We start from the raw sequence: 55,145 nt of genomic DNA on the forward strand, positions 1-55,145 counted from the left end.
ATCGGGTGGACCCCGAAGTCCTTGGCGATCTGCTCGACGATCACACCGGGCTCACGGTCACGAGCGACCCGCACGACATCGTCGCGGAACTCCCGGGGGTAGGGCTTGCGCACAGCGACATCCTCCCAGCTCACCATCACGGCAAGCCAACTCAGATGTCACCAATCCGTGCAGCAGACCCTCGCGCGTGGAGTAGGTGCTGCTGGTTCCGGATGAGGATGCGGTCGAGGAGTTCGTGGCGGCAGATGTGGATCCAGCGTTCCATGATGGCATTCATGCGCGGGATGCGGATTCCGCTGAGGACGACCCTGATACCCGCGTCGGCGAGGACGGTGTCGAACAGGGCGGGGAACTTGCCGTCATGGTCGCGGATCAGGAGCCGCGCGTGCGGCAGTGCCGCGAGGAACGCTCGGTCGGCGGGGGAGAACCGTGGACGGGCGTTGCCCAGTTGGCGTTCCGAGACGGTGATCTGGTGCCGTAACGCCAGGATTTCCGTGTCCTTGTCCCGGTCGCTCATGGGTAGCAGACGCAGCAGAACGAAGGCGTTGGTCACACTGAGGAGGCCAGTCGGAGCAGCACAGCCGGTCATCATGCCGTGCTGGACGACATCACGCGGATGGCAACCGTGGCCCGTGAGCGCTTCGGGCGCTTGGGCTGTATAGGCCTTTTACCTGCGTGGATGAGGTTATCGGCATGCACAGCGTCGGGGTGGTCGGGGCCGAGCACCCCTTCCCGGTAGGCGAGGGTGGCCTCGTAGAGCGGGATGGCGCGGTTCAGGTCGCCCGCGGCCTGATACGCCTTGGCGAGGTCGCTGCGCGAGCGGAGCGTATCGGGGTGCTCGTCGCCGAGTGCCCGTTCCTGCTCGGCGAGAGTGGAGCGGAACACCGGTATCGCCCGTCCTACGTCCCCCGCCGCCAGGTAGGAGTGGGCGAGATTGTTGCGAGGGCAGAGGGTGTCAGGGGCATCCTCACCGAATAGCCTCTCGCAGTCGGCGAGGACGGCCTCGTGCAGCGGAACGGTCCGGTTGAGCAATCCGCTGAACAGGTAGGCCTCAGCGAGGTGCCCGGCGCCAGATACCTGGTCACCGAGGTGCTCACCTCCGCTGGCGGCTTCGTTCTACCGCACCCGTGGCGGGATCAATCGCCTCGCTGAGCACCGGTGCCGGCGGCAACCCGTCGACACTGGTCACCGGCACCGCAGGACCGCTCGCCTCCACACGTCTGGTCGGTGGTAGGCCGATCCGGTGGTCGCAGAGGCCCCGTTGGGCCGCTGCCCCTGGCCGCGCGTCGTGGCTAGCGTCGACACGTCGCGGCTCTCGGCAGCCGCGATCCAACCGGGGCCGGGTTGCGCCTCCCGACCACGCGAACGAACCGACCCAGGAGGCAGCCGTGCTGAGCCCTGGAAAACGCCGCACCCTGGCAGCAGCCTTGCTGGTGTCGGGGTTGACCGCCCCGGTGACGGTCACGGCCACCGCGACAGCCGAGCCGGTCGGGGCGACAGGCGAACCGGTCGCGGCGGTCGGCCTCACCGTCACCCTCGTCTCGGGTGACCGAGTCCGGACCGACGGTCGGGACGTCGTCTCGATCACCCCGGGACCGGACCGGGAGAACACCGCCTTCCACACGTTCCACCGCGCCGGGCGGCTGCACGTGGTACCCCACGACGCCGCCGCCGCGCTCGCCGCCGGTCGACTCGACCCGCGGCTGTTCGACGTCACCGGACTCGTCGAGGCCGGCTACGACGACGCCCACCGCGACACCACGCCGCTGATCGTGGCGGGCAGCCGTCCGGCCCTGCGCGCCGCGTCCGGTCTCCAGGTCACCGCGGACCTGCCCGCCGGGGTGTTCGCCGCACAGGCGGCCAAGTCCGGGGCCGCCGCGTTCCGATCCATGCTGGACGACCGGCGCGTCACCAAGGTGTGGCTGGACGGCCTGCGCTACACCACCCTCGACCGCAGCACGGCCCAGATCGGCGCGCCCGCCGCCTGGACGGCCGGTTACACCGGAGAGGGAGTCCGGATCGCGGTGCTGGACACCGGCATCGACGCCACCCACCCCGACCTGGCGGGCCGGATCACCGCAAGCGCGAACTTCACCGAGGACGCCGACCCGTCCGACCTCATCGGCCACGGCACGCACATCGCCGCGACCATCGCGTCCACCCACCCGCAGTACCTGGGCGTCGCACCCGACGCCCAGGTTCTCGACGCCAAGGTCTGCAGCAGACGCGGCTGTGCGGAATCCGCGATCCTGCGAGGCGTGCAGTGGGCCGTCGACCAGGGCGCGGACGTAGTGAACCTCAGCCTCGGGGGCGCCGACACCCCCGACGTCGACCCGCTGGAGTCGGCGATCGACCGGCTGTCCGCCGACACCGGCACGCTCTTCGTGGTGGCCGCGGGCAACTCGGGCGCGCCCGGTTCGGTCAGCTCGCCCAGCACCGCCGACTCGGCGCTCAGCGTCGGTGCGGTCGACCGGGCCGACGTGATCGCCCCGTTCTCCAGTCGCGGTCCACGCGCTGGTGACAACGGCATCAAGCCCGACCTCACCGCGCCCGGCGTGGACATCGTCGCCGCCAAGGCGCGTAGTGGTGCGCAGGGCACCCCCGTGGACGAGACGCACGTCGCCATCTCCGGCACGTCGATGGCCACGCCGCACGTCACCGGCACGGCCGCGCTGCTCGCCCAGCAACACCCGGACTGGACGGGCGCACAACTCAAGGCCGCCCTCATGGCGTCCGCGCGGCACGACCCAGCGGCGACCGTGTTCGACCAGGGAGCGGGGCGGGTCGACGCGGCCAAGGCGATCACGACCAGCGTCACCGCCGAACCCGCCAGCCTCGGTCTGGGCATCCAACTCTGGCCGCACGATGACGACACGCCCGTGGTGCGCCAATACTCGTACCGCAACACGAGCGCGGTCCCCATCACCCTCGACCTGACCGTCGAGGCCACCGGCCCCGACGGCGCACCCGCGCCGACCGGGGTGTTCTCCGTGACTCCCACGCGGCTCACCGTCTCGGCGGGCGGCACCGCGCAGGCCACTGTCGTCGGCGACACCCGCGCCGCGCCGACCGACGGCGTCTACTCCGGCGCGGTCGTCGCGTCGAACGGCCTGCGCACGCCGTTGTCAATCGAACGCGAGCCGGAACGCTACGAGGTCACGTTCAAGTACACCGACGACCACGGCGCGCCGACCGACGCGGTGTCCAGCGTGATCAGCGGGCTCGACAACGACTTCTTCGCGTTCCCGCTGCCCGCCAACGGCGTGGCGAAGGTTCGGGCGCCCAGGGGCGATTACGTCCTGGAGAACCTGGTCGTGACCGACGAGGCGCGAATGGCCGTGCTGCCCCAGCCGCTGCTGAGCCTCACCGGCGCCACGACCGTCGAGGTCGACGCTCGGCTGGCCAGGCCGGTCGTGGTGACCCCACCGGAACCCGGTGCCGAGGAGCTGTTCGGCCAGATCCTGCTGCACCGCCGGGTTCGGGGCGACTGGGTCACCAACGGCGTCATGCTCCTGGGCGGCTTCCGCGACGCTGTGTCACTCGCCCAACTCGGCCCCTCCCTGCCCAGCACCGAGTTGACGACCATGATCGGCTCGCAGGCCGCGGGTGCTCCGATCGGCGACACGCCGGTGAACTACCGACTGCTGTACGTGGAGCGCGGTGCGGTGCCGACCGGCTTCACCCGGTCGCCGGTGAAGCGGCAGCTCGCGAAGGTGACGCAGCGCGCCGCTCCCGGCAAACCAGGGCTCGTGCACCGCTACAGCGGCGTCCCGTACGTGGTCGGCGGCGGTTCGGGTGCCAACGCCGGCCTGCAGTTCGGCGCGAACGGCGAGTCCGTCGACTACGTGACCACGCAAGACATCGCGTGGAGGTGGATGATCGAGCGCCTGGGCGACAACGGGATGGAGGGCAGCCAAATCCACCCCTACCGCACCTACCACCCGGGCCTCGAATACCCACAGTGGTACTTCCGGCCCGTGCTGGGCCCCGCACTCAGCCCGCCCGGCTTCCCGAGCCTGACCCGCACCGCCGATCGGGTCGACGTCTCCTTGGCGCTGTGGGGCGACCGCGACGGCAACCTGGGCTTGTACAACACCACGTCGTCCCGCACCGCCCTCTACCGTGACGGTGTGCAGGTCGGCGTGAGCGATTTTCCGGGCAACGGCCAGTTCGCCGTCGCACCCGGGCGAGCCGACTTCCGGCTGACGGCGGACGTCACCGCCGAGTCCGGTGTGACAGAGCTGAGCACCAAAGTCTCCGGCACCTGGACGTTCCGCTCGGACACCGTCGCCGGCACCTCACCCCGACTCCTGCCGCTGACCGTCGTCCGATTCACCCCGGTCCTCGACAACGCTGGCGCCGCGCCCCCGCACCGGGTGCTGCGGGTTCCGCTGGACGTCCAGCAGCAAGAAGGCGGCACGGACGGCAAGATCCGGCGGCCGGCGGTAGAAGTGTCGTTCAACGACGGCCGAACGTGGTCGCGGGTCCCCGTGATCGGCCACACCGCCCTGATCCGCAACGGTGCCGAGGGCTTCGCATCACTGCGGGTCAGTGGCACAGACAGCAAGGGGAACTCGTTCCAGCAGACGGTGATCAGGGCCTACCGGATCGCGGGGTGACCGGTGTACTCGATCGTGCCGGCGCAGGGTGTCCGCGCGGTCAGCTGTCCGCGCGGTGCTCGTACGACGCGGACCAGGAACGTCTCGGCCGCCTCCGGCACCGCGCCGCGCAGCAACGCCACCGATTCCCGCCGCTCGGCCCACGAACGCATCGGACCTCGCGAGCAGGCCGACTCGGAACTCCGGGCTTGCGGCCGGTGTGCTGCTCGTAGGCTCAAGTGTCGACTGACGGCCGGTTCTACCATCTTGCGCATGAGCATCACCTTTGACTGATGCGAACGGTGGTCGGGCGGGCGCCTCGGTGCCGGTCGTAGGCGTGGGCGGACGTGACCGACCCTGTGCCTGCCGATAACTTCATCCCTGCAGGTAGAGGGCGTACAAGACCCAAGACCTCGAAGTGCTCACAGGCACGGCTGCCATCCGCCGTGACATCGACCAGCACGGCATGATGACCGGCTGTGCTGCTCCGACTGGCCTCCCTCGGCGTGACCAACGCGTTCGCGTTGCTGCGCCTGTTGCCCTGAGCGATCGGGACAAGGACGCGGAGATCCTGGCGCTACGGCACCAGATCACCGTCCTGGAACGCCAACCGGGCCACACCCGTCCGCGCTTCTCCCCTGGCGACCGGGCGTTCCTCGTGGCACTGCTGCACCGACTCCCGGTCGGAGCGCTTCGCCGGGTCCGTCTACTGATACGCCCGGAGACGGTCCTGCGTTGGCACCGGGACCTCCTCACACGCCACCACGCTGCCCAGTCCCGCCCCAAGCGCCCGGCCGTCCACGCATCGTTCGCTCGATCCGCCTCCTCGTGCTGCGCCTGGCGCGAGAGAACCCCACCTGGGGCCTACCGCCGCGCCTCCTGGTCACCCAAGCCGCGAAGAACCTCATCATGGACATCGAGGACGCGGGCAGCTCCGTGCGCTTCCTGATCCGCGACCGCGACGGGAAGTACCCCGCCCTGTTCGACGCCGTCCTCGCCGACGCGGACATCCAGGTCGTCCTCACCGGTGTCCGGACACCTCGGATGAACGCGATCATGGAACGCTGCGTCCAGACCTGTCGACGCGAACTGCTCGACCGCACGCTGATCTGGAATCAACAGCACCTACTCCACGCCCTGCGCGAGTACGAGCAGTTCTACAACACCCATCGACCCCACCAAGGCATCGCCAACGCCCGACCATTACACCCGCTGCCACAACCGACTACCGATCAACCAGGTCTCACCCACCTCGACCTCCGCCGACGGCACCGGTTGGGCGGCACCCTCAACGAATACCACCACGCTGCCTGACCTGCACGAACGGCATTTCGGCAAGTGCAAGGTCCATTTCTTGGCGACCAGGCGCCGGTGCCATCGAAGGACGGTGGCTGGCGTCACCAATCGGTGCTCGCGCAGCAGCGGGGAGAGTCGGCGAACCAGTGCGGCGAGCACCGCGCGGTCGGCCCACTCCAGCCGCGGACGGGGGTTGGTGCGGCGCAGTACGGCCACTTCGTGCCGCAGCACCAGCAGTTCGGCGTCCCTGGCCGCCGATGACCGGCCGAGTGGGACCAGCCGGCCGACGACCCGGACGAAGATCAGGTACAGCAGTCGTAGTGCCACGCCTCACGATCATGCTCCTACGGCTCATGGTACGCGATCACCGCAGCTCAGCGTCTCAGCGCAGAGTTCTGGAACCCCACAGGTGTGCGCATGCGGAAGGACGAGGCGACCTCGGGCTGTGGCCGTGCTCAGGCGGGCGACTCGCTGATCGGGAAGCCGATCCGGTGGACGTCGTCCGCGATGGCGGCGAGGGTGGTGGCGGGGTTGAGCACGGCCACGACCTCGGTCGTCAGCGGACGCCCGGCATAGAGGTGGCGTACCGCCTCGAGGTCGACCGGCTGCTGGTAGTAGTCCTGCGCCCAGTCCTGGAACGCTTCAGGGCTGCCGTCGATGAGCAGGTCGAACAACCAGTCCGCACCGTCCTGGGCGTCATCGGGAAAGGCGATGTCGCCGTGCCGCCATCTGTCGTCACCCGACTCGCGCCACAGGCAGACCGTCACGCACGGCGTGCCCTCGTCGGTGAACGCGGGTTCGTCGACCTGCGCCCGGAACACCTCCGGCACGGAGTCGGTCACGCCGGGCCACGGCTTGCCGTCGTCGGTGGCGTACGGACTCATCGGCGACTCGTGGTCGAACCCGCGCACGTACGCGCCGGAGGCGGTGAACACGATGGAGTACTCGTTGCCGCCACCGTCCTTTTGGGAGGCCAGTTCTTCGCCGGGTGCCCACGCGGGATCGTAGGAGTGGTGGCGGTCCTCGTTGTCCGGGTCGAGCACCGCGTCCAGCACGGCGAGAACGCGACACAGGTCGCGCAGTTCGGGAATCGCGGGCAGCTTGTCCGCGATGTCGTAGGCGGTCATGCGCACATTCAAGTGCGGCGTGCGGCGGTCTGCTCCGCTGGGGTCCGCTCACGCTGTCCGGCCCGTGCCACGGGGACACGCGGAGGCCCCGAGCGTGCGGTCGGGGGAGCACTTCCTGGGCGGAGTGGTCAGCTCGGAGAGGCGGTCGACGAAACTCGGCCTCATCCCGGAGAACCCGGACTGGTGGAAGCGAGCGATCTGGTCGGCGATGTCGTCGGGGCTGCCGATCAGGGGGCAGGTTCCGTGTCCGGTCGCGAACCGGGCGCGGAAGGTCGCAAGCATCTGGGGCGTGAAGGACTTGGCGTGCAACCCCCGTAACCGCATGAGGTTGTCGACCGCGTCCCAAGTCAGCGTGGTCGTGGGCGTAGTGGCGCAGGTACTTCTCGGCCTCGTGGGGTCGGGTGGCCCACCACGTGGGCCGGTGAGCCGGGCCTGCGACGCTTTCACCTGTCGCGCGACCTCGTCGACGACCCGTGCCGCCGGATCGGGGCGAGCGGCCGCAGGGGCGGTCACGGTGCCGGGACCCACTGGTAGGGGCGCAGGTGGGCGGCGGCCGCGCGCTGCGGGATGCCAAAAGTCGGCATCCTTGGTCTGACCTGCGTGTTGGCCGCCGCAGTGCTGAGGTTGTTGATCAAACCGTATCGGTGGGAGGGATGTCGTGGTCGCAGCACTCTCGGTGCCGGTGACAACTCTGGTCACTTGATTTGCGCTCAACTGCGCGATGTCCGTGTGCGACGTTTGAGTTCTACTCGGTGGCTTTGGGATGGGCACCTGCGTACTGCACCCACACGGTGTGCTTGTCGGTGTCCAGCAGGTACCAGATATGTTCGTGGCGAGAGTTCTGGCCTGTCTTCGGCAAGCGCATACGGGGACTTCGGGATCACCGGTGAATAGCGGCACTCAGTTCACCCGTTCGGTTCCGAAGGAGCGGCAACCCGGGCGAGCAGGTACTCGCACCGATCGTGGTCGACCACGATCTCGTACCGAGACGCGATCCTGTTTACAGATCCCAAGGGGATGTCGTACACGTCCCCGGCGCCGAGGTCGTCCAACTCCAGGTAGTCCAATACCTCGTCGTCGGAGAATCCGTCCAAGATGCGGTAGTCCACGAACTCGCCTGTCGTCCTATCGAAGGTCTCCAAGCTCCAAACGTGTGCGGACATCAGCAATCACCTAGCTTGCGCCCTGGTACCGCCTGGCCCTTCTGTCCCGGCAACTGCTTGCCAGTGTTCGGGTCGAACTCGCCGACATGTTTCGCGTTCTTTTTCTTATTGGTCCACATTTCAACCGTTCCATGCATGGAGTCCCACTCGAGGATGCCCCCATTGGGCAACTCCCACCGTGCCCGGCTTCCGCCGCCCTTCACGGGCGACCCGCGGCCGACATACCGCGCATCGGGGAACCCCGGCAGTTTCTTGCCCGGTGGAGGAGGAGTGTAGCCGCCGTCGTTGTGCACCAGAACCGGTGTTTCGCCGGCGACGACATAGAAGGTATGCACACCTTCTACGCTCAGGTTATACGTCCTCGATTCCGAAACGTAGCGGTGGGTGTCCAGCACGACGGCACGTCCGTTGCCCGGGGTGTTGAGTTCGTCCCCCGTGGACAGGTCTTCCGCATTCGTCCACTTCCCTGCGGTGGCACTATAGATCGGGTGATGTGCTGTCGTTCTAATGGTCTTCGCGCCGCCGGGGGTATCCACGACCACATCGACGTAATGCTTATCCTCGGTGGTTACGTGGACCTGGGTGACAAGGTGCTTCTCACTCGTCGGGACTTCCGGCTCGCTATTGAGCACCGCCTCGCCGACCTTGATCTGATCGATACGTTTGGCGTTGCCGTCGCCCATCAGGATCAGCGTGTCGCCGGTGAAGCTGTTCGGGCACATCGCTTTGGATCCACCAGGCGGCTTCTTCAGTGCCTTGTAGGAGGCGGCCGAGCCGAGGATGCCTTCGCCGAGGCTTCCGTACACGCCGTAGTTGTGGGGAAATATGTCGCCCCACATCTCGCGCTGGCAGTCCTTGACCCGTTCGCAGGCTTTTTCGAGTTGGCTGAGCAGTTCGGCTTCGTCGAGTTCGCCGTAGAGCGCGCGACTGTTGTGATCCTCGCCCAGCAACTGTTTGATGATCTGGCGCCGCAGTTGCGCACCGTACTTGGCGCTGTGCTTGCCCAGTGAGTAGTTGCCGATGTAGTACTCTTCGGTCTCGTAGTCGTACGCGGTACTGAAGCCGCCGCCCCATTCCGTGGTGCCCCAGTTGTCGGGGTTGTCCATGTTGTCCGGGTCTGCGCCGACGTTGTCGTAGTTGGGCATGCCGCAGCCGTCCCCGTCGGGACCGCAGTTGGCGATGAGGCCGGTGGGGTCGCTGTAGGTGGTGGGGTTGTTGTCGGCGTAGGTGTAGCCGGTCCACTGCTGGGCGTTGTTCAGGTCGAGGATGGGGTCGACGCTGATGAAACGGCCGGTGGTGGCGTCGTAATTGCGGGCGCCGATGTCGGTGAGGCCGGTCGCCTCGCTGACGGGTTTGTTCAGGAAGCCGTGGCGGTCGGGCCACGGGAGGCCCGCGGCCGGGTTCAGTTGGTTGCCGTAGGGGTCCATGGTGCGGCGACTGACGGCGAAGCCGACGGATCCGACCGCGAGGGACATGGTGTTGTGCAGGTCGGAGACGAGGTAGGTGGGGTTGGTGTTGCCGACGCGCAGGGCGACGTTCACCCCGTTGTGGGTGTAGTAGCGGGTGCCGACGATGGCGCCGGTGGTGTTGTCGCGGGTCAGTTCTTGGCCTGCGAGGTAGAGGGTGGTCTTGTCGGGGTCGCGGCGGATGAGTTGGTTGCCGTCGGCGTCGTAGACGTATTTGGTGGGCCCGTTCGGTGAGGTGACCGTGTCGAGGCGGTTCTCGCGGTCCCAGCCGAGGATGTGTTCGCCGGTGGGCAGGGTGCGGCGGGTGGTGTTGCCGGACGGGTCGTAGCCGTAGGTCGACAGCGTCTGACCGGATGGTCCGGTGGTGGTGGCGTTGGTGAGTGTGTGGGGCTGAGGGCTGCCGCTGGTGGGGTAGGTGTAGGTCGTGGTGGTGTCGCCTGTGGAGCCGGGCAGGGCGTGCTGGGTCTGGGTGGTGCGCAGGCCGCCGGGTTCGAACGCCCATGACGTCCAGTAGGGGGTGGGTCCGCCGACGTTGGCGGTGCCTGCCGTGGTGGACGGTGCGGCTGCGCAGTCGTCGGTGGCGGTCCAGGCGTTGTCCAGGCGGCGCAGTGGGTCGTAGGAGTAGCACTGGGTGCGGACGGGGGCGCCGCGGCCGGTGGTGCCTTGGGTGTTGACGGTCTTGGTGACGTTGCCCGCGGGGTCGTAGGTGTAGCGGGTGTCGTCGATCTGCGGGTCGGCTTGTTGTGCGGACAGGTTGGTCTGGGTGAGGCGCCGGGTCTGCGCGTCGTAGTCGTAGGTGAGTTTGGCGGTGTTGTTCGACGGGCCGAGGGTGAATTGGCGGGATTCGCCGTAGGGCGTGTAGACGGACGCGGTGACGTAGGCGTTGTAGCCCGCGGTCGTGACGGGTTTGCCGTACTTGTCGTAGGTGGTGCCGATGACCTCGCCGGGCAGGCCACCACGATTGGCGGTGGGGGGCTGCACGGCTGTCGGCAGGCCGGTGGTCGTGTAGCCGTAGGTGGTGGTGTACAGGGCGTTGAGCCCTGTTTCGGCGGCAGGGATCTGGACGATGGTCTTGCCGACCCAACCGGCGCCGGTGTAGGCGCTGACGCCGGAGATGTAGTTGCCCTCGGGTGTGTGCCGGGTGGAGTACCAGGGCAGGCCGACGCCGTTCTGGGCGCCGTCGTACAGCCAGGACGCCAGGAGGGGCCCGTCGGTCGAGTCGGCGTGTTGGGCGGTCTTGCGCCCGAGTTCGTCGTACTTGTAGACCAGCGTGTTCCTGCGGGCGTCGGTCGTGGTGAGGATCTGCCCGGCGAGGTCGTAGGTGGTGGTCGAGGTGCCGGTGTCCGGGTCGGTCTGGCTTGTCTTGCGGCCGAGTAGATCGTAGGTGAAGGTCCAGTGGTTGCCGACGGGATCGGTGAGCTTCTTCGTCTGCCCGAGCGCTGTGTATTCGGTCGTGGCCGTCTGGTGGGTGCCGCCGGATACGACATCGCCGTTGACCGTGGGTGGCGCGGTGTACTTGTGGTTCTCGGTCGTGCGGCCTCGTGCGTCGCTGACGACGGTGGTGGTGACACCACCCCGGGGTGGGATGACGGTGACACGGTCGCCGCCGTGCACGGTCTTGGTGGTCCACGTCGGGGTGACGCCCTTGTAGGCCGTTTCCAGGACCGCGCGGCCGGCTCCGTCGTAGTCGGTGACCGAGCGGCTGTCGACCGACTTGGGGTCGACGGAGATCAGGTTGGTGCCCGGAGCACCGGTGGCGATGTAGCCGCCGTTGGTGTGTCGGACCCGGCCGTGCGAGTCGTGGAACAGGTCCGTGACGACGCGTCCGCCGTCGAGTGCGTCGGTCTGGGACTGGCGGAGCCGGCCGAAGGCGTCGAACAAGTCGATCTTGGCGACGTAGTTGGTGCCGGTCCGGTAGTCCACGAAGGTCTTGCTGGTGACCGCCAGTGGGCCATCTGCGCGCAGCACATAGTCGTAGGTGACGGTGGGGGGGTCGAAGCCCTTGCTCTGACTGGGTTTCCAGACGGCGGTCAGCCTGCCCAACGGGTCGTAGGTGGCGTCGGTGCGCCGTGATCCGACATCGAGGCTGACGACGGGGTTGCCGCGTGCGGGATCGAGCTCGACCGTGTTGGTCTGGTTCTTGGCGTTGGTGGTGACCGTCTTGGTGAGGATGCCGCCGTCGGTGGGCGTGTAGGCCGTGCGGGTAGCGTGGCCGATGGCGTCCGTCACCTCGGTGGACCGGCCAGCGGCGTCGAACTTCGCCGTCGCGGTGGTCTCATAAGTCAGCTGGTCGTTGTTGTTGTCCGTCGCGGCGTCGACTCGGGTCGCGGTGCCGGACGTGACCTCGGCGAGTGTGGTCGACTCGTCGTAGTAGGTGCGGGTGGAGCCCAGGATGGAGCTCTGCGGCGTTCCTCCGGTCGGGCAGGCCTGTTGGGAGACGGTGGATTCGGCGACACGGTTTCGCACCCAGGTGGTGGTGTTGTCGGCGTATCTGGTCGTTGTGCACAGGTCGGGCACCTCGTCGCCGGACTCGGTCTTGGCGATCAGCCTGCCGAGCGCGTCGTAGCGGTGTTCGTTCGTCACCGTCCGGGTGTCGCCCGCGGCGAGGTGGGTGATGGTCCTGTCGCGTGACACGCCGACGACCTCCGCGGTCAGCGCGGGGAGGTTCGACCGTTGTCGGGTGGCGGTGGCGCCGAGGACCTGTGGTTCGGTGACGGTGGTGGAGATGCGCTTTCCGCCGGCGCCGTTGAAGACCTCCTGCTCGTAGGTCATGTCGGCGAACTGGCGGTGGTCGGTGATCTCCTCGTTGAGCGAGTTGGCCACCTTGGCCGGTCGGCGGGCGTCGCCGGGCATGGTGTCGCCGTCCATGCCGCGGAAGTAGGTGGTGCGGGTCAGCGTCTGCTTGTCGTGGACGCCGTTGACGGTGTGGTTCGGGTTGCCGGCGCGTTGCTCGACTTTGCCGTAACCACGGAACTGGCCGTAGGTGCGGTGTTCGGGCTTGACGATCTCGCTGTCGTCGTAGTGCCACGCCGGTGCGCCGAGGTAGGTGTAGGCGGTGACCTGTGTCGGGGAGATACCGTTGCGGTCCTGGACTTCGACGCGGTCGACGACGTACTTGTGGAAGTAGTCCAAAGTCGGATTCTCGTTGAACGGCAGTGTCCAGTAGACCGGGTAACAGCGGCGGTTGTTGTTCGCCAGGTCGGTCGGGACGTCGGTCGCGCCGCAGTCGCGCTGGCTGTAGAAGACGTTGATCGACGTGCCGGTCTCGGTGGCGATGTTGGTGACCCGCCAGTGCACGAGCCCTGGCATGCTGCTGTAGCCCTGCACGCGGTTGTCGAACACCTGGCCGGTGAAGGTGACCGGCGGGACGGTCAGTGACGTGCCGTCCTTGGCGAAGCCGGTCCGGGTGATCGACTGGAGCCAGAGTTCCTTGTTCGCGATGTCCTTGAACTCCTGGCCGAGCTGGTAGCGGTCGACCGTGACCGGCCCGGATCCCTGGTTGTACTGCGTGGTGATCGTGGTGAGTCGTTTGGTGGACCAGAAGGTCGGCGAGTGGTTGTTGCACACCGCGCCCGGCTTGCACTGCTGGTCCTGCGGGGTGTCCGGCCAGCGCTTGGCGTCGTCGGTGGTGAACTTGGCCGGGTCGCAGTCGAACGTGGCGTCCGGCAGGCAGCGCTCGGCGACGTCGAACACGACCTGATTGGGTGCTGCGGCACCGTAGATGCTGCCGTCGACGGTGCGTAGGCCGTAGTCGATGCGCTTGAGCGTCCCGCCGCGGGTGTAGGAGACGCCCGTCGTGGCATTGTTCGCGCCGTAGTGGTTGGTTTCCGGCGTGTAGTAGTACGAGGTGACGTTGCCGTGGGTGTCCTCGACGAAGTCGAGGTTCCATCGCCACGCCTGTGCGCAGGACGACTGGGCGAAGCCGCCGGGGTTGTAGCAGGGGTCGCCGTTGCGGGGACCGTAGACCGGGACGGTCCAGGCGGAGTTCGTTTGCTCCTGGTCAGTGTGACCGGGTCCGCGGTTGCGGCCGAAGTAGTAGCTGACACCGGCGGTGTTGGTGACCTTCCAGTACTCGCCGTTGTGCACGCCGTTGACCGCGCCGGTGACCAGTTCGATCCGGGCGCCGCCGTCGGTGGAGGCACGCCAGGTGCCGGTGGCGTCGTCACGCACCAGCTCGGTGGACTTGCCGTCCAACACCATGGTGACGATCTGGCCCGCCCAGCACAGATCGCCGGTCTGCTGTGCTTGGGGCAGCGTCTTGTCCTGGGCGCACGTGCGGTAGGTGCGTTCGATCGCGCCCGGCGAGTAGTCCCAACCCTGACCGAGCCAGGACGACTGGTTGTTCGTCGCCAAGGTGCGGCCGTCCACACTGGACGAGCTGTATGACAGCGCGACCTTCGGCGCGACGGCAGAGCCCGCCGAGGACGGTGGCAGCACGACGGGGTAGCTCCAGTGGAACCCGCCTGCGCTGCCCGAAACCGACCAGTTGCCCGACGGCGCGAGGGCGCTGGCTTCGAAGGTGCCATTGGTACCGCTGCCTGCCGCCGTCACGGCGAACGCCATCGGCCCGGTCCCGGTGGTGCGCGCGGTTACGGTGCGCGCCTGCGGGTCGTTGCTCGACTTCAGGGAGCTCTGGACCTGGCACTGAGCCGCGCCGGGGGTGGTGAGGGCGCAGTCGGGCAGCCGCACGAGTCGGAGCCGGGAGCCGAAGTCCGCGCCGGCCGCGTTGGCGAAGGCGGAGTAGTCCACCCCGACCGACACGTCTGCTTCGTCCTCGGCATCTTCCGGCGTGACGGTGAACAGCACACCGGTGACACCAGCGCGTTGCGTGATCTCCTGGTCGTGCACTTCGACGGCGAATGAACGCGCGTCCTTCTCGGACGCCAGCGTCACGGGCAAGTTGCCCGCCGGACGTGCCGCCGCCCCCGTCGTGACCGCGGCCTTGCCCGGCTCCGGCCAGGTGGCGTCGCGCAGACCGGTGTCGTCCGGTTCGGCCGACGTGGGTTGTTGTGCCAGCGGGAAGTCGCTATGAGGGATCGGTGGTTCCTGCGTCACCAGCGGTGCCCAGTCCGACAGGACGCGGTCGGAGGTGAGACCGACGACAAGCCCGGCCGTCATCATCGCGGTGACCAACAGGGACGATGTCCGTCTCCACCACCCGGGACGGCGCGCGTCCGCGGTTGACGGGCGCGCGGGAATTCCACCGAGCATGTCTCAAGCCCCCCCTGAGCACAGGACCGTGATCGGTCGCAGGCTGGGGAACCATAGCCATCGCGTCGCCCGCTGGGAAAGCCTTTGACCGCAATCACGCCGCGGAGCGCGCTCATACGGCTCAGCGTTACATCAACCCCTGTGTCCTTCGTCTCAGCGCGTCGTCTTTTCGCAGGTAGACAGTGCCGGATAGGGTCCGGCGGCCAGTCGTGATCGGCTGCGCTTCGAGCGTCCGGGGGGACAAGTGTTCCGCAGACCGTCCAGTTTCGCTGTGCCCAGGCGGCATGCACTCATCACCTTCCTGACGGTGAGCGCGGTGTTCTGTGGCATGGCCACGCCTGCGTCGGCGTCTCCGAGCCCTGTGGCACAGCCGCTTTCCGCGCAGCTGGCAGCCGAGGGCCCGGCGGCGCCGCAACACACGCCGACGGAGGCGACGGCGTTGACGGAGGCGCAGCGGACGGGTCAGCCGGTTGCGGTGGTGGAGGAGTACACCGAGACCAGTGAGGTGTTGGCGAATCCGGACGGCACGTTCACCCTTCGGACGCATACCCAGCCGGTGCGGGTGAAGCGGGAGGGTGAATGGCGTGGTGTCGACACCACGCTGACCCGGACCTCCGACGGTGGGCTTGTTCCGGTTGCGAGTCCGGCCGGGGTGACGTTCTCCGGTGGTGGCACCGCGCCGTTGGTGACGATGCGGGACGGGGACAAGAAGTTCTCGCTGAGTTGGCCGTCTCCTTTGCCCGAGCCGGTCGTGGACGGTTCGACCGCGACGTATCCCGGTGTGTTCCCGGGTGTCGATCTGCAGCTGACGGCGAGTGCGGCGGGTTACTCCGAGGTGCTGGTGGTGCGGGACGCTCAGGCCGCGGCCAACCCGGAATTGTCGTCGCTGGGGTTGACCGCGACGACGACCGGTCTGGATGTGCGCAGCGACGAGCACGACGTGTTGAGCGCGGTGGACGGCGATGGCCGGGTGGTGTTCCAGGGTTCGACGCCGATCATGTGGGACTCTGGCATCGATGCCATGAAGGGTCCGGCGCCGACGGCCACGGATCCGGGTAGTGGCAGGGTGTCCAAGCTCGAGGTCACCGCCGAGACGGTCGCGACGGAACCCGTGAGCCGGTCCAGCACGGTCGATGTGACGGTCGCGCCGGACGTCGAGGCGCTCACCGGTGCGGATGTGCGGTATCCGGTGTACATCGACCCGGTGATGTCGCGTTACCACGATGCGTGGGCGGAGGTCACGAGCAGCGGCTGGTACTACTGGAACGCGAACATGGACGCCCAGGTCGGTTTCTGCGACTACTGGCGCGGGTGCGACGGCAGTTGGACGGCCCGCTCGTTCTTCCGCTTCAACAGCACCGACCTTCAGCAGCGCAACGGCACGAAGGCCCAGATCCACGAGGCCTACCTCTACGCCACGCAGGTGCACGGGACGTCGTGCAGCGACGAGTACCCGGTGTCGCTCTACCAGGTCGACCCGATCAGCTCGGCGACCCGCTGGCCGGGCCCCAACGGGTTCGCCCTCGACACCCGGACCTCCAAGGCCGGTGTCGACTGCGGTGGCGCCGGAGTGGTGCGTTTCGACGTGTACGGCACGGCGGTCGGCGCGGTGAACAACAACTGGTCCGAGGTCAACTTCGGGCTGCGCTCACCGGACGAGACGAACCGGATGCAGTGGAAGAAGTTCGCCAACAACCCGCACCTGGACGTGGTCTTCTCCTTCCCGCCCAACGCGCCCCACGGCCTCGCGGTCGGCAACGCGGTCACGTGCGACAACCGGATCGTCACCCCGGACGCCTACCCCAAGCTGTACGCGACGGCCTCGGACAACAACAACCCGCCGTTGAACATCGGGCTGTTCTACGAGATCTGGAACAGCACCGGCACGACGCTCAAGGCGAGCACGGACTCCCCGGTGGTGATCGCCTCGGGCAGCCAGGGGGCGTGGAACAGCACCGCCAACCTGGGCAACGGCGACTGGGCCTACCGGGTCGCGGCATGGAACCAGTACCCCGGTGACTCCACCAGGAACCGGGGCGCCGGCGGGTACTCGAACTGGCTGTGGTTCACCACCCGGGCAGCGCCGATCAGCCAACGCCCGACCATCACCAGCACCGACTACCCCACCGACTACTGGGGCCGTCCGCAGAACCAGCCGGGCAGCTTCACCTTCGACGCCGCCGGTGCGTCCGACATCGCCGGGTTCACCTACACCTTCTCCGGCGCGGGCACCGAACGGGTGCCGGCGACCACCGACTGCGACTACGACCAGACGTTCGGCGCCACCGGCGGATGGGTCGCCAGCACCGACGGCGCCACCCCCGGCAGCGGCGGCCGCACCGCGCGGATCACCGTGCCGCCCACGCTGAGCCCCGGCTACCACACGCTGCACGTGCGCAGCTTCGACGACGCCCACAAGCTCTCCCCCGAGTCCGAGGCCTACACGTTCTACGTCGCCCCGTCCTACACCGCACCGGCTCCCAGCACACGGATCGAAGCCGAATCGCTGACCGCGACCGGCACCGGCGTGACCACCGCGGTGGTCAACGACGCGGCGGCCTCGGGCGGCAAGTACCGCGCCGCGACCACCACCACGGACGGTGCCAGCCTCGCCGTCCCGTTCGCCGTTCCTGCCGAGGGCTACTACAACGTCGACGTGGGTCTGATCGACAACGCCACCGTTCCGGATGCCGCCACTTTCATGCTCGACGGCAAGCAGGTCTCCAACACCTTCCAAGGTGGCCGCGCTGCGACGACCAGGACGCTCGACAAGCAGCTCGCCGGAATGCACCTGGCCGCGGGCGCCCACCGACTGGACGTCAAGATCAACAAGAAGTCGGGCTCCTCCGCGACCTCGTTCAAGGTCGGCCTCGACTTCCTCGACCTGTCGCCGACCGTCAAGCTCGACGCCGAGACACTGCCCGTCGTCTCTCACGACAAACCACTGGCGCACATGGTCGACTGCTGCGTCGAACTGGCGTTCAACAGCGGCGCCCAGGTGCGGTTCGAAGGCGACAACGTCGGCCAGGCGCTCACCTTCGAGGTCACCGTCCCGATCGAGGCCGACTACGCCATCGGCGCGGGCACCACCAAGTCACACCAGTACGGCAACTACAGCGTCAGCATCGACGACACCATCATGACCCAGACCGCCATCACCGCGGCCACCGGAACCCGCGCGGTCACCGGCTTCGTCGGACTCGGCGGCGCCCACCTGACCGCCGGAAAGCACAAGATCACCTTCCGGACCACGGCCGACCACCCGGACTCGACCACCCCGCGCTACCACATCGGGCTGGACTACCTCACCTTCCAGCCGGTCAACAACGTCATCGCGGCCGACTTCACCGCCGCGATGAACAACAAGGGCATCGGCAGCGACGGCACCACCGCCGCCGACGTCAACTTCATCGGCAACGGGCTCTCCGCCCAGACCCTGGCCGCCGCCGGTCTGGCTCCAGGCCGCACGACGGTCATCGGCGGCGCCGCCTTCACCATGCCGCTGGCCAACCCGACCACCGGCAACGACAACGTCGTGGCCATCGGCCAGACCATCCCGTTCCCCACACCGCACCAGGTCAAGGCGAGCGCGGTCGGTCTGCTGACGGCCAGCACCTGCGGGGGCAGCCCGGCACGCCACGGAACCATCACCTACACCGACGGCTCCACCTCGAGCCCCCGGTTCCCGTCCGTGAATAACTGGATCGACCTGCCGTGGGACCCGATCGGCGTCACGCTGCCCTACCGGCTCGCCGGCTCGAACCCGGACAAGACCCTGCAGCCGGTGATCTACCCGATCTTCGTGCCCGCGGATCCGACCAAGACGGTGAAGTCGATCTCCCTGCCCAACTACGGGTCGTCGCTGCTGCCGAACACCTGCGCGCCCGCCCTGCACGTGCTGTCCATCGCGCCACGACCGGTCGACACCGGCTGGGTCGGCGCCTGGGCCGCACCATCCGACGCCGCCGTCGTCCCACCCGGCGGACACGGGTTCGCCGACAAGACACTGCGCACCGTGCTACGGCCCACCGTGACCGGCGGCCAGACCAGGGTGAAGCTGTCCAACGCGCTGAGCACCACACCCGTCACCATCGACGCCGCGAGCATCGCAGCCCAGATCGGCACCGACTCCACAACCGGCCCCGCCACCACCCTGCGGTTCTCCGGCGCCGCCACCGTCACCCTGCCCGCAGGCGGTGAGGCGCTGAGTGACCCCGTCGCCTACCCGACCGGCGGCAACGGCAACCTGGTCGTCAGCATCCACCTGCCCACCGCCACCGCACAGGCCCCCATGCACGGCAACCCCACCGCGCCGACCTACCTCGCCCCCGGCAACGCCGTCGCCGACACCACCGGCACACCGTTCACCACGACCCTGAACGGCAGCTACTACGTCACCGGCGTGGACGTCTCCACCACCGACCCCGGCGCCGGCACCGTCGTCGTGCTCGGAGACCAACTGTCCGCAACCGCACCTCCGGGCAGCGCCCAGCGCAACACCTGGGTCGACGAACTGCCCGCCAAGCTCGCCGCCAACGGCACCACCCTGCCCGGCGGCCTGATCAACGCAAGCCGCGCGGGCATCCCCGACACCGCCCGCTGGCGACTCACCGACAGCACCGGCACCATCGCACGCGACCACACCGGCAACAACCACGCCACCACACACGGCGGCGTCACCTGGAGCACCGAACACAACGGCTCCGCCGTGCTCGACGGCACCACCGGCCACCTCGAAACCAGCGGCAAGGTACTCGACACCACCAAGAACCTCAGCGTCTCCGCCTGGGTCAAGATCCGATCCCACGCCACCGACCAGAGCGCCGTCAGCCAGGACGGCACCACCACCAGCGCCCTCCGACTCCACTACGACGCCACCGCACGCCGCTGGGCCTTCACCACCCGCTCCGCGGACTCCACCACAACCACGCCCCGGCAGGTCCTGTCGAAGAACGAACCCGCACTCAACACCTGGACCCACCTCACCGCCACCTACGACGCACACAGCCGAATGGCCCGCCTCTACGTCAACGGCGCCCTCGAAGCCTCGACAGGCGACGTCGCACCGTTCGACGCCACCGGGCAGTTCGCCATCGGACGCGCCCGCCACGCCGGCAACGACACAGCCTTCCTCAACGGATCCATCGCCGACGTACGCGTCCAACAGTGGACCATCACCCGCAACGACGTCGTCTTCGCCTACAACCAACCCGACTTCGGCACCTACCCCCACACCGGCGCCATCGGAGCGGGCAACGCCCGCACCGACCTCCACCGCACCGCACTGAGCGCCCCCAACACCCGCACCGTCCTCGTCGCCGCCGGAGCCAACAGCCTCCTCCGCGGCGCCACCGCCACCGACGTCCGAGCAGGCCTCACCGCACTCACCAGCGCCAACAGCCCGGACGGCCTCAAGGATGACCAACGCCCGGACGGCACCGCGATCCACGTCATCCTCACCACCGTGCCACCGCTCGGACTCGACGCCAACGACCCACGCGAAACACAACGCCGTCAGCTCAATCAGGACATCATGGCCGACTTCCTCCTATACGAAGCCGACTACGCGGTCGACTTCGACGAAGCCGTCCGCGACCCCTCCAACCCCAACCGCATCGCACCGCAATACCTCACCAACGGCGTCCCCAACGAGGCCTACCACCACCAAATCGCCCAATACCTCGCCGACGCCATCAACGACTTCCCACCACGAGCAGAACTCTGACCGACCGGGGGAGTGAGGTTGAACAGCTTGCCGACAGGGGCAGCGCTGCCGGGCGCACCGGCCTGCGGAGTGGGCGCCACCATGCGTGGAGGTCGTCGCAGTCCCGTCTCGTCGGTGTGATCGTGCCGTCGCTCGCTTGGGATCGGCGAGCGATCCGAGCAAGGCTCGCACGCATTCTCGAGGACGTGCATCGTGCGCTGCTCAAGCTCCCTCAGCCCCCGTGCGCCACGCCGCGTACAACCCCAGCGCCGCCTTCAACCGCTCGCGCCTGGCGAACAGCGCCACCTCCCGCTTGGCGGGGCGATGCGGATGGACTACGCGCTGTTGTCCCGGATGCAGCTGCAGTCCATCAGCGACCAGCAGGACCCGCTGCGCTACCCGCCGATCGCGGTGGCGGCCCCGATGCCGGTGCTGCCGGAGCAGTCAGCGAGCTGGACCTATCCGCAACCGGACATGTCCGCCGAGCAGGTGGCGTTCACGCTGGTCACCAGGATGCTCGGGCGGCTCTACCTGTCCGGGCACCTGGACCACATCGACGCCGGACAACTCGACGCGGTGCGCGAAGCCCGTGCGCGTCCACCGGGACCTCCGAGCCGACCTGGCCAGGGCCGTGCCGGTGTGGCCGCTCGGCCTGCCCGGCTGGGACGACCCGTGGCTCAGCCTCGGGCTGCGGACGGGCGACGTCACCTACCTTGCGGTGTGGCGTCGCGCGGAGCCGACGATCCCGTTTCTTCGCGACCAGGCGCCGGTGCCATCGCAGGAGAGTGCCCGGTGTCACCTGTCGGTGCTCGCGCACCGCTCAGCTGTGGGCGTAGCGGGAGCAGATCGATGTCGGCGACCTGGTCGTGCCGCCTGTGGGGTGTCAACAGTCGGCCACATGGCCTGACCTGCGGTTATGCTGCGACGGGTTCGTACTCGTTGATCAGGCCGCCGAGGACTGGTCGGCGGCGTATCGAGGTGCGGCCCGGCCCTGCGGTTGGGTGGTCTGGTCGTGGTGGTGTGAGTTGTAGGGCTTGGTGTGGTCTGCGGTGGTTGTAGTGGGTCGTGTAGCGGTTCAGCACGGTCCGCAGGTGGTGTTGGTTGAGGATGAGCAGTCGGTCGGTGACTTCGCGTCTGACGGTGCCGACGAAGCGTTCGGCGTGGGCGTTGGCTCGTGGGCACCGTGGCGGGGTCTTCACGACCTGGATGCGTGCGCTGGAGAGGGCCGCGTCGAACGAGGCGGTGAACTGGGCGGCCCGGTCGCGGATGAGGAACCGGAGGTCGTCTGTCCGGTCGCCCGAGGTCCATCATTTGGTTGCGGGCTTGTTGGGTGGTTCCTGCACCGTCGGGGTTCGTGGTGGTGCCGAGGATGTGGACGTAGCGGGTGGCGGCTTCCATCACGAAGAACACGTAGAAGCGCTTGAGGGTGACCGCGCAGTCGACGTGGAAGAAGTCCCAGGCCAACAGGCTCGTGGCCTGGGTGTGGAGGAACCGCCGCCAGGAGGTGTCGGTGCCGCGCCGGGGAGCGGGTGGTATCCGCAGGCGCTTGAGTACGCGCCGTACGGTCGAGTCGGCTGCTCGGTGGCCGAGCTTGAGCAGTTCGCCCTGGATCCTGCGGTAGCCCCAGCCGGTGTTCTCCCGCGCCATGCGCTCGATCAGCGCCACGATGGTGTCGTCGACCGGCGGTCGACCGGTGCGATTGGGGTAGGTCCACTTTTTCGCGACCAGGCGCCGGTGCCATCGCAGGATGGTTCCCGGTGTCACCAACCGGTGCTCACCCAGCCGTCGGGGGAGTCGGCGAACCAGCGCGGCGAGCACCGCGCGATCGGCCCAGTCCAACGGCGGGCGAGGGTTGGTCCGGCGCAGCACGGCGACCTCGTGCCGCAGCACCAGCAGCTCGACGTCCTTAACCGCGGAGGACCGGCCGAGCAGAACCAGCCAGTCACCGAGTCGGACGAAGATCAGGTACAGCAGTCGTGACGCCACACCTCACGATCGTGCCCTGGTGGTCCAGCGTGCGCGATCGTCGCTGCTCAGCATCCCAGTGCAGAGTTCTGACACCCCACAGGCTGACCGGCATGCCGCTCGCGGCGACCGCGGTCGGCGTGAAGGTCACCGAGGCGGCCACCATCTGTGCGGAGAAGAGCGCGGAACTTCGGCGTCTCACCGTTGAACCTTCCGAGTTCGCCCGTCGCAGGATCACGGCGGTGCGACCGGCGTGTCAACGGATGAACGCGCCGGACAGCGAAAGTCGCCCCGTTTCGGCCGAATTCCCAGCCGGACGGCGAAAAGGCGGCACTTTCGGCGTTGTCCGGCCGTGCCGCGTTGGGTGTGCGGCTACGGGCGACCAAGGGGCACAGAAGGGCTCACCGACCTTGGGTGCGCGCACATTTGTCGCTGCGACGCGGTCACCGACTTCTCGAAGAAGATCGATCGCCGCATTGAACCGCCCGGGCGTTGATGGGGACTCCATTGCTTGTGGAGGATGGAGTCATGGCCGGAACGTCACGGCACTCGGCCGAGGGACGTCAGCGGGCGGTGCGGCTGGTCGAGGAGCACCGGGAGGAAAACCCGTCGTGGTCCCGGGACCACGACGGAGGAGTCCGCGGAACTCAGGCGCCTCAACCGTGAGGTGGCGGAACTGAAGCGTGTCAACGAGATCCTGCGATCGGCGACCTTCTTCGCGGCGGAGCTCGACCGCCCCTCCCGGCGGTGATCACCTATGTCGACGAGCATGGGGACCGGTTCGGGGTCGAGCCGATCTGTCGTGTCCTGCGTCGGGCAGGCGTGGCGATCGCCCCGTCCACCTACTACGCCGCCAAGGCCCGTACCGCCTCGGCGCGTACCGTCCGCGACGAGGAGACGCGCGAGGAGATTCTGTCCGCGTGGCGGGAGAACCGCCAGGTCTGCGGAGCACGGAAGATCTGGATCGTGTTGCGCCACAGGGGGGATCACGGTCGCCCGGTGCACGGTCGAGCGGTTGATGCGCGAGCTGGGCCTCAGCGGTGTGATGCGCGGCTGTCCCCGCCGCACCACGAACCCGGCCAGGGACGGGCGCCGCGCCCGCGACCTGGTCGACCGGGACTTCACCGCGGGACGGCCGGACGCGTTGTGGGTGGCGGATTTCACCTACGTGCCTACCCGGTCGGGCACCGTCCACGTCGCGTTCGTCATCGACGTCTTCTCCCGCCGGATCGTGGGCTGGAAGGCCGACACCTCCATGCGCACCGCGCTGGAGATGGCGTTGTGGACCCGCGGGCACACAGGCCACCCGATCACGGCGGGGTTGATCCACCACTCGGACGCGGGTCTCTCGCCGAGAGAAGCAGGAGCCGGCACTCGCCGACAGCAGGGAGGTCGTCGCGGCCAACCGAACTGGGTGGTGAAGCTGACACTGTCATATTGACAGTGTCGGTTATAGTCGTGTCGTGAGCGACGAGGAGCTGTGGACGATCGGGCAGCTGCCGGACCGGGTCGCCGCGCTGCTCGCCGACGATTACGGGGGCCAGCGGAGCGGCCGGGTGCGGGAGTTGCCGAACGGGCGCGCCATCCGGTGGTACACGACCATCGGGTTGGTGGATCGGCCGGTGGCGTACCGGGGACGCGCCGCGCTGTACGGGCGGCGGCACCTGCTCCAGGTGGTCGCGGTCAAGAAGTTGCAGGCGGCGGGGCACACGCTGGCGGAGATCCAGGCGGTGGTGGTGGGCGCGGACGACGGCAGGCTCGCCGAGCTGGCCGGGGTGACCCGGCAGGTCGAGCCTGCTGGACGAGCCGAACCTGCGGGACGGTCGGACGACGGTGCCGCGGCGTCCCGCAGCGGGGCCTTCTGGCGCGACCGGCCCGCGTCGTCGCCACCCGCGCCACCCGCAGCGATGCCGCCGGCCGCTCCCGCACCGGTGGCCTCCGCACCTCCGGCCGCCGGCGTCACCCGGGTCGTGCCCGGTCTGCGCCTGGGACCCGGCGTCACCCTCGTGCTCCACGCCGCCGACCGCGTCCCCGACGCGGCCGAACTCGCCGCCATCGAAACCGCCGCGGCACCCCTGCTCGACCTGCTCGCCCGCACGGGTCTGGCCCCGACCACTGGAGAGGACAACGGATGAGCACCCGCATCGCAGTCGTGGGAGACGTCGGGGCCACCCGGCCCACCGAGGACGACGGCCTGGGCTGCCTGCGCACCGAGCGTGGCAACCTCCCGCTGGAAGCCGTCGACGTCCACGCGACCATCACCGGGCTGGCCTCGCGCACCACCATCACGCAGACCTTCCACAACCCGCACCCCGACCCCCTCGAAGCGACCTACGTCTTCCCGCTGCCCGCCCGTGCCGCGGTGACCGCGCTGCGAGTGGAGGCCGACGGCCGCGTGGTGGAGGGCATGCTCAAGGAACGCGCGGCCGCGCGGGCCGACTACGACCAGGCCGTCTCCGACGGCAAGCGCGCCGCCATCGCCGAGGAGGAGCGGCCGGGCGTGTTCACCACGCGCGTCGGCAACATCGTGCCCGGCGAGCGGATCACCGTGCGCCTCACGATCGTGGGGGTGCTCGCCTACGAGGACGACACCGCCGAGTACCGCCTGCCGCTGGTCGTCGCACCCCGCTACGTCCCCGGCACCCCGCTGCCCGGCGACCAGGTCGGCGACGGCGTGGCCCGTGACACCGACGCGGTGCCCGACGCCTCCCGCATCAGCCCTCCGGTGCTGCTGCCCGGTTTCCCGAACCCGGTCCGCCTGTCCCTGGTGGTGGACGTCGACCTGGCCGGGCTGCCACCCGCCGAACCCTCGGCCAGCCTGCACGCCACCGTCACCGAGGAGACCGCCGGCGGGTTCCGCGTCCGGGTCGAGCCGGGTGCGCGCGTAGACCGCGACTTCCTGCTGCGCTTGCGCTTCGCCGACGCCGACGTGGTCCGCACCTCGTTGGCCGTGCGCCCGGACGAGGGCGGCGAGGGCGGCACGTTCGCGCTGACCGTGCTGCCCCCGGCCGCCGGCGGCGGGCTGCCGAGCCGGGACGTGGTGCTCGTGCTGGACCGGTCGGGCTCGATGCACGGTTGGAAGGTGGTCGCGGCGCGCCGGGCCGCGAGCCGCGTGGTCGACTCGCTGCGCGCGGACGACCGGTTCGCCGTGCTGGCGTTCGACGACCGGCTGGACAGCCCGGACGAGCTGCCCGCCGGCCTGGTCGCGGCGACCGACCGCAACCGCTACCGCGCGGTGGAGTTCCTGGCCGGCCTGGAGGCCCGGGGCGGCACCGAGATGCTGAACCCCCTCCAGCGCGCGGCCGGGCTGCTCGGCGCGGAGGGCGATCGGGAACGCGTGCTGGTGCTGGTGACCGACGGCCAGGTGGGCGACGAGGACCGGTTGCTGCGCGAGGTCGCCACGAGCCTGGCGGGCGTGCGGGTGCACACCGTCGGCATCGACCGCGCGGTCAACGCGGCGTTCCTGCAACGACTCGCGGGCTCGACCGGCCGCTGCGAGCTGGTCGAGTCGGAGGACCGGCTGGACGAGGCCATGCGCGACATCCACCACCGCATCGGCGCGCCCGTGCTGACCGGCCTGGCGGTGCGGGCCGACGGCCTGGCCGTGGAGGAGGGGTCGCTGGCCCCCGCGCCGCTGCCCGACCTGTTCCCCGGCGTCCCGGTCGTGGTCACCGGCAGGTACGCGGGCGAGCCGTCGGGCGCGGTGGAGGTCACCGGCTCGGGTGGGTGGCGGCAGCGGGTGGCGGCGGTGGCGAGCGACAACGCCGGGCTGGCCGCGCTGTGGGCCAGGGCTCGGGTGCGCGACCTGGAGGACCGCTACGTCGTGGGCGCGGGCGACCTCGACGCCCTGGAGCGGCAGGTCGTGAGAACATCGCTGGAGCACGGCGTGCTGTCCCGGTTCACCGCGTTCGTCGCGGTGGACGAACGGGTCGTCAACGAGGGCGGTCGGGTGCGGCGGGTGACGCAGCCGGTCGAACTGCCCGACGGCTGGTCATCCGTCCCCGCGTTCGCCGGCGGAGGCGGCTACGGCGCGGCTCCGGCCGGGATGCCGGTGGCCGGGGCGCCGATGGCGGCCATGCCGTTCGTCCCGGCCCCGGCGGCACCCCGCGCGCGGAAGACGAGGGCCCGTGCCGGTCTCGAAGCGGCCGTGGAGAGCAGCGCGGACCTGGCAGCACCTAAGCCCGTCGCACCCGCGCCGCCCGTCCCCGCGCCGGCGGAGTTCGCCGCGGAGGCGTTGACCGGGCTGCGCGAAGCGCGAGAGCCGGCCGCTGCCCTGCTCGAGCGCCTGCACCAGGCCATCGGCCGCCACCTCCCGTCGTGGCGGGCCGCGGGCGCGCCCGCCGAGGCGCTGCGGACGCTGTCGGACCTGGCCGCGGAACTCGCCGTGCCCACCACCGATCCCACCGAGGTCGACCGCCGCCTGCGGCACGCGATCGCGACGCTGGAGACCCTGGCCGAACCTCCGTCCGGCCAATCCCGGCCGGCCGAGCCCCGCCGGCGCAAGCCGTTCTGGAAGCGGTGACCTCCCGTTCCCGGGGCGGAGCCCGCCTCCCCGCCCCGGAAACGGTCCGCCGCAGACGACGACGCTGCCTGTTGTCGCGGCGCGGTACCGACCCGTCATCGCGGTCAGGCACCCGAGGGCATCGGCCGCGAAGTCGCGCCGTAGGTCGGGGACACCAGCCGATCACCCGAACCGGCGAGCGCCCCTCGTCCAAGTGCGGCAGTACAGCTACCGGGACTTCACCGACGCCTGCCAGAACGCCAAGGTGACCGTACCCATGGGCGCGGTCGGAGTTGCTCCCGGTCGGCGCGCTCCTTCGCCACGCCCCATGGACTGCGGCCATGGCGGCACGGAGAATGGGGCGCATGCCACCGCCGACGCCCGACCTCGTGGTGCACGACGAAGCGTCGTGGCACCACCTCGCCGTCCACTCGGGTGATCACGCCCTCCCGTCCTCCCGGGTCGGATCGGTCACGCGCCTCGCCGCCGCCTTCCGCGACCGGGTGGGGTGAGAACCGTGACCGTCGTGGCGGACCCGGGGCAGCACCGCCGGCAGCGGGTGCGGCTGACACCGCAGCGCACGATCCAGGTACCCGTCACCGGCTCGCGGGAGGCCGAGGGGCCGCTCACCCTCGGTCAGGTCAACATCGCGCAGTGGCTGAGCCAGGTCTCCGACCACTTCTACTCGGTGCTCTGCGTCGAGCTCCCGGTGCCGGCCGTCGCCTCGGTGGACGACGTGGTCGAGACCATCGCCGTGCTGGGCGCGCGGCACGAGGCGCTGCGCACCTCCTACGACCTCGGCGAGGAGAAGCGGCAGCTGGTCGCGGCGTCCGGCACGCTCCCGCTCGAGGTCTGCGTGCTCGGTCAGGGCCGGTGGGGTCCGCGCGACCGCACGTCGGTGGCCGGGACGCTCCTCCGCCTGCTGCGCGACAACCCCGACCCGGATCGGCCGGCGATGCGGGTCGTGGTCGCGGTCTCTCCCGACGAGGACGGCAGGGTCATCGCGTGCGCGGGCGCGTTCTCGCACATGGCGGTCGACCACGGCGCGATCGAGGTCCTGCGGCGCGAGTTCGCCGAACTGGTCGGCGACACCTCCCGCCGGCACGTCGGCACACCCCGCCACCAGCCACTGGACCAGGCGCGACTGGAGGCGACCCTCGCCGAGCGGCGCCGGGCGCGGGCGGCGCAGGTCTACCTCCAGCGCCAGACCTCGAAGATCCCCCGCCTGCTCTACCACATGCCCGACACCAGCCCCGGCGGCGATCCGCTGGCCGTGGAGCTGTCCTCACCGGCCGCCGCCACGGCGGTGCGCCGGGTGGCGGCCCGCACCCGCGCCAGCCGGCAGAGCGTCGTGCTGGCCGCGATCTGCGCTGTGCTGGCCCACCGCACCGGCGACGAGGAGATCGTGCTGCCCCTGATGTCGGGCAACCGCTTCGACCGCCACCTGCTCGACTACGTCGGCTCGCTGGCCCAGGGCACGATCGCCTCCGTCGGCGTCGCCGGGCGCGACTTCGACGCGCTGGTCGCGCACACGTGGACCACGGTCCTGGAGGCCAGCAGGCACGCCCGGTACGACGCGGCCGAACGAGCCCGGCTGGACGAGCGGATAGCCCACGAACGCGGCCTGCTGTTCCGCTACGAACCGCTGTTCAACAACCTCGCCCCCGAGCCCGGTCCCGGTACCTCGCCCGGCGCCTTGCCCGGCACCGACGAACTCCGGGCCGCACTCGCCCACACCGAGCTGCGCTGGCGTCCGGTGCAGCGCAACGCGAAACCGGTCCGCTTCACCCTCAACCAACTCGACGAGCGGCTGGTGCTCGACCTGTGGGTCGAGGACGACGGCGTGGTCCCGCGTCAGGAAGCGGAGTCACTGCTGCTGGCGTTCGAACGCCTCCTGGTGGCCGCGGCACACGAAGACCTGACCACCGCGCGGATGCACGACCTCATCGGGCTGCCGACGGCCGAGCGCTCGGCGAACTGGCTGCTGCTCGACTCGTGCCGGGTCGACCTGCGCCAGGTCCAGTCCCTCTTGGACGACGCCCTGGCCCCGGCCGTCACCCGGGTCTTCGCCGAAGCCAACGGTCACCCCTTGGTGGCCTACGTGACCATCACGGACCACGTCAGCACACCTGAACAGGCCCACGCCCGCTGCATGGCCGCACTTCCCGACCACCCGGCGGTCCTCACCCCACGCCACTACGTCCTGTGCCCCACGGCCCCGACCGACCCGGCGGACCTCGCCTCCTGGCCCGCCCCCCGCCACACCGGCACGGGACGCGCACCCGCACCGACGGTCGAGCTCTGAACGCTGGGCTCGGGTGGCCGCAGGCGATCGCGGCGGTCAACTGCCTGGGTCCGCCGGTCCCGCTCGTTGTCACCTGCGGGTCGGCCGAGTGCTGGGAGCTGGAGGCGGCTGCGATCGGGCTGACGCGCGCCATCGGGGCCGATCTGCTGCCGCTAGACCGAGACGACGTTGTGCTTGCCGAGAATGTCGTCCGTGCAGGTCATGCTGCGTGCTGGTACTCGTTGAGGATGCCGCCGAGTCGTTGCCGTCGGCGGATGTCGAGTCGGGTGACCGCTGCTTGGTCGGTGGTCGGTGGTCGGTGGTCGGTTGTGGCAGCGGTTGTAGTGGTCGGGCGTTGGCGATGCCTTGGTGGGGTCTGTGGGTGTTGTAGAAGTGCTCGTACTGGCGTAGCGCGTGGAGTAGGCGCTGCTGGTTCCGGATGAGGGTGCGGTCGAGGAGTTCGTGGCGGCAGCTGCAGATCCAGCGTTCCATGATGGCATTCATGCGCGGGATGCGGATTCCGCTGAAGACGACCCGGACGCCCGCGTCGGCGAGCACGGAGTCGAACAGGGCGGGGAACTTGCCGTCATGGTCGCGGATCAGGAACCGCGCGTGTCGACCTTCGTCTTCGAGGTCCATCACGAGGTTCCTGGCGGCTGGGGCGACCCAGGAGGCGGTCGGGTGCGCGGTGGCGAATCCGGCGGTTGGCGTGCTCGATGACCGCGAGCACGTACAGGCGGGCTCCGCTCAACGTGCGGGTCTCGAAGAAGTCGCAGGCCCGTAGCGCTTCGGCCTGTGAGCGGAGGAAGGCCGACCAGGTCGTCGTGGTGCGCTCGGGCGCCGGGTCGACCCCGGCGTCCCGGAGGATCTGCCACACCGTGGAGGCGGCGACCTTGATGCCGAGGACGAGGAGTTCTCCGTGGGTGCGGCGGTGGCCCCTGGTCGGAGTCGACGAAGCGCTTGCACCGGGAGTCGGTGCGGCAGTGCCGCGAGGAACGCCCGGTCGGCGGGGGAGAACCGTGGACGGGCGTTGCCCAGTTGGCGTTCCGAGACGGTGATCTGGTGCCGTAACGCCAGGATTTCCGTGTCCTTGTCCCGGTCGCTCATGGGTAGCAGACGCAGCAGAACGAAGGCGTTGGTCACACTGAGGGAGGCCAGTCGGAGCAGCACAGCCGGTCATCATGCCGTGCTGGACGACATCACGCGGATGGCAACCGTGGCCCGTGAGCGCTTCGGGCGCTTGGGCTGTATAGGCCTTTTACCTGCGTGGATGAGGTTTTCGGCATGCACAGGGCCGCGTAGCGGTCCAGCACCGTCCGTAGGTGGCGTTCGTTGATGACGAACAGTCGGTCGGTGGCTTCGCGTCGGACGGTGCCGATGAATCGCTCGGCGTGGGCGTTGGCTCGTGACACCGTGGTGGGATCTTCACGACCTGGATGTCTGCGTCGGAGAAGGCCGCGTCGAACGAGGTGGTGAACTGACCAGCTCGGTCGCCGACCGGGATGTCCGCCGTCGCAGTGGGGATCGTGCCGTTCCGGAAGCCGAAGCACGTTCCGTGTTCGAGGCAGATCGTCGAACTGGTCGACAACTTGGGGTCGCGCGCCGACCTATGGGGTGGTCGGCGCGCACAGGAGTCATCGTCCTGACACTGTGCCGGCTTGAGCCGTCGCCCCTGTTCTCGCACTTTCGAGTGAGAGCCGGCAATCGGTGGCATCAGGAACGACTACCACCTGGTCCAGCTCGGATGGCCGCATCGGGAACGGAACGGTGCGCCTGCCCACCATGGGGCGCGATCCGGCCCGCGTCACGCACCTCGCACACCACCACGCCGCCTCGACCGATGCGCGGGGCGGTCCTGATCAAGGCATCGGGATGCGGCCCCAGACGACCTTGCCGGCGTCTCCGTGGCGTACACCCCAGTCGTTGCAGATCGTTTGGACTATCTTCATGCCGTTGCCGCGGTGGGGGCTGATGCTGGAGGACCCGACGACGGGGGTGCGGTCTGGGGTCGCGTCGTGGGCCTCGACGACGAGTTCGGGTCCGCGGTCGGGATGGATCTCGCGGCGCAGCAGCAGATACCGGGGGTCGTCGGCGTGGTCGCAGGCGTTGGAGGCCAGTTCCGTCGCCACCAGCTGCACGTCGTGGACGAAGTCGTCGTCGTGAGGGTGTAGCGCGTCACCGATGCGTCGGCGCACGGCGGCGAGGTTGTCGCACGGCAGGGAGACCTCGAACTCCGCCTGGTCGGCGACACGCCCCTCTTCGGCGTGGCCGTCGGCGCCGCGCTCGTCCTGCGTGACCGTCTTCGCCTCACGCGATCCGGTCGTGGTGTCGATGTCCGGGAAAGGCCGGTGTCGGGGGTGGTCAGGGTCGGCATGGGCGTCGGTCACGAGATCGGGTTGCCCGGAAGCTGATCGGCTCATGCACCGTTAAGCCATTCAGCCTAGGAAGGTCAGGTGCCCCCGGTCGTCGACCAGACAGATGCCGAACGTGCGTGGTGGGGCACAAGCGTCGGGCCCGCCGGTGGTGACCGGCGGGCCCGTGCGCTGTGGTGGTGTGTCAGCCGTGGGCGCGGTGACCCCGGCTGGTGGCGAAGTGGTAGACGGCGAGCACGACGACCGAGCCGAGGATGGCGAGCAGCCAGGTGCTCAGGTCGAAGAAGCTGCCGATATCGGAGCCGAAGACGGCACGTCCGATGAAGCCGCCGATGATCGCGCCGACGATGCCGAGCAGCATGGTGACGATGATGCCGCCCGGGTCCTTGCCGGGCATGACGGCCTTGGCGATGGCGCCCGCGATGAGGCCCAGAACGATCCAACCCAGGATGCCCACAGCGCTTCCTTGTCCTCGTGCCACGCCGACTCCGGCGACGTGGCGTGATCATTACGGGGACCGGTTGCCCACATCGCACGGACTTCACACCTGTCACGGTGATGCTGTGGTGGGTCGACCGCGTCGGCACCGGCGCATCCCCGGACGTCGTACCGGATGCGTGGGCGTGTGCGGTGATGAAACGGTGGGCTTCGTGGACGCCGACGGGGTGGCTTGGTGGGGGATGCGGAGGTGGATATCGGACGGCCGGTGATACGTCCACGACTTCGAGTACTCCGGCCGGTGGACTCCGAAGCGCCTGCCGATCGGGTGTGGTGAGGCCCGCGAATGCGTTCCACCACCGGCGAATCACGCTGAACGCCGCCGCGTTTGAGCCGGCCGCTCTCGTGGTACTGACCAGGACCATCGCTGTCCCGCTCCGGAAGGTGCTCATGCAGATCCAGGTCAATACCGACCACAACATCCACGGTGGCGAACGACTGGCCACCTATGTGACCACCGACCTGGAGAGCAGCCTGTCCCGGTTCAGCGGATGGTTGACCCGGGTGGAAGTGCACCTCAGTGAGGACGCGGGCGGCAAGCCGGAAGACAAGAAGTGCGTCATCGAGGCGCGGCCGGGGGGCAAACAGCCGGTCGCGGTCACCCACCACGCGACCACCGTGGACGACGCGTACGCCGGGGCGGCGCACAAGTTGGGAAGGGTGTTGGATTCCCGATACACCCGCGCCCATGACCACAAGGGCAGCGACAGCATCCGACACATGCCCGCTCCGGAAGCCCCGGAGCGGGTCGGTGCGATCGAGGACGATCCTCAGGGCTGATCAAGGCCACATGGGGCTGTGGGCCTCATCGGCCGAACCTCCGGTCGGACGGCATCACCGGGACGAAGGTCGGTCTTCCTCGCGGACGGAGTTGTCGGAAGGCACACCGTGCGGCTGTGTTCGCAAGTCACCCCACGGAGACGGCGGGTGTCAGACCGTAGGCCGCCGCGCCGGATCCGGGACCGCGTGGTGCCGGCGGGCTCCCAGCCGGCGCGTGATCCGCGAACCAGCGCAGGGTGGCCTGACGCCACACCTGGGTGCCCACCGCGCCGGGCGCGGCGTCGAAGACGTGCTGACCATAGGGGACTTCGATCAGGTCGCAGGGGACGTCGCCGCGGTGAAGCCGGTCGTACAGCCGGCGGGTGCCGTCGGGCGGCACGATGTAGTCGGAGGTCCCCATGGTGAGAAGGGTCGGGGGCGCCTGAGGGGTGATGTGGTTCGCCGGCGTGGTGGCGGCGTACCGCTCGGGGTACTGATCGGGACTCCCTCCGACATACCGCTCGGCGAAGATCCTGGATGGTTCGTTGGCGTAGAGCTGCGCCATGTCGCTGACCGGGTAGAGGGCGCTGACTGCGGCGACCCGAGGTGGGGCGCCGCCGCAGCTGGAACGGAGCTGACCGGCGTTGCCCTTGTAGGCGGCTTGGAGCGCCAGGTTGCCGCCGGCGGAGTCGCCGATCAGCATCAACCGCGTGGTGTCGCCCCCGTACCGGCGTGCGTTGGCCCCGGTCCACGCCAACGCACAGCCGATCTGCTGCTCGGTGACGTCCCACAGATGGCGCTGGTCGGTGGAGAGGGTGTAATCGGCGCTGATGACGAGGTACCCGTGCTCGGCGAACCAGCGCGCGTGCGCGGGCGGCGTGCCCTCCAGTCGGGAGCTCGAGATGAAGCCCCCACCGTGCACCATGACGATGACCGGTGCGCCGGCTCCGTCGCCGTCGGCCTGCCGCCACACCGACAGCGACAGGGCTTGCCCCTCGAAGCGGAGGTAGTCGACGTTCTCGTCGGGTGAGGCGCTCCCGTGCGAGAGCTCCAGCAGCGCTCCCACGTCGAGGTCTGCCTTCTCGCGGTCGGCCACGGCCAACTGCCTCCCGCCGATCACGGCGACGCCCGCCAGCGACAGGACGGCCAGAAGGACCAGCGCACCTCGTGCCCAGGTCCGTCGTCGCCACCACAGCCCTCCGACCACCGCGACCAGGAGGAGGGAGGAGATGGCGAGGTGCGCCGAGAACGACGAGAGAGTGGCACCGACGACGTTCACCGGAGCTGGGAGGAAGGTGCTGACGACGAGGAGGAACACGACGGCCACCACCAGCCCCAGCAGGAGGAAGAGCGCTCGCCGCACCCACACGGTCACGACACCGGTGCTCGTCCGCGTGCCGAGAGCCGCAGTCCGCGCGGGCGGGTCCGCCTGGTCGCCGGGATCTGCGGGCGAGGTCATGAAGGGCTCCTCACAGGCATGGTGCGACGCGATGCTCGATCCCTGACTTTGTACCTGCGGTCGCACCGAGCCGCAGCACGACGTCGGTGCCGCCCGCGCTGTCGGTGCCCAGCGGGTTCACAGCTTCCGGAGAAGCTGTCAGAGGCCAGGTCGCAGGTGCCCTGAGGGGTCGGCTGTTGATCGTCGGCACCGGCTCATGACGCTCTTCGTCATCCGGGCGGTGCCGTGGGATGTCCCCGAACCGCGCACAGCGGGGAGCCGCAGGCGGCGTAGCTGTCCAGTGATGGCGTCAGCACCCGCGTCACCGGCCGGTGACGACCAGTTCCGCCGGACCACCGGCCAGGTGACGACGAAGCAGCATCGGACTGCCTGGTTCTCCCAGCGGCCGGTCCGGTCCGGTCACGGTCGGCGTCGGTGCAGTGGAAAGGCCGGTGCGGCCGTGACGTCGTTCCACACCGGGGCCGGGTTCAGAGCCGTCCGGAGCGGGCGACTTCGCCGTACCAGCGCGCGCTGGGCTTGATCGTGCGGGTGAAGGTCTCGCGGTCTACGGACACCAGGCCGAAGGTCGGGGTCCACGAACCCCACTCGTAGTTGTCCAGCAGCGACCAGTGCAGGTAGCCCCGCACGTCGATGCCGTCGGCCATGGCGCGTGCCAGCCCGGTCAGGGCGGTGCGGGTGTACTCGACCCGCTCGGCGTCGTCGGCCGTCGCGATCCCGTTCTCGGTGACCAGGATCGGCACGGCGGGGCCGACCCGCCGTGCGGTGTGGCGGACGGCGCCTTCCAACGCCTCGGGGTAGAACTCCCAGCCGGTGAGCGTCTTGCGCGTGCTCTCCGGGTCCTGCGGGCCGTCGGGTCCGATGACCACTCGGGTGTACGCCTGGACGCCGATGAAGTCGTCGTCCCCGGCGACGTCGAGGAACTGGTCCTCACGGGACTGGGACCACTGCGCGGTCGGCTCTTCGGCGCCTGCCGCTGCCTGGAAGTTCTGGTTCGCCACCGTCCAGCCGGAGCGTACCCCCGGTAGCGCGGCGAGCTCCTCGCGTGCGGCGCGGTGTGCGCCGATCAGCGCGTCGGCGACGCCCTGGTCCGGTGGGGGCATGGCGCCGGCCACGTTCTCGTGCCGCTCACCGCGCTTGAGCATCGCGCTCATCATCGCGAGCATGTTCGGTTCGTTGATGGTGCACACCCACTCGACGCCGTCGAGGATCGGCAGCACCGACCGGACGTAGTCCCGGAACCGGGAGACGCCGCCCTTCGCGGTCCACCCGCCCGCCGCGCGGAACCATGCCGGGGTCGTGAAGTGGTGCAGCGTCACCACGGGCGTCAGACCGCGCTCGAAGCAGCCCTCGATCATCCGGCGATAGTGGGCGAGCTGTGCCCGCGAGGTGTGGCCGGGCGCGGGTTCGACGCGTGCCCACTCGATGCTGAACCGGTAGGAGTTGAGGCCGAGGTCGCGGACGACGTCGAGGTCCTCGGGCCACCGGTGGTAGCTGTCGCAGGCGTCTCCGCTGCGCTCCGCCATGATCGGGTCCGGCGCGTTCTCGACGGCCCACAGGTCGCTGCCGGTGTTGTTGCCCTCGACCTGGTGTGCGGAGGTCGCGGCCCCCCACAGGAAGCCGTCGGGGAAGGTGGTCGTCATGGTGTCTCCTGGCTGCGGTCGCGAGGGTGTCACGGGCGTCGGTAGGTGCCGGCGGCGATGAGTTCCTCCTGGCGGGCCTGCGCTTGGGCGACCAGGTCGGCCACGGTCGCGGCGGTGACGCCGAGGCCGAAGGAGCGCAGCTTGTCGAGCGGGATGGACAGGAACATCCGCACCAGCTCGGGGGCGACCGACGACGCCCGACCGGCCAGGGACACCCGGCCGAGGAGCGCGGCGAGCACCTGCTGCCCCGCGGGGTCGGCCTGCCACTCGGCGATCGTGGACTGCGCTGTGAGCGGCGCCAGCACGCGGTCGCCGTCGCTGTGCACCGTGGCGCGCAGCCGTACGTCGCGCGAGGAGGCTCCCACGCGCACGGCGTAGTCACCGGGGAGCACGGTCCAGCGCTGCCCGCGCGCGTCCCACGTCTGCAGTTCGGCGGCGGTGAGCGGCAGCGTGACGGTGGCCGTCTCGCCGGGTCGCAGGTCGAGCGCGGCGAAGCCGCGCAGTTCCGCGCGGGGCCGGGTCGGCTGCTGTCCCTCGGCCGGGCCGACGTAGAGCTGGGCGACCTCCCGGCCGTCGCGGTCACCGGTGTTCGTCACCGAGAACGCGACCTCCCACGTGTTCTCGGCCTGTTCGACCACCCGCAGGTCGGAGTACGCGAACCGGGTGTAGGTCAGGCCGTGCCCGAACGGGAAGGCGACCGGCCGGTCCACCGCGTCGAAGTGCCGGTACCCCACGTGGACGCTCTCCCCGTACACGGAGACCCCGTCGACGCCGGGGAAGGTGGGGTAGGAGGGGTGGTCCGCGAGCCGCAGGGGGATGGTCTCGGCGAGCCTGCCCGAGGGCGCGCGGTCGCCGAGGAGGAGGTCCGCGGTCGCCTCGCCGCCCGCCTGGCCGAGCAGCCAGCCCTCCAGGATCGCGTTGGCGTGGTGCTGCCACTGGGCCACCGACACGACGCCGCCGTTGGACAGCACCACGACCACGCGGGGCGCGACGGCGGCGACCTGTTCCAGCAGACCGACCTGGTCGGCGGGCAGGTCGATCGTCGTGCGGTCGAAGCCCTCGGACTCGGCGTGCTCGGGTAGTCCGAGGAAGACCACCGCGACCTGGGCGGCGCCGGCGGCCTCGACCGCGGCCCGTGCCAGCGCCTCGTCGCCGGAGCCGTCCACGGCGTACCCCGGCGCGAACCGGACGACGTCGGCGCCCAACCGCGCGGTGAGCGCGTCCAGGGCCGAGCTCACCCCGGTCGGCACGATGCGGGATGAACCTCCGCCCTGGAAGCGGGGTGTGCGGGCGAACTCGCCGATCACCGCGACCGAGGCCCGCGACGAGCGGTCCAGCGGCAGCACGCCGTCGTTGGCCAGCAGCACCGCCGATCGTGCGGCGGCCTCCCGGGCCAGGTCGGTGTTGCGGTCGCGGATCGCCGCCAGCTCCTGCTCGGAGACGGGCTCCTTCGCCTCGCCGAGCCTCGCTTCGAGGCGGCGCAGGCGCTCCACCACGGCGTCGAGCGCGGACTCGGCCAGCTCTCCCCGTTCGACGGCGGCAACGACCTCGTCGTCGGTGCCGGTCGGCGGCATTTCCAGGTCCAGACCGGCGCGCAGGGCGGCGACCCGGTCGTCGACCGCGCCCCAGTCGGACACGACGACCCCGTCGAAGCCCCACTCCTCGCGCAGCATCCGGGTGAGCAGCCAGGGATCCTCGCTCGCGGGGACGCCGTTGATCCGGTTGTAGGCGCTCATCACCATGGCAGGGCGGGCGGTACGCACGACGTGCTCGAAAGCGCGGAGGTAGACCTCGTGCAGGGCCCGCTGGTCGACCTCGGCGGAGACCCGCATGCGGTCGGTCTCCTGGTTGTTCACGGCGAAGTGCTTGACGCACGCGCCGACACCACCGGACTGGATGCCCTCGACGTAGGCGGCGGCCAGCCGGCCGGTGAGGTGCGGGTCCTCGGAGAAGTACTCGAAGTTGCGCCCACCGAGCGGTGAGCGCTTGAGGTTCATTCCCGGACCGAGGAGCACGTCCACTTCCAGGGCGGCCGCCTCCTCGGCGAGGGCCTCGCCGACGCGGCGCACCAGCGCGGGGTCCCACGTGGACCCGAGCGCCACCGCGGGCGGGAAGCACGTGGCCGGCACGCTGTTGCCGATGCCGAGCGCGTCACCGCCCTCGCGCTGGCGGCGCACCCCGTGCGGCCCGTCGGCGAGCAGGAACGGGCGCACGATGCCCGGCGCTCCCGCCGAGTGCCAGGTGTCGCTGCCCGAGGTCAGCGACGCCTTCAGCTCGATCGGCAGGGTGCGGTCGATCTGGTCGGGCATGGGTGCGGTCTCCCTCGTGGATGGGTGGGTTGGCCGTCCGCAGCGCCCGAGTGCGCCGCAGCCGGTGCGCCTCAGGCCGAGTCGGTGCGCCAGCCGGTCGTGTCGACGCCCAGCAGGGCGAGGAAGTCGACCAGGCGGGCGCGCATGTCGATCGTCTCCGGGGCGAGCAGCCATTGCGTCTGCAGCCCGTCGAGGACCGCGATGAGTTGCTGCGCCGCAGTGTCGGGATCGGGGGCGGACCGATCGCCGTGCCGGTCCACCAGTTCACCGAGGACCGTCGCGAAGTGCTCCCGCAGGATCTCGTAGCGGCGGCGGAAGTAGGTGTGGGCGGGGTGGTTGACGTCGCTGGCCTCATTGGAGAGCTTGGCGTACAACGCGACCAGCCCCGGCGTGCGGGCGTTGCGCTCGACGATGCGGACCGTCTGGTCGAGGTGGCCCCACGCATCGAGGTGCTCGTCGAACAGGACGACGGCGTCGTCGGCGTCGCGTCGTTCGAGCACCTGCATGAGCAATTCGTCCTTGCCGCCCGGGAAGTGGTGCAGCAGGCCCGCGTGGGTGATCTCCGCCTGGGCGGCGATGTCCCGCTGGGACACGGCGAGGTAGCCGGATTTCGAGAACAGGTCCGCGGCAGCTTCGACGATCCGCTCCTTGGTGCGGTCGCCCTTGGTGTACCGGCGGGCGGAGGGAGGCGGGTCGTCGGCGACGTGGTCGAGGTCCGGGCTCGTCATCGTGTCTCCTCCTGGGTCGGGTCCCGGTCGGGCGGCGCCGGTGATGCGAAAGCGTGCTGGACATCTTGCGTGGTGGTGTGCCTACCATGTCGCCCGGCAGAACTTACCACATGGTTAGTTCTGCGGGATCGGTTTGCGGGCAAGGAAGCCCGGCTGCTCAGAACAGGAGTGACCCATGAGGATCCGCAGGTTCCCGACCGCCGGTTCGGCGGGTGTCGTGGTAGCCGCCCTCGTCTTGGCGGGGTGCACCGGAGCCGGCGGCGGGACGTCCGGGCAGAGCGATCCGATCCTCGACATCGCCACGATGACCTTCCCCCAGAGCCTCGACCCGGTGACCGCGGTCGGCGGCGCGCTGCCCTTCTTCCAGGCCACCTACGACTCCCTGCTCAAGCGCGAGGCCGACGGCGCCTACCGCCCGATGCTGGCCACCGAGTGGACCTGGGACGCGGGCTGGACGAAGCTGTCGCTGACGCTGCGCGGTGACGTCAAGTTCGACGACGGCACACCGTTCGACGGCACGGCGGTCAAGGCGAACCTGGAGCGCTTCAAGGCGAGCAGCGGGGCCAACGCCAAGTGGCTGTCCGGTTTGGAACAGGTGGAGGTGGTGGACGCGACCCACGTCGTGCTGCACCTGGACGCGCCGGACCCGGCCTACCTCTACTACCTGTCCGACGCCGCCGGCCTCATGGCGAACCCCGCGGCGTTCGCCGATGCCGAGAAGCTGAAGACCGCGCCCGACGGCACGGGACCGTACGAACTGGACGCTTCCCAGACCACGGTCGGGACGAAGTGGGTCTACCGGCGTGCCGACAGCTACTGGGGCGAGCGCCTGCCGTTCGACGGCGTCACCATGACGGTGTTCGACAACGAGACGGCCATCGTCAACGGGCTGAAGACCGGCCAGATCGACACCGCCGTCGTCCAGGACGCCAACCAGCAGGCGGCCCTGGAAGGCGCCGCCGGGCTGACGACGACCCCGATCAACTTCGACTACCAGGGCATCCTGCTGTTCGACCGCGCCGGTGTGGTCACACCCGAACTCGCCGACGTGAAGGTGCGACAGGCGCTCAACCACGCGATCGACCGCAAGACGATGCTGGAGCAGATCCGCCGGGGCAAGGGCGTGGTCACCAGCCAGATCTTCGGCACCGACTCCCTCGGCTACGACGAAGCCCTCGACTCGCACTACGCCCACGACCCGGAGAAGGCCAAGCGGCTCCTGGCGGAGGCCGGCCACGCGGACGGCTTCGAGCTGAAGATGCCGCGCATGACCTCCATCGTCACCGAAGCCATCGCCTCCTCGCTCAAGTCCGACCTCGCCGATGTCGGGATCACCCTCACGTGGGTGGATGTCGACCAGGGCGACGCGCTGCGGCGTGTCTTCCAGAACCGCGAGTTCTCCGGTTTCGTGATGAACCTCGGGCAGCAGGCCAGCGACTGGTTGGTCGTCAAGGACCTCGTGCTGCCGGGCACGTTCAACCTCTTCGGCTACACCGACGAGACGGTGCGGGCGCTGGTGCCGAAGATCCAGACCTCCTCGACCGAGGACGCGCGGGACGATCTGCGGGCCCTCAACCGGAACCTCGTGGAGAACGCCTGGTTCGTCCCGTTCTACCGGATGACCTACGTCCTCGTGACCGACAGCGGCGTCACGGCGACGCCCCAGTCGGGCATGGCGGTGCCATCCCTCTACAACTACCGGCCGGCCGCCTGAAGCCGAGGGCAACCCGGGTCCCGCAGGAGGCCGTTCACCATGTCGAGATTCGCTGCCCGCCGCCTGGCCGCAGGCATCTTCCTCCTCTTCGTCGTCTCGTTCGTCTCGTTCGTGTTGTTGTCGATCCCGACTCTCGACGTGGCGCGGCAGCTGCTGGGGCAGTCCGCGTCGCAGGAGGCCGTGGACGCCAAGAACGCCGAGCTGGGCCTCGACCAGCCGGTCCTCGCCCGTTACGCGCGGTGGTTGGGGGACGCGCTCACCGGTGACCTGGGGACGTCGTGGTTCACCAGCGAGGACGTGCTGACGGCCATCGGGCACCGGCTGCCGGTAACGCTGAGCCTGATGCTCGGCGTCACGCTCGTCACCGCGCTGCTCGCCCTCCTCCTCGGGGTGTGGGCGGGCGTGCGTCGCGGGGCCGTCGACCGGCTCGTGCAGGTGCTCGGCGTCGTCGGGTACGCGTTGCCCGGCTTCCTGGTCACGCTCGTCATCGTGCTGGTCTTCGCCGTGCAGCTGCGGTGGTTCCCGGCGATCGGGTACATCCCGCTGACGACATCGGTCCCGGGGTGGCTGTCCACGGTCACCCTGCCGATCCTGTCGTTGTCCGTGGCGGCCGTGGCCGGCGTCTCGCAGCAGGTGCGAGGTTCGGTCATCGACGTGCTGCGCCAGGATTACGTCCGCACGCTGCGGGCACGGGGGTTGCCGCCCCGGCGGGTGCTGTTCCGCCACGTGCTGCGCAACGCCTCGGCGCCGGCGCTCACCGTGCTCGGCATGCAGTTCGTGGGCCTGCTCGGGGGCGCGGTGCTGGTCGAGCAGATCTTCGGCCTGCCCGGCATCGGCTCCATGACCGTCACCTACACCACGCGCGGCGACACCCCGATCATCATGGGCCTGGTCATGACCACGGTCGTCTGCGTCGTCGTGATCAACCTTGTCGTCGACCTGCTCGTCGGCTGGCTCAACCCGAAGGCGAGGGCCGCATGAGCGAGGCGCTCAGGTCGGACAACCACCCGCGGGCCGGCGTGGCGGCGCCCCGCCGCGCCAAGCGGTCCCGGCGGTTCCTGCGCAACCCGCAGGCCGTGATCTCCGCGCTGGTCCTCGTGCTGATCGGTGGCGCGGTGCTGCTGGCGCCGCTACTGTCCACCGGCGATCCCGACGCGGCGGAGCTGAGCAAGGCGTTCGCCGCGGCGGAGCCGGGGCACCCGCTGGGGTTCGACTCCGCGGGGCGCGACGTGTGGTCCCGGCTGCTCCACGGTGGCCGCAACACCCTCGGAGGCGCGCTCATCGCCCTCGCGGTCGCGCTGTCGGTCGGGGTGCCCAGCGGCCTGGTCGCGGGCTACTACGGCAAGTGGTTCGACGCGCTGGCGAACTGGGTGGGCAACTTCGTCATGGCCCTGCCCGCCATGGTCGTGCTGCTGGCGTCGCGGGCCATCCTCGGTCCGACCATGTGGGTGCTCATGGTCGTCCTCGGCGTGCTCGTCGCGCCGAGCTTCTTCCGGCTCGTGCGCGGCATCGTCGCCAACGTGCGCGGTGAGCTGTACGTCGACGCCGCGCGCGTGTCCGGGTTGCGCGACCGCCGGATCATCGCCCGGCACGTGCTGACCGTGGTCCGGGCGCCGATCATCATCCAGACCGCCCTGGTCGCGGGCATCGCCATCAGCCTGCAGGCCGGGCTGGAGTTCCTGGGCATCGGCAGCGGTGACCTGCCGACCTGGGGCGCCATGCTCAACGAGGCGTTCCAGAACGTCCAGCGCAGCCCGATGTTCATGGCGTGGCCGGGACTGGCGCTCGGCATCACCAGTGCAGCGCTCGTGCTACTGGCGAGCGCGCTCCGCGACGTCCTGGAGGACGGGGACGCCAAGCCCCGAAGCTGCGGGCCGCCCGCCGTGCCCGCGTCGTCGCCCCCGCCACGCCGGACGACGACAGGCCGCGGGCGGCGTTGCTGTCCGTGCGCGACCTCGCCGTGTCCTACGGCGCCGGCGCGTCGGCCGTCGACGTGGTGCACGGAGTGGACCTCGACGTCTCCGAGGGCGAGGTCGTCGGTCTGGTCGGCCAGTCCGGCTCCGGCAAGTCGCAGACGGCGTTCTCGGTGCTGGGCATCCTGCCCGAGGGCGGTCGTGTCTCGCGGGGGAGCATCCTCCTCGCCGGAACGGAAGTGGTCGGGCTCTCCGAGAAGGGGTATCGCGCGCTGAGGGGTGACGTGGTCGCCTACGTGCCGCAGGAGCCCATGACCAACCTCGACCCGGCCTTCACCATCGGCAGCCAGCTCGTGGAACCGATGCGGCTGCGGCTGCGGCTCTCACGCAAGGCCGCGGCCGAGCGCGCGCTGGAGCTGCTGCGCCAAGTGGAGATCGTCGACCCCCGACGGGTCTTCCACGCCTATCCGCACCAGATCTCCGGGGGCATGGCACAACGGGTGCTCATCGCCGGGGCGATGAGCTGCGACCCCAGACTCCTGATCGCCGACGAGCCGACCACCGCGCTCGACGTCACCGTGCAGGCCGAGGTGCTGGAACTGCTCCGCCGCCTGCAAGCCGAGCGCGGCCTGGGCGTGCTGCTGGTGACGCACAACCTCGGCGTCGTCGCGGACCTCTGCGACCGCGTCGCGGTCATGAACGCCGGTCGCATCGTCGAAACCGGCAGCACCGAGCAGGTCCTCGCGCACCCGAGTCACCCGTACACCCGAACCCTGATCGACGCTGTGCTCGACGACGCGCCCGCCAGACCCGCCTGGGTCGCGCCCCGAGCCGACGACGGCACGGAGGTCCCGGCATGAGCAGCGTGTCACCCGAGCCGCCGACCACCTCGGTGACGCCACCCGGACCGCGGGTGCTCGACGTCCGCGACCTACGGGTGTCCTTCCCGGGCAGGGGTGGCGCGCTCCGCGCGTGGAGGTCCTGCACGGCGTGTCGCTCGACATCCGCCCCGGCGAGACCGTGGGTCTGGTGGGCGAATCCGGCTCCGGCAAGACGACGATCGGGCGGGCCGTCCTCGGCCTCGCCCCGGTGCACGACGGGACGGTGGAGTTCCTCGGCGAGCGCATCGAGCACGCCACCAACCGACGGCGTCGCCGGCTCAGCCGCGACCTGCAGGTCATCTTCCAGGACCCGTTCGCCTCCCTGAACCCGTCCATCCCGGTCGGCGACACGCTCGCCGAACCGCTGCACGCGCAAGGCATCCCGGGGCAGGAGGCTCGGCGCAGGGTCCTCGACCTCCTCGACCGCGTCGCCCTCCCGGCCGACGCGGCCCAGCGGCTTCCCCGTGAGTTCTCCGGCGGGCAGCGCCAACGCATTGCCATCGCCCGGGCGCTCGCCATCGGCCCCAAGTTGATCGTGTGCGACGAACCGGTCTCCGCGCTCGACCTCACCACCCAGCGCACGGTGCTGGACCTCCTGCTGGACCTCCAGGAGCAGACAGGGGTCGCATACCTGTTCATCTCCCACGACCTGTCCGTGGTGCGCTACATGAGCCACCGGGTCAACGTCATCCACCGCGGTCACATCGTCGAGTCGGGAGACGCCGGACAGGTCACCACAGCGCCCCGGCACCCCTACACCCAGCGACTGCTGCTGTCCGCCCCCGTCGCCGACCCCGTGGTACAGCGGACCCGGCGAGCCGCGCTGGACCAGCGGCGGGCGGAGGAGAACGCATGACACCGGACCTCCCCCTCGTGCCGCTCCCGTCGCACGTCGAGGTGACCAGGGCGGCACCCGTCACGCTCGCGCCCACGGGAACGGTCACCGTGGCCGTGCCGCGCGGCCTCGCCCAGCGCGTGACCGACTGGTTCGCGACCTGGGCGCAACGGCTGCACGGCTTCGACGTCCGGGTGGTCCCGCGCGGGGAACCGCGAGCCGACGTCGTGGTCGTCGTGGACGATCCCGACGCACTGGGACTGGCGCACCTGCCGGGACCGGACGGGGTCGACCCCCGCGCGGCCCCCGCTGATGAGCGGTACCGACTGACGGTCCGCCCTGAGGGCGTGCTCGTCGAGGCCACAGGTGACGAAGCCGCCTTCCGCGGCCTCACCACCCTGCTCCAACTCATCGACCCCGCGCTGACCGTCCCCGGCGTCACGATCGAGGACGGACCTGCCTACGCGTGGCGCGGCCTCTCACTCGACGTCGTGCGCCACTTCTTCCCGCCCGAGGAGGTCTACCGCGTCGTCGACCTCCTCGCCTGGTACAAGCTCGACGTCCTGCACCTGCACCTCACCGACTCGCAGGCGTGGCGGGTGGAGGTCACCGGCCGTCCCCGGCTCACCGGCACTCACCCCACCGCGACCGCGGACTTCTACTCGCGGGCGGACCTCGACCGGATCATCGCGTACGCGGCGGAGCGCTACGTCACGGTGGTCCCCGAGTTCGACGTGCCCGGCCATGTGATCGCGGCGTTCACGGCCTACCCGGAACTCGCCGGCGGCACGGAACCGGCACACCCGTACGTGCGCTACCTCGACCCCGACGTCCCCGAGGCCGTCGCCTTCACCCGCGACGTGCTCCACGAACTCGTCGACCTGGCACCGGGACCGTTCGTGCACCTGGGGGCCGACGAGCCGTTCGGCATGCCGGTGCAGGCGTACCGGCGGTTCGTCCGGGACGCGCACGCACTGCTCCGCTCCCGCGGCAAGCGCGTCGTCGCCTGGCAGGAAGCCGCCCGGGCGGACTGCCTGGACGGTGACGACGTGCTGCAGTACTGGATCGGCCCCGACAACCCCTTCGACGTGGAACAGCTGAAGGCGCGGGCCCCGGCCGCGCTGCACCCCGTGATCGACGACGCCGCCGGGCTGTTCGCCCTCGCCCCGCAAGACGTGCCGACCGCAGCCGCAGCAGGCGTTCCGGTACTGGTGTCCTCCAACACGATGCTGTACCTGGACCGCCCCTACGCGGACGCCGCGGCCGACGAGAGCGCTGAGCAGAGGAGGGGACGCGTGGGACACGGGGACTACGTGGCGCGCAGCCCCGAGCAGGCGTTCGCCTGGCACCCGAGCACCCTGCCTGAACTCGCGGCTGCCGGCGCCCGGATCGCCGGCGTCGAGGCGGCGATCTGGTGCGAGACGGTCGACTCGTTCGACGACCTCGCGTTCCTGCTGCTCCCGCGCCTCGCGGGAGCAGCGGAGAAGGCCTGGACGCGGCAGGCCACCGACTGGCCTGACCACGGTTCACGCCTCGCCCCACATGCCGGCGCGTGGAGCGCCCTGGGATTCCACGCCGCCTACCGCGCGGCCGTCGCGAACGCCCGCGCAGTGGAACAGGGCAGCCACGATCAAGCCGATGCCCGTGGTCGGTGGCACCACTGACGGCTGTGGTTGTGCACTCCGGACAGTCCTTGCACGGCGGCGTCGCCGACCTCGACGGGTGGTCTTCGCGATCGCGGTCGGGCAGAGATGGCTTGGCGGTGGCGCTTCCGGGAACGGCGCGGCCCGTGTGGCACTCGGGACACTTGATTCACGCACAGGCGTTCAAGCTCCACCAACCGCCTGGACCCGACCTGATCTGGGCCGGATGACCGGCACCGACACGATCGTGCGCAGGCTGCGGGTAACGGCGGCCGTGGTGGTCGAGGTGACAGATCCCGCGGCGTTGGAACGGGCGGCGTTGCGGCACGTCGACGAGGCCGACTGCTGAGTCGACGACAGCGGGTCGACCCTCGACGAGATGCGTGCCGAGGAGCGGGACAGGGTGCACGGCGATGTCGGGGCCGCATTGGTGGAGTTGGTCGATCCGTACCTGATGGTCGACATCGAGGGCGTGGAGTTCTCCGGCTCCGAGTGCGAGGCCGTGGAAGTCGACGAACAGAACCACCCGGTCCCGTCGTGGCCGGACTTCGCCGCCCTGTTCCTCGTGTGCGGATGCGACGTGTCGGACTGCGACGACCGCGCGTCCGATCACGTGACGCCGCGGACGGCGGCGGTGCTGTGGGGGACACCGACTTCGCCCACCTGCCCGAGTACGACAACGACCTGCGGTGGACGCTGCTCACGGACGTGCTGTTCAAGGACCACGACATCCTCGAACTTTTCGACCCGGGCCGCGACGGCATCGAAGACCCCGACGACGAGCAGAACCGCAGCACCGGCATGGGCGACTACACCCCACCTGCCTGGTTCACCACCTCCGACCACATGACACCGCGCGACCCGCGACGTCCGTTCCGCCGCTGAGAAAGGAGGTCAGGAGTTGGCAGCGCGGCGCCGCAAGAAGGCGGAACCATCGGATCAGGAAGCCCAGGGCGCCTTTCGTCCCGGTACCGGTGAGGTGGTCTCCAATTCCGCGCACAACGTCATGGGCAATGTCCTACGGGCAAGGGACGTCACCGTTCAGGGCGACCTGATCATGTTCGGGGCGTCAGCGGGTAAGCGACGTTCATCCCAGGGCGAGCCGTCTGAGGTGCGGCCCGGCTCGACGGCAGGCGTGGAGGACGGTCGGCGAACGGCCGGGAGCCGAGTGGAAGTTGATCGCGGATGACGGGCCGCGTGTAAGGGATGCTGGTCAGCCCACCGCGCCGGACCCGGCTTCGGCGGCGTGGCGGACCAGTTCGGCCCACACAACTTTGCCCGTCGGGTGGACGTCGACTCCCCACCGGCGCGCCAAGCCCTCGACCAGGACCAGGCCGGAGCCGCGCGTCCCGCCCCACCGCGAGGACCCCGGGACGGGCACCTCGCGGCACGCGTCCTCGACCTCGACCCGCACCGCCGACGAAGCCGTCGACCTCCAGACCCTGACCTCGACCGGGGACCGCCCGTGGTCGTGGGCGTTGGCCGCCAGTTCCGCGAGGACCAGCCAGACCTTCTCTGCGCAGTCCCGATCTTCGCGGTACAACGCCGCCCGGACCCACTGCCGCAACTCGTGCGACGGCATTCGCGACGCCGGCAGGTCCATGCTCAACGCGAGCCGGCCGCGGTCACCCCCACGTCCGTCGTCCTGCGCCCTGGAGCCGACCCGCTCGACCGCACCCATGGCCTCGACGTACCCGAAGACCCCGATCTCCACACCAACCCCGAGGCACCTATCGCCGCAGTGATGACCAGCGGGTACAAGGTGCCGTATCTGTGGCCTGTGAGGCCACAGGCATTGAGGGCGTGCAGTGGACACTGTCGATCTTCCGCGAAAGAGCGTCGATCTCGACCTGTCCGACAGTCGCCCATCCACAGCAGCCCTGATGGGACTGGTCGCCGGCATGGGGCCGGTGTCGGTGGCGATCGGCTCGTGGACGTCCAGGTCGTCGCCGCGCAGTAGGTCGACAACGCCTACCGGCATGCCTGGGCACCGCGGCGGTGGCGGATGTACCGGTTGGCCGACCGCGATCTGGTGCGGATCGAGGTGGGCGACGGCAGCCCGAGCCTGCTGCCGGTCCTGGGCCGGTTGGACGCACCCGAGCACGGCCGCGGTCTGCTCATGGTCAACCGGCTGTCGGTCAACCGGGGACATCGGCGTGACGACGACCGGAAAACCGTCTGGGTCGAGGTCCGACTGGCCTGAGCCGTCCGCGCGAACACCGCGGCCGGAGACGATCGGTGGGCGTGATCACCGGTGGCGGCACGGACGACGTCCTGCGCGCTTTGGTGGAGGGGAGTTGCCGCCGTCGGCGACTGCGTGGAGCCTCGCCTTGACCTTGTCGGGCACGCGAGCAGGTGCAGTGGCATGCGAGCCCTGAGGCTTTGGTCTTGTGGCTGGACGGTCCGGTAACGAGGCCTGGTAGTTGTTCCGGAAGGCCTTGTAGGTCATGTCGAGTTCCCCGGACCGGCGGTCTGCCACGGGGATGTGCTCCACACGGTCGACCAGAGGGTTCGCGCACGGCCGCGATGTGGCCGCCGCCCTTCGCCTGGCGATGTTCACCACGGCCCGGCTCGGACTTCGCCAACTCGGGGCCGACTTGCACGCTGGTCAGGCGTCGTCGCGGCGCTCGTTGGGGTGCCGTGCCCGAGCGGTCCGGCTCGCGCGATTCCGAACTTGTCGGATTCCGGCTGCTTCTTGATCGGTGCTACGTCTCAAGAGCGGGGATGGCGGCGACGTCGCCGGAGGCCGCGTAGCAGAGCCGGTAGACCCCACTCCAGGCCGTCGAGCAGGAACTCCCGCATGAGTCTGCCCTGTCTCGGAGCTTCGCCGTTCGGATGGCACTGACGCTCCTGGGAGAGGACCGCTCGGACATCACCCGAAGGTCGGTTCGACTCCATGTCAGCCGGGACAGCGGTGGTCTTGGTGGCCGGGGAGCATGCGGCCGGCCCTGCGGATCGCGCATCGCCGCAGGTAAGCGTATATGGGCCACCTGCTCGAGGAAATCTGTGATCGCTGGAGTAGACATTCGCACGTCGGTGTGTGTAGTGTTCTCCTTGTCGAACAGAAGAGAACGTCCTGTCGGCGCGGGAGAGGACGAACTACCCGCGAGTTGGAAGCAGTACGGCCTCGCCGGCCGGGACCAGTGGTAGAAGATCCTGCGGGCGAAGCCAAGGGCAGTCGGCACAGGTAGTACCGGGAGCACAACCGCAATGCGCTCGACAGCAGTTCGCACGACCCCGGGCCGACAGCCAGCAGTGGAAGCAGCGTCGGTCAGGCGCGCTGGAGCCGATCAGTGGAAGGGGTTCCGGCACGGTGGCCGCAGGCGGTCGGTGAGGTGAGCCGGAGTGTTCGAAGAGTCCGGTGCCGACGGTCGAAGCAGTACAGGCAAGGTAAGGATCGACGGAGAAGGGAAGGGTTGCACGCCATCGGATCGCCTGCCTCGGAGTGAAGTCGTCCGGGCGGGTACCGCACTCCAGATCGATTGGAAGGTGGTTTCCGGTCACGTACAAGCGATCCCCGCGTTGTCCGGAGTTCGTGCGGATGGCGCGGACATGACGAACCGGTCCCAGGGCCGGTTGGTGGAAGTGAACCCGTAACCCCAGGGGCCCGGCGCCGAGATGGCGCCGGGCCCCTCTTCGCGCGCGGAGGTGCGATGACCCCAGAGACGGTCGAGCCGCAACCTGCGGCCGACAAGTTCGACGACGACCACTACCCCGCCTACACGATGGGCGGCGCCGCCGAGATGCTCGGCACCACGCCGGGATTCCTGCGCAGGCTGGACGAGGCGAAGCTGATCCGGCCCCGACGTTCCCCGGGCGGGCACCGCCGCTACTCCCGACACCAGTTGCGCATCGCCGCCCGCGTCCGGGAACTCGTCGACCAGGGCACCGGACTGGACGCCGCCGTGCCGCATCGTCACCCTGGAGGACCAGCTCCGGGAAGCACGCGGGTTCAACCAGAAGCTCTCGCCACCACTGCGACAGGACTACCCGCCACTGCGTGGCGGGTGAGGCAGGCAGGGCCGGGGCGTCGACCGCCCACCGGGCAACTTCCGGCAGGGCGACGGGGCGAATCGTGCCGACCGCCCCCTCGACGTCCCGAATCCCGTCGCCGGCACCGGCACCGGCCACCGGAACACCGCGTCCGCCTCTCGGCGGCATGCGGCTACGCCGGCCCTGGACGTGGAGGAGTGGGCGTTCGCGCAGGTCGCGTGCCTGCACCCGAACACCTACCCCGTAGTGACCGGTCGCTGTCCGCCCACAGCGGCTGACGGGTGCCCGTCCCAGGCGGAGCGGTGGACATGTCCACCAGCAAGCCGTTCGCTGCGTCCGCGCCGGGGCGAGGGGCGGTCGTGGGCGGCTCCTGGTCAACCAGCTCGCCGACCTGGTCCGAACGCACATCAGCGCTCACGGCACGACCGTGTACGCCTTCCCGAGCCTGGTCGCCGCAGGTCACGACATCGGTGACGGCCCGCAGCGGACCTGAGACGAGGCGCAGTCGAGAACACCGGCGCACTTCAGCGCACTTCGACGCACACCGTGCTGATCGGCCACTGTGGTCCCTGCTTGATCGATGTCGTGGGACGACCTGACAGAACGGGCAGCTGTGGCGGCCTGGATCGCGGTGTGGTTGTCGGACAGCGTTCCGCTTGGCTTCCTGCTTCTGCTGTCCCACGGGCGGCGGGTGGTGCTGGAGATCGACGGTAAGCACCACCACGCCCCCGACGGGCGAGCGGATCCGGACGTCTCGCCAGGGTCATGTGCGGGGATCGCGAGCTCAAGCTCAGCGGTTATGGCGGCCATCGGTTCGGCGCCGCGGAACTGGCTGACGAGGAGCGGGTGCTTACCGTCGTCGAGGCGTTCTTCCGCGAACCTGTACCGCACGACCGGCCTGTCGCCTGCCTGGTCATCTCGACGGCGATGGAAGGGCGGCGGTTCGGGTGTGTCCTGGTCGACCGGTGTGCGGCTGCTTCGGGGAACTGGCAGGTGCGCGGGGCACGGGAGGTGTGGAATCGGTCAGGGGATGGGGATGCGGCCCCAGACGACTTTGCTGTGGTCTTCGTGGCGGACCCCCCAGTCGTTGCAGATCGTCTCGACCATCTTCATGCCGTTGCCCCGTTCAGGGCTGATGCTGGAGGAGCCGACGACCGGTGTGCGGTCGGGGGTGGCGTCGCGGGCCTCGACGACGAGTTCGGGTCCGCGGTCGGGGTGAACTTCCCGGCGCAGCAGCAGGTGCCGGGGGTGGTCGGCGTGGTCGCAGGCGTTGGACGCCAGCTCCGTGGCCACCAGCTGCACGTCCAGGATGAAGGCGTCGTCACACCTGTGCAGTACTTCGGCGATTCGGTTGCGCACGGTGGCGAGGTCGTCGCAGTGCACCGTGGTGTCCACCGCCACCTGGCCGGTGGTCCAGCCCGCGTCGGCGTGCCCGTCCGCGTCGCGCTCGTCGTGCGGGATCGTCGTCGCTTCACGCGATCCGGTCGCACCATCCGTGGCTTGAGTGTCTCCCGCGGTGAGGTGTTCGGGTTTCGAGCGGGCGTTGTTCACCGGATAGGGTTGCCCGAAACCTGTGTAACCCATGCGCGGTTAGCCCATTCGGATTACTACCGATTCGGGTGTCACGTGAACCGGTATTCGCAGCCGGTTGTGGACCACCGTGTCCATCCTGCGTCGTCGACGGGTTCCGGGAAAGCGCCGACGGCGAGGACGAGGGTCGAGGCGCGAGCGGGTCGTCTCGATGTCACTCCTTGGAGGTTGATGGGGGCTTGGCGGCCTTGCTCGATCGCGCGGACGTCAAGCAGGTGAGGCGGTATCCATGTCGGCGCCGTTGTCGGCGTGGCGTTCGGTGCGGTTGGTTCCGTGCCAGTCCAGGCAGAGCACGGTGGCGTCGTCCTGGAGGTGGTCGCCGCAGGCGTGGCGCACCGCTCTGGTGACCGCCCGCACCACCTCCCTGGCATGCAGCCCGGCGGTGTCGCGGAGCAGCGCGGGCAGGTCGACGGCGGCGGCGTCGCGTTCGAACATGCCGTCGGTGATCAGCACCAGCCGGTCGCCGGGGCGCAGGTCGAGCCGCTGCACCCGGTACCGGTGGTGCGGCAGTACGCCGAAGAGCAGGTCGATCTCCAGCTCGACCGGTCGCGCCACACCGTCGCGCAGCAGCAGCGGCGCGGGATGGCCGGCGTTGACCAGCTCGGACCGTCCCCGTTGCAGATCCAGACGCAGCAGCAGCCCGGTCGCCAGCGATCCCCGGCCGTGCTCCAGCAGTGCCTGGTTGGCTCGTCGCGCCTGCCCGGCCAGGTCATGACCGGCCCGGCGGGCCCCGCGCAGCGCACCGACCAGCAGGGTCGCGGTCAGCGCCGAGGCGACGTCGTGGCCGACGGCGTCGGTCATCGACAGGTGCAGGGTGTCGCGGTCGAGGGTGTAGTCGTAGGTGTCGCCGCCGATGTCGTCGGCGGGCACCAGGGCGCCGGCGACGGTGAACTGAGCGGCCTCGCAGCACGACGCCGTCGGCAGCAGTTGGTGCTGGATCTCGGCGGCCAGGCTCATCGGGGTGGTGCGTCGGCTGGAGTGGTAGATGTCGGTGAAGCGGCGGTCGGCGACGATGACGTAGGCCAGCGCGTGGGCCGCCTCGGCCAGCTGCGCCAGCACCTCGTCGTCGAAGGAGGGCACGGTCACCTCCAGCACGCCGACGCAGTCGCCGCGGTTGGTCACCGGCAGCACCACGCGCACCTCGTCGCCGTCCCGCTCCTGCCACGGCCGCTGGGTGCGCAGCACCTCTTCGTAGGCGCTGTCCCGCAGGTGGACGTGCGCCGCACCCGACTCGCCGGGGTCCTGCGCCGTCGAGGTCAGCCGCACCAGGTGCTCGTCGACGAGGTCGACCAGCAGGAACGACACGTCGAAGGCCCCGACCCGCTTCGCCAGGTCACGCGCGACCACCTCGACCGAATCCGCCGGTGGTGCGCTTTCGGCTGCCGCCAGCACATCACCCGGTTTCAACACCTCACCGCTCACTGCAACCTCCGACGACCAGAAGTCCACTCAACCACAAAGCACATCGTCCGGACGCGGCACGCAGCTCTCCGGCGCGGCGCTCGCCCGCCGATGGCGCAGTCGACGGTAAACGTGCTGAGGGCGGGGCGAGCGGTACGACGTCGAGCACGCCCGGCACGGCCACCTCGCGTCGCACGACCGGCGTGGTCGGCACGTGGAGGGCGCGTCGGCGTCCAGTATCCGAAAGGAGCCTCCAGCACTTCGCCCACCATCGGGTGGAGCACCCCGCCGGTCACCCTCAGCACCCTGTCGCCGCCGTCGGTCTCGGCGACCTCGACGGCACAACGACGCACTCCGGCGCCGGACCTCGCGGTGGTGGCGCTCATCGGAGCGGCCCCTTCGACGGCGCCCTGGTCACCGCGAGGACGCATGCGGTCTTGACCCGCTGTTCGTCACCCATGCCGGTGCCAGTGGCCGTGTGCGCTCCTGTCGCTTGATCGGGTCCGCGCGGTCAGCCGGGCCGACGGACCACGGTGCCGAAGAACTCGCTGACCTGCCGCATGACGGCGGCCAGGCCCTCGGCGTCGAGCGGCTTGGTGATATAGGCGTTGGCGTGGGCGCTGTAGCTGGCCGTCACGTCGGTCTCGGCCTGCGAGGAGGTCAGCACCACCACCGGGATCGAGCGCAACGCCTCGTCGGCCTTGACCTGGGCGAGGATCTCGCGGCCGTCGAGGCGGGGCAGGTTGAGGTCGAGCAGGACCAGGCCCGGTCTGGGGGCGTCGCCGTGGTCGCCGGTGCGCAGCAGGAAGGCCAGCGCCTCGTCGCCGTCACGCACCGTGTGTAGCCGCACCGGGCTGTCAGCCAGGGCTTCGGTGACCACGAGCGCATCACCCAGGTCGTCCTCCACCAGCAGCACGTCCAGCACCGCTTCGTGGTCGAATCCCGAGGACCCCATCGCGTTGCTCACGCGATGACTCTAATCGTCGAGCCCGGGGCTGCCGGCACCTCGCCGTGGACCTGGCCGGGCGTCCGACGCTGGGCGAGGTGCGCCGCTGGACGGCCGAGGTGCTCCCACTGCTGGGCGCCGATCTGCTCGACGACGTGGTGATGGTGGTCAACGAACTGGTCGCCAACGCCTACGACCACACCGTGACGCTGGCGCGACTGCACGTGCTCGTCACCGACGGGCAGGTGCGCGTCGCGGTCGAGGGCGGCTCAGTCAACTCCACTGCGGTGTGGGCCTGGACGTCGGCGTCGGTGGCCAATGGGAAACGTTCCCGTCGATCACCCCGGCCCTGACTCGGACGGTTGTCGAAGGTGTGTAGCACGTTCCGGTGACGGGTAGACCAGGATCGCCGCGCTTGCGCGAGGCGTGGCGGGAACCACGTTCTGGGGGTTCCGAAACCAGACCTGTGCGTGCGGTTGAGCAGACAGCCCGCGGAGCCGGTCTGGATCGCGTGGTGCGGACCGGGACGCGAGGCAGCGACCCGTCCCGGTTCGCACCACGCCCGAACCGGACCTCAGGACGACGCGGCATCCCTGGGGGACGACCGGCCGCACGAACGCGGAGATCGGTGGGCAGTCCGCGTAAGGCTTTGAGGGTCCGATCCGCGTCCGAGTTCCTCGATCGGATTCATGTCTTGAACGAATCATGTCTGACTCGGGCGAGCCGTAGGCGACCCACCAGCACGGTCGCGCCGACGCGGACCATGATCTACTGCGAGCCGGGCGTGGAGGCGACAGCCTCCACCTGGTGGACACCCGACACCGCTTGCACCTGCTGCGACCTTTCCTCGTCGGTCACATCGGCCCGGTGAGCCGCAACTGGTCGACGTTCCACGCCGACGCCGACCGATGCGTTGTTTCACGATCTTGGTGAAAGCGGGTGCCCTCGGGCGTGCCACGGCGCGCAAGGAGTGGGACCGGAACGGGACCGATCGGACCTGCGCCACGAACTGCCGGCGGCTGCGAGGGACCTCGCAGCCGCCCGGGCACCCGGGCCCAGCGCCCGGGGCACCAACCACGCACAAAGGAAGAGGGTCGGGTAGGGGAAGAGTGTTGGATTAAGCGTGTAGATAAAGGTGGTGGCCGGAAA

At 69.7% G+C, this 55,145-nt stretch carries 37 protein-coding genes, 3 pseudogenes and 1 other annotated feature; of the genes and pseudogenes, 22 read left to right on the top strand and 18 right to left on the bottom strand.

Features of this window, described 5'->3' with window-relative positions:
• Nucleotides 1–151 precede the first annotated feature (151 nt).
• Nucleotides 152–553, bottom strand: a complete 402-nt coding sequence (locus tag AB0H12_RS41755) for a hypothetical protein (RefSeq protein ID WP_499631203.1) — start codon at nt 551–553, stop codon at nt 152–154.
• Between the two features lie 35 nt (nt 554–588).
• Nucleotides 589–1,053, bottom strand: a pseudogene (locus AB0H12_RS41760) (tetratricopeptide repeat protein); the annotation flags it as partial.
• A gap of 335 nt (nt 1,054–1,388) precedes the next feature.
• Here AB0H12_RS41760 and AB0H12_RS41765 point away from each other — a divergent pair.
• Entirely contained in the window at nt 1,389–4,619 is a 3,231-nt protein-coding gene (locus AB0H12_RS41765; protein ID WP_499631206.1) for a S8 family serine peptidase, read from the top strand.
• Here the strand turns inward: AB0H12_RS41765 and AB0H12_RS41770 are convergent.
• A complete protein-coding gene (locus tag AB0H12_RS41770; RefSeq protein WP_499631209.1) occupies nt 4,601–4,771 on the bottom strand; it encodes a hypothetical protein in 171 nt (56 codons plus the stop codon). The genes AB0H12_RS41765 and AB0H12_RS41770 overlap by 19 nt on opposite strands.
• A gap of 736 nt (nt 4,772–5,507) precedes the next feature.
• On the opposite strand from AB0H12_RS41770, the gene AB0H12_RS41775 reads away from it, so the two are divergent.
• Complete coding sequence (locus AB0H12_RS41775; protein ID WP_499631212.1) at nt 5,508–5,912, top strand: integrase core domain-containing protein; 405 nt, start codon at nt 5,508–5,510, stop codon at nt 5,910–5,912.
• Nucleotides 5,913–6,349: 437 nt separating this feature from the next.
• Here the strand turns inward: AB0H12_RS41775 and AB0H12_RS41780 are convergent, their stop codons facing one another.
• The 3 genes from AB0H12_RS41780 to AB0H12_RS41790 form a co-directional block, all read right to left on the bottom strand.
• Entirely contained in the window at nt 6,350–7,021 is a 672-nt protein-coding gene (locus tag AB0H12_RS41780; protein WP_499631214.1) for a hypothetical protein, read from the bottom strand.
• Nucleotides 7,022–7,926: 905 nt separating this feature from the next.
• Nucleotides 7,927–8,184, bottom strand: a complete 258-nt coding sequence (locus tag AB0H12_RS41785; protein WP_499631216.1) for a DUF7683 domain-containing protein — start codon at nt 8,182–8,184, stop codon at nt 7,927–7,929.
• The gene (locus AB0H12_RS41790; RefSeq protein WP_499631219.1) at nt 8,184–14,783 is read right to left on the bottom strand and encodes a colicin E3/pyocin S6 family cytotoxin; all 6,600 of its coding nucleotides are present in this window, start codon (nt 14,781–14,783) and stop codon (nt 8,184–8,186) included. Before AB0H12_RS41790 ends, AB0H12_RS41785 begins: the two co-directional genes overlap by 1 nt.
• A 439-nt stretch (nt 14,784–15,222) precedes the next feature.
• Between AB0H12_RS41790 and AB0H12_RS41795 the strand changes: the two genes are divergently transcribed.
• Entirely contained in the window at nt 15,223–20,586 is a 5,364-nt protein-coding gene (locus tag AB0H12_RS41795; protein WP_499631222.1) for a LamG-like jellyroll fold domain-containing protein, read from the top strand.
• Between the two features lie 893 nt (nt 20,587–21,479).
• On the opposite strand, the gene AB0H12_RS41800 is transcribed toward AB0H12_RS41795, so the two are convergent.
• Complete coding sequence (locus AB0H12_RS41800; protein WP_499631224.1) at nt 21,480–21,764, bottom strand: integrase core domain-containing protein; 285 nt, start codon at nt 21,762–21,764, stop codon at nt 21,480–21,482.
• Here AB0H12_RS41800 and AB0H12_RS41805 point away from each other — a divergent pair.
• From AB0H12_RS41805 to AB0H12_RS41830, 6 genes are all read left to right on the top strand, one after another.
• Nucleotides 21,688–22,545, top strand: a complete 858-nt coding sequence (locus AB0H12_RS41805; RefSeq protein ID WP_499631289.1) for a hypothetical protein — start codon at nt 21,688–21,690, stop codon at nt 22,543–22,545. The genes AB0H12_RS41800 and AB0H12_RS41805 overlap by 77 nt on opposite strands.
• Before the next feature lie 693 nt (nt 22,546–23,238).
• Nucleotides 23,239–23,367 (top strand) — a sequence feature (AL1L pseudoknot).
• Between the two features lie 181 nt (nt 23,368–23,548).
• Complete coding sequence (locus AB0H12_RS41810) at nt 23,549–23,971, top strand: transposase (protein WP_499631226.1); 423 nt, start codon at nt 23,549–23,551, stop codon at nt 23,969–23,971.
• Between the two features lie 22 nt (nt 23,972–23,993).
• Nucleotides 23,994–24,665 (top strand): MerR family transcriptional regulator, encoded by a 672-nt coding sequence (locus tag AB0H12_RS41815; RefSeq protein WP_499631229.1) that lies wholly within the window; start codon nt 23,994–23,996, stop codon nt 24,663–24,665.
• Nucleotides 24,662–27,052, top strand: coding sequence for a VIT domain-containing protein (locus AB0H12_RS41820; RefSeq protein WP_499631230.1), 2,391 nt, complete (start codon nt 24,662–24,664; stop codon nt 27,050–27,052). The genes AB0H12_RS41815 and AB0H12_RS41820 overlap by 4 nt, the downstream gene beginning before the upstream one ends.
• Nucleotides 27,053–27,396: 344 nt before the next feature.
• Nucleotides 27,397–27,543: a hypothetical protein gene (locus AB0H12_RS41825; protein ID WP_230571483.1), complete on the top strand. Its 147-nt coding sequence runs from the start codon at nt 27,397–27,399 to the stop codon at nt 27,541–27,543.
• 5 nt (nt 27,544–27,548) lie between these two features.
• Nucleotides 27,549–29,336 (top strand): condensation domain-containing protein, encoded by a 1,788-nt coding sequence (locus AB0H12_RS41830; protein ID WP_499631233.1) that lies wholly within the window; start codon nt 27,549–27,551, stop codon nt 29,334–29,336.
• Between the two features lie 69 nt (nt 29,337–29,405).
• Here AB0H12_RS41830 and AB0H12_RS41835 read toward each other — a convergent pair whose 3' ends face one another.
• Complete coding sequence (locus tag AB0H12_RS41835; protein ID WP_499631283.1) at nt 29,406–29,819, bottom strand: integrase core domain-containing protein; 414 nt, start codon at nt 29,817–29,819, stop codon at nt 29,406–29,408.
• Between AB0H12_RS41835 and AB0H12_RS41840 the strand changes: the two genes are divergently transcribed.
• Nucleotides 29,778–30,035 (top strand): hypothetical protein, encoded by a 258-nt coding sequence (locus AB0H12_RS41840; protein ID WP_499631292.1) that lies wholly within the window; start codon nt 29,778–29,780, stop codon nt 30,033–30,035. The two genes, AB0H12_RS41835 and AB0H12_RS41840, sit on opposite strands and share 42 nt — an antisense overlap.
• Before the next feature lie 1,139 nt (nt 30,036–31,174).
• On the opposite strand, the gene AB0H12_RS41845 is transcribed toward AB0H12_RS41840, so the two are convergent.
• Both AB0H12_RS41845 and AB0H12_RS41850 read right to left on the bottom strand, forming a co-directional pair.
• Nucleotides 31,175–31,702, bottom strand: coding sequence for an ATP-binding protein (locus AB0H12_RS41845; RefSeq protein WP_499631236.1), 528 nt, complete (start codon nt 31,700–31,702; stop codon nt 31,175–31,177).
• A gap of 169 nt (nt 31,703–31,871) precedes the next feature.
• Nucleotides 31,872–32,144 carry a GlsB/YeaQ/YmgE family stress response membrane protein gene (locus tag AB0H12_RS41850; protein ID WP_230571511.1) on the bottom strand — a complete coding sequence of 91 codons (273 nt, stop codon included), beginning with the start codon at nt 32,142–32,144 and terminating at the stop codon, nt 31,872–31,874.
• Nucleotides 32,145–32,575: 431 nt separating this feature from the next.
• Between AB0H12_RS41850 and AB0H12_RS41855 the strand changes: the two genes are divergently transcribed.
• Nucleotides 32,576–32,965 (top strand): HPF/RaiA family ribosome-associated protein, encoded by a 390-nt coding sequence (locus AB0H12_RS41855; protein WP_499631239.1) that lies wholly within the window; start codon nt 32,576–32,578, stop codon nt 32,963–32,965.
• A 127-nt stretch (nt 32,966–33,092) separates the two neighbouring features.
• On the opposite strand, the gene AB0H12_RS41860 is transcribed toward AB0H12_RS41855, so the two are convergent.
• From AB0H12_RS41860 to AB0H12_RS41875, 4 genes are all read right to left on the bottom strand, one after another.
• Entirely contained in the window at nt 33,093–34,403 is a 1,311-nt protein-coding gene (locus AB0H12_RS41860) for an alpha/beta hydrolase (RefSeq protein ID WP_499631242.1), read from the bottom strand.
• A gap of 467 nt (nt 34,404–34,870) precedes the next feature.
• Nucleotides 34,871–36,043: a glycoside hydrolase family 1 protein gene (locus AB0H12_RS41865; protein WP_499631245.1), complete on the bottom strand. Its 1,173-nt coding sequence runs from the start codon at nt 36,041–36,043 to the stop codon at nt 34,871–34,873.
• A 29-nt stretch (nt 36,044–36,072) separates the two neighbouring features.
• Nucleotides 36,073–38,352 (bottom strand): glycoside hydrolase family 3 C-terminal domain-containing protein, encoded by a 2,280-nt coding sequence (locus tag AB0H12_RS41870; protein WP_499631247.1) that lies wholly within the window; start codon nt 38,350–38,352, stop codon nt 36,073–36,075.
• A 71-nt stretch (nt 38,353–38,423) separates the two neighbouring features.
• Entirely contained in the window at nt 38,424–39,080 is a 657-nt protein-coding gene (locus tag AB0H12_RS41875; protein WP_499631250.1) for a TetR/AcrR family transcriptional regulator, read from the bottom strand.
• Between the two features lie 175 nt (nt 39,081–39,255).
• Between AB0H12_RS41875 and AB0H12_RS41880 the strand changes: the two genes are divergently transcribed.
• The 8 genes and pseudogenes from AB0H12_RS41880 (at nt 39,256) to AB0H12_RS41915 (ending at nt 46,951) form a co-directional block, all read left to right on the top strand.
• Complete coding sequence (locus AB0H12_RS41880) at nt 39,256–40,794, top strand: ABC transporter substrate-binding protein (protein WP_499631252.1); 1,539 nt, start codon at nt 39,256–39,258, stop codon at nt 40,792–40,794.
• Between the two features lie 39 nt (nt 40,795–40,833).
• Entirely contained in the window at nt 40,834–41,775 is a 942-nt protein-coding gene (locus AB0H12_RS41885) for an ABC transporter permease (RefSeq protein WP_106619208.1), read from the top strand.
• Nucleotides 41,772–42,578: pseudogene (locus tag AB0H12_RS41890) on the top strand (ABC transporter permease); the annotation flags it as partial. The gene AB0H12_RS41885 and the pseudogene AB0H12_RS41890, both read left to right, overlap by 4 nt.
• 221 nt (nt 42,579–42,799) lie before the next feature.
• A complete protein-coding gene (locus tag AB0H12_RS41895) occupies nt 42,800–43,567 on the top strand; it encodes an ABC transporter ATP-binding protein (RefSeq protein ID WP_499631255.1) in 768 nt (255 codons plus the stop codon).
• A gap of 112 nt (nt 43,568–43,679) precedes the next feature.
• Entirely contained in the window at nt 43,680–44,444 is a 765-nt protein-coding gene (locus AB0H12_RS41900; protein WP_499631258.1) for an ATP-binding cassette domain-containing protein, read from the top strand.
• The gene (locus tag AB0H12_RS41905; RefSeq protein WP_499631261.1) at nt 44,441–46,087 is read left to right on the top strand and encodes a family 20 glycosylhydrolase; all 1,647 of its coding nucleotides are present in this window, start codon (nt 44,441–44,443) and stop codon (nt 46,085–46,087) included. The genes AB0H12_RS41900 and AB0H12_RS41905 overlap by 4 nt, the downstream gene beginning before the upstream one ends.
• A 205-nt stretch (nt 46,088–46,292) precedes the next feature.
• Nucleotides 46,293–46,415: a hypothetical protein gene (locus AB0H12_RS41910; protein ID WP_499631264.1), complete on the top strand. Its 123-nt coding sequence runs from the start codon at nt 46,293–46,295 to the stop codon at nt 46,413–46,415.
• 290 nt (nt 46,416–46,705) lie between these two features.
• On the top strand, nt 46,706–46,951 hold the full coding sequence (locus AB0H12_RS41915; RefSeq protein WP_499631267.1) for a hypothetical protein: 246 nt from the start codon (nt 46,706–46,708) through the stop codon (nt 46,949–46,951).
• Between the two features lie 328 nt (nt 46,952–47,279).
• On the opposite strand, the gene AB0H12_RS41920 is transcribed toward AB0H12_RS41915, so the two are convergent.
• Nucleotides 47,280–47,780 carry an ATP-binding protein gene (locus tag AB0H12_RS41920; RefSeq protein WP_499631269.1) on the bottom strand — a complete coding sequence of 167 codons (501 nt, stop codon included), beginning with the start codon at nt 47,778–47,780 and terminating at the stop codon, nt 47,280–47,282.
• Nucleotides 47,781–48,071: 291 nt separating this feature from the next.
• On the opposite strand from AB0H12_RS41920, the gene AB0H12_RS41925 reads away from it, so the two are divergent.
• Nucleotides 48,072–48,269: an ATP-binding protein gene (locus AB0H12_RS41925; RefSeq protein ID WP_499631272.1), complete on the top strand. Its 198-nt coding sequence runs from the start codon at nt 48,072–48,074 to the stop codon at nt 48,267–48,269.
• Between the two features lie 1,450 nt (nt 48,270–49,719).
• Nucleotides 49,720–50,077, top strand: a pseudogene (locus AB0H12_RS41930) (MerR family transcriptional regulator).
• Between the two features lie 1,005 nt (nt 50,078–51,082).
• Here AB0H12_RS41930 and AB0H12_RS41935 read toward each other — a convergent pair.
• The 3 genes from AB0H12_RS41935 to AB0H12_RS41945 all read right to left on the bottom strand — a co-directional run bounded on the left by AB0H12_RS41935 (nt 51,083) and on the right by AB0H12_RS41945 (nt 54,005).
• Nucleotides 51,083–51,610: an ATP-binding protein gene (locus AB0H12_RS41935; protein WP_499631274.1), complete on the bottom strand. Its 528-nt coding sequence runs from the start codon at nt 51,608–51,610 to the stop codon at nt 51,083–51,085.
• A 246-nt stretch (nt 51,611–51,856) separates the two neighbouring features.
• On the bottom strand, nt 51,857–53,071 hold the full coding sequence (locus tag AB0H12_RS41940; RefSeq protein WP_499631277.1) for a PP2C family protein-serine/threonine phosphatase: 1,215 nt from the start codon (nt 53,069–53,071) through the stop codon (nt 51,857–51,859).
• 490 nt (nt 53,072–53,561) lie between these two features.
• Entirely contained in the window at nt 53,562–54,005 is a 444-nt protein-coding gene (locus AB0H12_RS41945) for a response regulator (RefSeq protein ID WP_499631286.1), read from the bottom strand.
• An 89-nt stretch (nt 54,006–54,094) separates the two neighbouring features.
• Between AB0H12_RS41945 and AB0H12_RS41950 the strand changes: the two genes are divergently transcribed.
• Nucleotides 54,095–54,349 carry a hypothetical protein gene (locus tag AB0H12_RS41950; protein ID WP_499631280.1) on the top strand — a complete coding sequence of 85 codons (255 nt, stop codon included), beginning with the start codon at nt 54,095–54,097 and terminating at the stop codon, nt 54,347–54,349.
• Nucleotides 54,350–55,145 lie beyond the last annotated feature (796 nt).

This window comes from Actinosynnema sp. NPDC023794 (assembly GCF_040639675.1).
GTDB lineage: Bacteria > Actinomycetota > Actinomycetes > Mycobacteriales > Pseudonocardiaceae > Actinosynnema > Actinosynnema luteola.

Bases quoted from the DNA above. Each gene is read 5' to 3' on its own strand.
- AB0H12_RS41875 (WP_499631250.1), bottom strand. From the start codon at position 39,080: ATGACGAGCCCGGACCTCGACCACGTCGCCGACGACCCGCCTCCCTCC.
- AB0H12_RS41825 (WP_230571483.1), top strand. From the start codon at position 27,397: ATGCCACCGCCGACGCCCGACCTCGTGGTGCACGACGAAGCGTCGTGG.
- AB0H12_RS41865 (WP_499631245.1), bottom strand. From the start codon at position 36,043: ATGACGACCACCTTCCCCGACGGCTTCCTGTGGGGGGCCGCGACCTCC.
- AB0H12_RS41910 (WP_499631264.1), top strand. From the start codon at position 46,293: ATGACCGGCACCGACACGATCGTGCGCAGGCTGCGGGTAACGGCGGCC.
- AB0H12_RS41870 (WP_499631247.1), bottom strand. From the start codon at position 38,352: ATGCCCGACCAGATCGACCGCACCCTGCCGATCGAGCTGAAGGCGTCG.
- AB0H12_RS41905 (WP_499631261.1), top strand. From the start codon at position 44,441: ATGACACCGGACCTCCCCCTCGTGCCGCTCCCGTCGCACGTCGAGGTG.
- AB0H12_RS41775 (WP_499631212.1), top strand. From the start codon at position 5,508: ATGGACATCGAGGACGCGGGCAGCTCCGTGCGCTTCCTGATCCGCGAC.
- AB0H12_RS41780 (WP_499631214.1), bottom strand. From the start codon at position 7,021: ATGACCGCCTACGACATCGCGGACAAGCTGCCCGCGATTCCCGAACTG.
- AB0H12_RS41785 (WP_499631216.1), bottom strand. From the start codon at position 8,184: ATGTCCGCACACGTTTGGAGCTTGGAGACCTTCGATAGGACGACAGGC.
- AB0H12_RS41945 (WP_499631286.1), bottom strand. From the start codon at position 54,005: ATGGGGTCCTCGGGATTCGACCACGAAGCGGTGCTGGACGTGCTGCTG.
- AB0H12_RS41925 (WP_499631272.1), top strand. From the start codon at position 48,072: ATGTACCGGTTGGCCGACCGCGATCTGGTGCGGATCGAGGTGGGCGAC.
- AB0H12_RS41855 (WP_499631239.1), top strand. From the start codon at position 32,576: ATGCAGATCCAGGTCAATACCGACCACAACATCCACGGTGGCGAACGA.
- AB0H12_RS41880 (WP_499631252.1), top strand. From the start codon at position 39,256: ATGAGGATCCGCAGGTTCCCGACCGCCGGTTCGGCGGGTGTCGTGGTA.
- AB0H12_RS41860 (WP_499631242.1), bottom strand. From the start codon at position 34,403: ATGACCTCGCCCGCAGATCCCGGCGACCAGGCGGACCCGCCCGCGCGG.
- AB0H12_RS41835 (WP_499631283.1), bottom strand. From the start codon at position 29,819: ATGAATGCCATCATGGAACGCTGGATCTGCAGCTGCCGCCACGAACTC.
- AB0H12_RS41770 (WP_499631209.1), bottom strand. From the start codon at position 4,771: ATGCGTTCGTGGGCCGAGCGGCGGGAATCGGTGGCGTTGCTGCGCGGC.
- AB0H12_RS41885 (WP_106619208.1), top strand. From the start codon at position 40,834: ATGTCGAGATTCGCTGCCCGCCGCCTGGCCGCAGGCATCTTCCTCCTC.
- AB0H12_RS41810 (WP_499631226.1), top strand. From the start codon at position 23,549: ATGCGCGAGCTGGGCCTCAGCGGTGTGATGCGCGGCTGTCCCCGCCGC.
- AB0H12_RS41820 (WP_499631230.1), top strand. From the start codon at position 24,662: ATGAGCACCCGCATCGCAGTCGTGGGAGACGTCGGGGCCACCCGGCCC.